Origin of the sequence: Aeromonas sp. s10 (assembly GCF_040907975.1) — a bacterium.
In the GTDB taxonomy this organism is placed as follows: domain Bacteria; phylum Pseudomonadota; class Gammaproteobacteria; order Enterobacterales; family Aeromonadaceae; genus Aeromonas; species Aeromonas caviae.
This window is the reverse complement of sequence record NZ_JBFOCV010000036.1, coordinates 114,481-170,657: the sequence shown is the minus strand read 5'-3', so window position 1 is coordinate 170,657 and position 56,177 is coordinate 114,481. Positions and strand designations below refer to the sequence as shown.

56 protein-coding genes (2 of these 56 only partly in view) are annotated in these 56,177 nt (G+C 60.4%); 38 read left to right on the top strand and 18 right to left on the bottom strand.

Annotated features, from left to right (window positions below; translation table 11 throughout):
- Positions 1-884 carry the 5' portion of a methyltransferase gene (locus AB5Y59_RS12670; RefSeq protein WP_368212072.1) on the bottom strand. The gene continues 250 nt to the left of window position 1, outside the view, so 884 of the gene's 1,134 nt are visible here — the first part of the coding sequence; the start codon lies at positions 882-884; the stop codon falls past the left edge of the window.
- A gap of 207 nt (positions 885-1,091) precedes the next feature.
- Here AB5Y59_RS12670 and AB5Y59_RS12665 point away from each other — a divergent pair, with 207 nt between their 5' ends.
- From AB5Y59_RS12665 to nqrM, 9 genes are all read left to right on the top strand, one after another.
- Entirely contained in the window at positions 1,092-1,400 is a 309-nt protein-coding gene (locus AB5Y59_RS12665; RefSeq protein WP_010673364.1) for a BolA family transcriptional regulator, read from the top strand.
- Positions 1,401-1,819: 419 nt separating this feature from the next.
- Entirely contained in the window at positions 1,820-3,163 is a 1,344-nt protein-coding gene (locus AB5Y59_RS12660; RefSeq protein ID WP_029313920.1) for a Na(+)-translocating NADH-quinone reductase subunit A, read from the top strand.
- A gap of 3 nt (positions 3,164-3,166) precedes the next feature.
- Positions 3,167-4,396, top strand: a complete 1,230-nt coding sequence (locus AB5Y59_RS12655; RefSeq protein ID WP_010673367.1) for an NADH:ubiquinone reductase (Na(+)-transporting) subunit B — start codon at positions 3,167-3,169, stop codon at positions 4,394-4,396.
- The gene (locus tag AB5Y59_RS12650; RefSeq protein WP_039040709.1) at positions 4,386-5,174 is read left to right on the top strand and encodes a Na(+)-translocating NADH-quinone reductase subunit C; all 789 of its coding nucleotides are present in this window, start codon (positions 4,386-4,388) and stop codon (positions 5,172-5,174) included. Before AB5Y59_RS12655 ends, AB5Y59_RS12650 begins: the two co-directional genes overlap by 11 nt.
- Complete coding sequence (locus AB5Y59_RS12645) at positions 5,167-5,799, top strand: NADH:ubiquinone reductase (Na(+)-transporting) subunit D (RefSeq protein WP_005303545.1); 633 nt, start codon at positions 5,167-5,169, stop codon at positions 5,797-5,799. Before AB5Y59_RS12650 ends, AB5Y59_RS12645 begins: the two co-directional genes overlap by 8 nt.
- 3 nt (positions 5,800-5,802) lie before the next feature.
- Positions 5,803-6,399: an NADH:ubiquinone reductase (Na(+)-transporting) subunit E gene (gene nqrE / locus AB5Y59_RS12640; protein ID WP_005303538.1), complete on the top strand. Its 597-nt coding sequence runs from the start codon at positions 5,803-5,805 to the stop codon at positions 6,397-6,399.
- Between the two features lie 17 nt (positions 6,400-6,416).
- Positions 6,417-7,640 (top strand): NADH:ubiquinone reductase (Na(+)-transporting) subunit F, encoded by a 1,224-nt coding sequence (gene nqrF / locus AB5Y59_RS12635; RefSeq protein ID WP_010673369.1) that lies wholly within the window; start codon positions 6,417-6,419, stop codon positions 7,638-7,640.
- Positions 7,641-7,643: 3 nt separating this feature from the next.
- Positions 7,644-8,681 carry an FAD:protein FMN transferase gene (locus tag AB5Y59_RS12630; RefSeq protein ID WP_368212070.1) on the top strand — a complete coding sequence of 346 codons (1,038 nt, stop codon included), beginning with the start codon at positions 7,644-7,646 and terminating at the stop codon, positions 8,679-8,681.
- An 11-nt stretch (positions 8,682-8,692) separates the two neighbouring features.
- Positions 8,693-8,917: a (Na+)-NQR maturation NqrM gene (nqrM, locus tag AB5Y59_RS12625; RefSeq protein ID WP_010673371.1), complete on the top strand. Its 225-nt coding sequence runs from the start codon at positions 8,693-8,695 to the stop codon at positions 8,915-8,917.
- Between the two features lie 80 nt (positions 8,918-8,997).
- Here nqrM and AB5Y59_RS12620 read toward each other — a convergent pair whose 3' ends face one another.
- Positions 8,998-9,210: a hypothetical protein gene (locus tag AB5Y59_RS12620; RefSeq protein ID WP_041214674.1), complete on the bottom strand. Its 213-nt coding sequence runs from the start codon at positions 9,208-9,210 to the stop codon at positions 8,998-9,000.
- 192 nt (positions 9,211-9,402) lie between these two features.
- On the opposite strand from AB5Y59_RS12620, the gene dinB reads away from it, so the two are divergent.
- The 6 genes from dinB to rlmM all read left to right on the top strand — a co-directional run bounded on the left by dinB (position 9,403) and on the right by rlmM (position 16,030).
- Positions 9,403-10,455, top strand: coding sequence for a DNA polymerase IV (gene dinB / locus AB5Y59_RS12615; RefSeq protein WP_010673373.1), 1,053 nt, complete (start codon positions 9,403-9,405; stop codon positions 10,453-10,455).
- 67 nt (positions 10,456-10,522) lie between these two features.
- Positions 10,523-12,658, top strand: coding sequence for a methyl-accepting chemotaxis protein (locus AB5Y59_RS12610; protein WP_045523602.1), 2,136 nt, complete (start codon positions 10,523-10,525; stop codon positions 12,656-12,658).
- Between the two features lie 286 nt (positions 12,659-12,944).
- Complete coding sequence (locus AB5Y59_RS12605) at positions 12,945-13,865, top strand: transcriptional regulator GcvA (protein WP_029313926.1); 921 nt, start codon at positions 12,945-12,947, stop codon at positions 13,863-13,865.
- Positions 13,866-13,877: 12 nt separating this feature from the next.
- Positions 13,878-14,513: an alpha/beta fold hydrolase gene (locus AB5Y59_RS12600; RefSeq protein ID WP_368212067.1), complete on the top strand. Its 636-nt coding sequence runs from the start codon at positions 13,878-13,880 to the stop codon at positions 14,511-14,513.
- A 43-nt stretch (positions 14,514-14,556) separates the two neighbouring features.
- Entirely contained in the window at positions 14,557-14,943 is a 387-nt protein-coding gene (locus AB5Y59_RS12595; protein ID WP_010673377.1) for a DUF423 domain-containing protein, read from the top strand.
- A complete protein-coding gene (gene rlmM, locus AB5Y59_RS12590) occupies positions 14,936-16,030 on the top strand; it encodes a 23S rRNA (cytidine(2498)-2'-O)-methyltransferase RlmM (RefSeq protein WP_041211280.1) in 1,095 nt (364 codons plus the stop codon). The genes AB5Y59_RS12595 and rlmM overlap by 8 nt, the downstream gene beginning before the upstream one ends.
- 66 nt (positions 16,031-16,096) lie before the next feature.
- On the opposite strand, the gene AB5Y59_RS12585 is transcribed toward rlmM, so the two are convergent.
- The 7 genes from AB5Y59_RS12585 to queF all read right to left on the bottom strand — a co-directional run bounded on the left by AB5Y59_RS12585 (position 16,097) and on the right by queF (position 25,166).
- On the bottom strand, positions 16,097-16,540 hold the full coding sequence (locus AB5Y59_RS12585; protein ID WP_041211281.1) for a hypothetical protein: 444 nt from the start codon (positions 16,538-16,540) through the stop codon (positions 16,097-16,099).
- Between the two features lie 120 nt (positions 16,541-16,660).
- The gene (locus tag AB5Y59_RS12580) at positions 16,661-17,668 is read right to left on the bottom strand and encodes an isocitrate dehydrogenase (RefSeq protein ID WP_368212065.1); all 1,008 of its coding nucleotides are present in this window, start codon (positions 17,666-17,668) and stop codon (positions 16,661-16,663) included.
- Positions 17,669-17,810: 142 nt separating this feature from the next.
- Entirely contained in the window at positions 17,811-18,608 is a 798-nt protein-coding gene (xni, locus tag AB5Y59_RS12575; protein WP_368212063.1) for a flap endonuclease Xni, read from the bottom strand.
- 121 nt (positions 18,609-18,729) lie between these two features.
- Complete coding sequence (gene ppnN, locus AB5Y59_RS12570; protein ID WP_010673382.1) at positions 18,730-20,085, bottom strand: nucleotide 5'-monophosphate nucleosidase PpnN; 1,356 nt, start codon at positions 20,083-20,085, stop codon at positions 18,730-18,732.
- A gap of 158 nt (positions 20,086-20,243) precedes the next feature.
- Complete coding sequence (locus AB5Y59_RS12565) at positions 20,244-21,845, bottom strand: diguanylate cyclase (protein WP_029313929.1); 1,602 nt, start codon at positions 21,843-21,845, stop codon at positions 20,244-20,246.
- An 85-nt stretch (positions 21,846-21,930) separates the two neighbouring features.
- Positions 21,931-24,201 (bottom strand): hypothetical protein, encoded by a 2,271-nt coding sequence (locus tag AB5Y59_RS12560; protein WP_139737997.1) that lies wholly within the window; start codon positions 24,199-24,201, stop codon positions 21,931-21,933.
- 116 nt (positions 24,202-24,317) lie between these two features.
- Entirely contained in the window at positions 24,318-25,166 is an 849-nt protein-coding gene (queF, locus tag AB5Y59_RS12555) for an NADPH-dependent 7-cyano-7-deazaguanine reductase QueF (protein WP_139737996.1), read from the bottom strand.
- Between the two features lie 105 nt (positions 25,167-25,271).
- On the opposite strand from queF, the gene syd reads away from it, so the two are divergent.
- Positions 25,272-25,820, top strand: coding sequence for a SecY-interacting protein (gene syd, locus AB5Y59_RS12550; protein WP_010673386.1), 549 nt, complete (start codon positions 25,272-25,274; stop codon positions 25,818-25,820).
- A gap of 73 nt (positions 25,821-25,893) precedes the next feature.
- On the opposite strand, the gene AB5Y59_RS12545 is transcribed toward syd, so the two are convergent.
- The 5 genes from AB5Y59_RS12545 to AB5Y59_RS12525 all read right to left on the bottom strand — a co-directional run bounded on the left by AB5Y59_RS12545 (position 25,894) and on the right by AB5Y59_RS12525 (position 28,842).
- Positions 25,894-26,679, bottom strand: a complete 786-nt coding sequence (locus AB5Y59_RS12545; RefSeq protein ID WP_045523591.1) for a Zn-ribbon-containing protein — start codon at positions 26,677-26,679, stop codon at positions 25,894-25,896.
- A gap of 9 nt (positions 26,680-26,688) precedes the next feature.
- Positions 26,689-26,994, bottom strand: coding sequence for a DNA-binding protein (locus AB5Y59_RS12540; RefSeq protein WP_069651743.1), 306 nt, complete (start codon positions 26,992-26,994; stop codon positions 26,689-26,691).
- Positions 26,995-27,152: 158 nt separating this feature from the next.
- On the bottom strand, positions 27,153-27,389 hold the full coding sequence (locus AB5Y59_RS12535) for a DUF2789 domain-containing protein (RefSeq protein ID WP_039039420.1): 237 nt from the start codon (positions 27,387-27,389) through the stop codon (positions 27,153-27,155).
- Between the two features lie 59 nt (positions 27,390-27,448).
- Positions 27,449-27,745, bottom strand: a complete 297-nt coding sequence (locus AB5Y59_RS12530; protein WP_039039421.1) for a DUF3301 domain-containing protein — start codon at positions 27,743-27,745, stop codon at positions 27,449-27,451.
- Between the two features lie 68 nt (positions 27,746-27,813).
- Positions 27,814-28,842 carry a DUF3549 family protein gene (locus tag AB5Y59_RS12525; RefSeq protein WP_368212061.1) on the bottom strand — a complete coding sequence of 343 codons (1,029 nt, stop codon included), beginning with the start codon at positions 28,840-28,842 and terminating at the stop codon, positions 27,814-27,816.
- 197 nt (positions 28,843-29,039) lie between these two features.
- Here AB5Y59_RS12525 and AB5Y59_RS12520 point away from each other — a divergent pair, with 197 nt between their 5' ends.
- The 6 genes from AB5Y59_RS12520 to ptsG all read left to right on the top strand — a co-directional run bounded on the left by AB5Y59_RS12520 (position 29,040) and on the right by ptsG (position 35,557).
- Entirely contained in the window at positions 29,040-29,375 is a 336-nt protein-coding gene (locus AB5Y59_RS12520) for a YqcC family protein (RefSeq protein WP_010673392.1), read from the top strand.
- Positions 29,372-30,151 carry a tRNA pseudouridine(65) synthase TruC gene (gene truC / locus AB5Y59_RS12515; protein WP_010673393.1) on the top strand — a complete coding sequence of 260 codons (780 nt, stop codon included), beginning with the start codon at positions 29,372-29,374 and terminating at the stop codon, positions 30,149-30,151. Before AB5Y59_RS12520 ends, truC begins: the two co-directional genes overlap by 4 nt.
- Positions 30,152-30,335: 184 nt before the next feature.
- Positions 30,336-30,776 (top strand): flavodoxin, encoded by a 441-nt coding sequence (locus AB5Y59_RS12510; RefSeq protein ID WP_270804527.1) that lies wholly within the window; start codon positions 30,336-30,338, stop codon positions 30,774-30,776.
- 527 nt (positions 30,777-31,303) lie between these two features.
- On the top strand, positions 31,304-32,629 hold the full coding sequence (locus AB5Y59_RS12505; protein WP_069651741.1) for a maltoporin: 1,326 nt from the start codon (positions 31,304-31,306) through the stop codon (positions 32,627-32,629).
- 90 nt (positions 32,630-32,719) lie between these two features.
- Positions 32,720-33,694, top strand: coding sequence for a MalM family protein (locus AB5Y59_RS12500; RefSeq protein ID WP_042015533.1), 975 nt, complete (start codon positions 32,720-32,722; stop codon positions 33,692-33,694).
- 429 nt (positions 33,695-34,123) lie between these two features.
- Positions 34,124-35,557, top strand: a complete 1,434-nt coding sequence (gene ptsG / locus AB5Y59_RS12495; RefSeq protein ID WP_045523587.1) for a PTS glucose transporter subunit IIBC — start codon at positions 34,124-34,126, stop codon at positions 35,555-35,557.
- A gap of 162 nt (positions 35,558-35,719) precedes the next feature.
- Here ptsG and AB5Y59_RS12490 read toward each other — a convergent pair whose 3' ends face one another.
- The 4 genes from AB5Y59_RS12490 to map form a co-directional block, all read right to left on the bottom strand.
- Entirely contained in the window at positions 35,720-36,103 is a 384-nt protein-coding gene (locus AB5Y59_RS12490) for a DUF3461 family protein (RefSeq protein WP_039039426.1), read from the bottom strand.
- 274 nt (positions 36,104-36,377) lie between these two features.
- Positions 36,378-37,205 carry a 2,3,4,5-tetrahydropyridine-2,6-dicarboxylate N-succinyltransferase gene (gene dapD / locus AB5Y59_RS12485; protein ID WP_010673400.1) on the bottom strand — a complete coding sequence of 276 codons (828 nt, stop codon included), beginning with the start codon at positions 37,203-37,205 and terminating at the stop codon, positions 36,378-36,380.
- Positions 37,206-37,383: 178 nt separating this feature from the next.
- Complete coding sequence (gene glnD, locus AB5Y59_RS12480) at positions 37,384-40,026, bottom strand: bifunctional uridylyltransferase/uridylyl-removing protein GlnD (protein WP_042015535.1); 2,643 nt, start codon at positions 40,024-40,026, stop codon at positions 37,384-37,386.
- A gap of 64 nt (positions 40,027-40,090) precedes the next feature.
- On the bottom strand, positions 40,091-40,879 hold the full coding sequence (gene map, locus AB5Y59_RS12475) for a type I methionyl aminopeptidase (protein ID WP_010673402.1): 789 nt from the start codon (positions 40,877-40,879) through the stop codon (positions 40,091-40,093).
- Positions 40,880-41,237: 358 nt separating this feature from the next.
- Between map and rpsB the strand changes: the two genes are divergently transcribed.
- From rpsB to dnaE, 16 genes are all read left to right on the top strand, one after another.
- Positions 41,238-41,966: a 30S ribosomal protein S2 gene (gene rpsB / locus AB5Y59_RS12470; RefSeq protein ID WP_010673403.1), complete on the top strand. Its 729-nt coding sequence runs from the start codon at positions 41,238-41,240 to the stop codon at positions 41,964-41,966.
- A gap of 104 nt (positions 41,967-42,070) precedes the next feature.
- The gene (gene tsf, locus AB5Y59_RS12465; protein ID WP_010673404.1) at positions 42,071-42,952 is read left to right on the top strand and encodes a translation elongation factor Ts; all 882 of its coding nucleotides are present in this window, start codon (positions 42,071-42,073) and stop codon (positions 42,950-42,952) included.
- Between the two features lie 71 nt (positions 42,953-43,023).
- On the top strand, positions 43,024-43,758 hold the full coding sequence (gene pyrH, locus AB5Y59_RS12460) for a UMP kinase (RefSeq protein WP_010673405.1): 735 nt from the start codon (positions 43,024-43,026) through the stop codon (positions 43,756-43,758).
- Between the two features lie 95 nt (positions 43,759-43,853).
- Positions 43,854-44,411 carry a ribosome recycling factor gene (frr, locus tag AB5Y59_RS12455; RefSeq protein WP_010673406.1) on the top strand — a complete coding sequence of 186 codons (558 nt, stop codon included), beginning with the start codon at positions 43,854-43,856 and terminating at the stop codon, positions 44,409-44,411.
- Positions 44,412-44,483: 72 nt separating this feature from the next.
- A complete protein-coding gene (gene uppS / locus AB5Y59_RS12450; protein WP_039039427.1) occupies positions 44,484-45,260 on the top strand; it encodes a polyprenyl diphosphate synthase in 777 nt (258 codons plus the stop codon).
- Positions 45,261-45,287: 27 nt separating this feature from the next.
- Positions 45,288-46,145: a phosphatidate cytidylyltransferase gene (locus tag AB5Y59_RS12445; protein WP_039039428.1), complete on the top strand. Its 858-nt coding sequence runs from the start codon at positions 45,288-45,290 to the stop codon at positions 46,143-46,145.
- Between the two features lie 67 nt (positions 46,146-46,212).
- A complete protein-coding gene (gene ispC / locus AB5Y59_RS12440) occupies positions 46,213-47,409 on the top strand; it encodes a 1-deoxy-D-xylulose-5-phosphate reductoisomerase (protein WP_368212059.1) in 1,197 nt (398 codons plus the stop codon).
- Positions 47,410-47,485: 76 nt separating this feature from the next.
- Complete coding sequence (gene rseP, locus AB5Y59_RS12435) at positions 47,486-48,838, top strand: sigma E protease regulator RseP (RefSeq protein ID WP_069651739.1); 1,353 nt, start codon at positions 47,486-47,488, stop codon at positions 48,836-48,838.
- A gap of 34 nt (positions 48,839-48,872) precedes the next feature.
- A complete protein-coding gene (gene bamA / locus AB5Y59_RS12430) occupies positions 48,873-51,296 on the top strand; it encodes an outer membrane protein assembly factor BamA (protein WP_029313941.1) in 2,424 nt (807 codons plus the stop codon).
- A gap of 148 nt (positions 51,297-51,444) precedes the next feature.
- On the top strand, positions 51,445-51,957 hold the full coding sequence (locus AB5Y59_RS12425; RefSeq protein WP_029313943.1) for an OmpH family outer membrane protein: 513 nt from the start codon (positions 51,445-51,447) through the stop codon (positions 51,955-51,957).
- A gap of 3 nt (positions 51,958-51,960) precedes the next feature.
- Complete coding sequence (lpxD, locus tag AB5Y59_RS12420) at positions 51,961-52,980, top strand: UDP-3-O-(3-hydroxymyristoyl)glucosamine N-acyltransferase (RefSeq protein WP_039039449.1); 1,020 nt, start codon at positions 51,961-51,963, stop codon at positions 52,978-52,980.
- 24 nt (positions 52,981-53,004) lie between these two features.
- Positions 53,005-53,466 (top strand): 3-hydroxyacyl-ACP dehydratase FabZ, encoded by a 462-nt coding sequence (fabZ, locus tag AB5Y59_RS12415; RefSeq protein WP_010673414.1) that lies wholly within the window; start codon positions 53,005-53,007, stop codon positions 53,464-53,466.
- 2 nt (positions 53,467-53,468) lie between these two features.
- Positions 53,469-54,260 carry an acyl-ACP--UDP-N-acetylglucosamine O-acyltransferase gene (lpxA, locus tag AB5Y59_RS12410; RefSeq protein ID WP_010673415.1) on the top strand — a complete coding sequence of 264 codons (792 nt, stop codon included), beginning with the start codon at positions 53,469-53,471 and terminating at the stop codon, positions 54,258-54,260.
- Entirely contained in the window at positions 54,253-55,392 is a 1,140-nt protein-coding gene (lpxB, locus tag AB5Y59_RS12405) for a lipid-A-disaccharide synthase (protein WP_010673416.1), read from the top strand. The genes lpxA and lpxB overlap by 8 nt, the downstream gene beginning before the upstream one ends.
- A 78-nt stretch (positions 55,393-55,470) precedes the next feature.
- Positions 55,471-56,061 (top strand): ribonuclease HII, encoded by a 591-nt coding sequence (rnhB, locus tag AB5Y59_RS12400; protein WP_039039433.1) that lies wholly within the window; start codon positions 55,471-55,473, stop codon positions 56,059-56,061.
- Between the two features lie 53 nt (positions 56,062-56,114).
- A protein-coding gene (gene dnaE / locus AB5Y59_RS12395) for a DNA polymerase III subunit alpha (RefSeq protein ID WP_042015569.1) crosses the window boundary here: on the top strand, positions 56,115-56,177 show its 5' portion. It continues 3,417 nt past the right edge of the window; 63 of the gene's 3,480 nt are visible here — the first part of the coding sequence; the start codon lies at positions 56,115-56,117; its stop codon lies beyond the right edge, outside the window.

Below are 56,177 nucleotides of genomic sequence, written 5' to 3'. Positions count from 1 at the left end.
TCGAGACAGTTGTTGACCATGAAGTGGGCACGGGGCAGGGCATCGGGCCGGTTGTGCTCGACGTTGAGCCGTGCGGACGCTACCGCCATCCGGGATTCGTCGATGAAGGTCACCTCCACCTCGCTGTCGCGCGCGAGAAGGGAGAGCCCGAGCACGCCGTTGCCACAGCCCAGATCGATCACTCTGCGGGCACTGTGGATGGGCAGGTTGTCCAGCATGAAGCGGGCGCCGATATCCAGGCTGGTGCGCGAGAACACGTTGGCATGGTTGTGGATGAGCATGTCGGTGCCTTCCAGCGGCCAGACGGTCGGGAAGGGACTGGTCAAGAACGGGCGCTCGGCGGCCGGGGTGCAATGAATGAGGCGCGCCTTCTTCCAGGCGAGCGAGGTGCGGGTCTCCCCCAGATACTTCTCGAACAGCTTGAGGGTGGAGGTGTGGATGTCCTTGGCCTTGCCGGCAGCAATGATGCGGGTCGCGGGGGTCACGACCCCGCGCAGGGCAAGCAGTTGCTGCTCCAGCAGCGCCTGATACTTGGAGACCTTGATCACCACCAGGGCGGGGGCATCGGGCAGGGGGGCCAGCGCATCCTGCAGGGTGATGGCGTGGGGATCCAGCCCGTTTTCCGCCAGATTGGCCAGGGTGGCCCGCTCGCTGATGTGGGAGTCGGTCACGCAGACGGGGGTGTGGGCATGCAGATAGCCGGCCAGGGCGCCGAAGCCGTCGTTCATGATGATGACGGGGCCGTCAGGTGCCTGCTGCGATTCGGCAAGGTGGCTTATCAGATACTCGTCCGCCGCATCCCAGGCCTGCAGGGGATCCTGGCTCTGCCGTGGGTAACGATACAGGGTCAGGCGGCAGTGGGCCGTGTCGAGCAGGGTTTGCATAGGCAAGAGTCCAACGTGTGATTGATGAATGGCGACCGTCTGCCCCGTGTTGCCCGGCAGCGGTGAAAGTGGCGCTATTCTAGCGGCGGCGGAGAAATTCACCAGTCCGGTACGGCGAGAGCGAGCTGATCCTTCGTACCTGATGCATCGGGCGCACAACCCTGGCTACAATGGCCGGATATTCAACGAGGAGTCCTTACCGTGAGCATGCAACAACAGATAGAGGCCAAGCTGGCCGCCGCGCTCTCCCCGAGCCACCTGGAAGTGATCAATGAAAGCTACATGCACAGGGTGGCACCGGGCTCCGAAAGCCACTTCAAGGTAGTCGTGGTGAGCCAGGCGTTTGAGGGACAGCGTTTGCTGGGGCGCCATCGTCAGGTGAACGGGGTGCTGGCCGACGAGTTGGCGGGAGCCATTCATGCATTGGCGCTGCATACCTATACCGAATCCGAGTGGCAGGCCCGGGAGCAGGCGCCAAAGACGCCGGGTTGCGTCAGCAAATCCCCCTTTGCGTGAGCCGTTGGACCTTCTGATGGCGCCTTCCTCGGGCCATTAACAGCGCTATCACGAATGGTGTGCAGCCAGGGATGAGGGGTGTAGCATTATTTTTTCTAATCCTTTTCCTTATGTTTGAAAAATACCTCTATATGGTTAGTTTTGCGAAAAGTCCTTTAAAACCACGGTTTGCAAGGACGTGCGCGAAATATTCAGTGAAGGTTAATTTTGTGATAGGGCGGGGATTTTCCCCATTTGGCGTGGCGGCTAACTCGCCTAAGGTGGTAAACTCAGGCGCTTTTGAATGATCCTGTATGTTGCTGATTTGTTTATTTCTTCGACAGCTTTCCGCGATGTTGACGGGCTCATTCAACAACTCGTCGTGATGTATTTCTCGGCGCTAACCAACCTGTCTTCCCTTAACGGTAGTGCAAGTGAGTATGATTACAATTAAAAGAGGACTGGACATCCCCGTGCTGGGTGCTCCGGAGCAAGTAATCTACGATGGCCCGGCCATCACCCGTGTTGCTACACTCGGCGAAGAGTTCGTGGGGATGCGTCCTACTATGTTTGTCAAAGTAGGTGATCGCGTCATTAAAGGTCAGGAGCTCTTCGAAGATAAGAAGAATCCCGGCGTTAAATTCACGGCCCCTGCCACCGGTGTGGTTTCTGAGATCAACCGTGGTGCCAAGCGTGTTCTCCAGTCCGTCGTCATCGACATCGATGGGTCCGACGAGCAGGTGACCTTTGAGCATTTTGCCTCCGCCGAGCTGGCACAGCTCGAGCGCAGCAAGGTGCAGGAGATCCTGGTCGCATCAGGCCAATGGACCGCGCTGCGTACCCGCCCGTTCAGCAAGGTGCCGGCCGTGGGCTCCACCCCGCGCGCCATCTTCGTCACCGCCATGGACACCAACCCGTTGGCCGCCAGTGCGGAGCTGATCATCAAGGAGCAGGCCCAGGCCTTCCTCGACGGTCTGGCCGTGCTGACCCGCCTGACCGATGGTACCGTCCACGTCTGCAAGGGCGAAGCCAGCCTGCCGCACTCCTCCCTGGCCCAGGTCAAGGAAGCAGTGTTCGTCGGTCCGCATCCCGCCGGTCTGCCGGGCACCCACATCCACTTCCTGGATCCGGTCGGTGCCAACAAGGTGCAGTGGCACATCAACTATCAGGACGTGATCGCTTACGGCAAGCTGTTCACCACCGGCCAGATCTTCACCGACAAGGTGATCTCCCTGGCTGGCCCGAACGTCATCAAGCCGCGTCTGCTGCGTACCCGTCTGGGTGCCAGCCTCAGCCAGCTGACCAACAACGAGCTGCGTGCGGACGAAAACCGCATCATCTCCGGTTCCCTGCTGAGCGGTGCTAAGGCCGAAGGGGTCCATGACTACCTGGGTCGCTTCCACAACCAGGTGAGCGTGCTGGGCGAAGGCCGTGAGAAAGAGTTCATGGGCTGGGTCAAACCCAGTGCCAACAAGTTCTCCATCACCCGTACCACCCTCTCTCACCTGATGAAGGGCAAACTCATCAACTTCACTACCACCACCAACGGTAGTGATCGCTCCATGGTGCCTATCGGCAACTATGAGCGTGTGATGCCGCTCGACATCCTGCCGACCCTGCTGCTGCGGGATCTGATCTCCGGTGATACCGACAGCGCGCAGGCGCTCGGCTGCCTGGAGCTGGATGAGGAAGATTTGGCGCTCTGTACCTTCGTCTGCCCCGGCAAGACAGAGTACGGCCCCGTCTTGCGTGAGTGCCTGACCAAGATCGAACTGGAAGGTTAAGCGATGAGTTTCAAGCAACTTCTTGAAAATATGGAACATCACTTCGAGCCGGGTGGCAAGTACGCAAAGTACTATGCCTTGTTCGAAGCGGCGTACACCCTGTTTTATACCCCGGGTTCCGTGACCCGCAATGCCGCCCACGTCCGTGATGCGATCGATCTGAAGCGCATGATGATCATGGTGTGGCTGGCTGTGTTCCCGGCCATGTTCTGGGGCATGTACAACGTCGGCAACCAGTCCATCGCCGCCATCGCCCACATGGGCAGCGCGGCCGGTGCCGATTCCTGGCAATACGCCCTGGCCACCCTGTTCGGTGCCTCGCTGGATCCGGCCGTCGCCGGCATCGGCAGCAAGATGCTGATCGGTGCGGCGCACTTCTTCCCGATCTACATCACCGTCTTCATCGTCGGTGGTTTCTGGGAAGTGTTGTTCGCCATGGTGCGCAAGCACGAGATCAACGAAGGCTTCTTCGTGACCTCCATCCTGTTCGCCCTGATCGTGCCGCCCGAGCTGCCCTTGTGGCAAGCTGCCCTGGGTATCACCTTCGGTGTGGTGCTGGCCAAGGAAGTGTTCGGTGGTACCGGCAAAAACTTCCTGAACCCGGCGTTGGCGGGTCGTGCCTTCCTGTTCTTCGCCTACCCGGGTCAAATCTCCGGTGATGCGGTCTGGGTTGCCGTTGACGGCTTCTCCGGCGCAACCGCACTGAGCCAGTGGGCCCAGGGCGGCCAGATGGCGCTGATCAACGGTGCCACCGGTGAAGCCATCAGCTGGATGGATGCCTTCCTTGGCAACCTGCCCGGTTCCATCGGTGAAGTTTCCACCCTGATGATCCTCATCGGCGCAGCCATGATCGTCTACATGCGCATCGCCTCCTGGCGCATCATCGCCGGCGTCATGGTCGGCATGGTCGCGACCTCCCTGCTGTTCAACGTCATCGGTTCCGATACCAACCCCATGTTCAGCATGCCGTGGCACTGGCACCTGGTGTTGGGTGGCTTCGCGTTCGGCATGGCCTTCATGGCGACCGACCCCGTTTCCGCTGCCTTCACCAACAAGGGCAAGTGGTGGTATGGCGCCCTGATCGGCGTGATGGTGGTGCTGATCCGGGTAGTGAACCCTGCATTCCCGGAAGGCATGATGCTGGCCATTCTGTTCGCCAACCTGTTTGCCCCCTTGTTTGACCATTTCGTGGCACAGGCGAACATCAAGCGGAGGATCGCACGTGGCGTTTAATAAAGACTCTACTACCGGCACTCTCGCCGTAGTGACCGGTCTGTGTCTGGTCTGCTCCATCGTGGTCTCCGTGGCCGCCGTGGGTCTGCGTCCGGCCCAGCTGGAAAACAAGGCGCTGGACAAGCAAAGTAACATCCTGTCCGTCGCCGGCGTCGACATCAGCGCCGTGGCCAAGCGTGACCTGGCCCAGCTCTATGGCGACAAGATTGAAGCGCGTCTGGTGGATCTGACCACTGGTGAGTTCGTTGACGGCGATGCCGACAACTTCGACACCAAGGTTGCCGCCAAGGATCCGGCCAAGAGCATCCGTCTGGCCCCGGCCGACGACAAGGCCGGCCTGCGTCAGATCTCCAAGCTGGTTCCCGTGTTCTTCGCGAAAGATGCCGAAGGCAAGGTCGACAACATCATCCTGCCGATCTACGGCCAGGGTCTGTGGTCCACCATGTATGCCTTCGTAGCGGTCGCGGCCGACGGTCAGACCATCAAGGGCATCACCTACTATGACCATGGTGAAACCCCGGGTCTGGGTGGCGAGATCGAGAACCCGGCCTGGCGCGAGCTGTTCGTCGGCAAGAAGCTGTTCGACCAGAACGGTCAGCCTGCGCTGCGGGTGATCAAGGGCCATGCTCCGGCTGGTTCCGAGCATGAAATCGACGGCCTGTCTGGTGCAACCCTGACCGGTAATGGTGTACAGCACACCTTCGACTTCTGGATGGGCCCCAAGGGCTTCGGTCCCTTCCTGGCCAAGGTACGTGCAGGAGAAATCAACAATGGCTGACAAGAGCGAAATGAAAAAGTTGCTGTTGACGCCTGTGCTCGGCAACAACCCCATCGCACTGCAGGTGCTGGGTGTCTGTTCCGCGCTGGCCGTTACCAGCCAGATGAAGACGGCGTTCGTGATGACGCTGGCCGTTACCGCGGTCACCGCCTTCTCCAACCTGTTCATCTCCCTGATCCGCAACCAGATCCCGAACAGCGTGCGGATCATCGCCCAGATGGCGGTGATTGCCTCGCTGGTTATCGTGGTTGACCAGGTGCTCAAGGCGTATGCCTATGACATCTCCAAGCAACTGTCGGTGTTCGTCGGCCTCATCATCACCAACTGTATCGTGATGGGTCGTGCCGAAGCCTACGCCATGAAGAGTGCCCCGCTGCCCTCCTTCCTGGACGGTATCGGCAACGGTCTGGGTTATGGCGCCGTGCTGCTGACCGTGGCCACCGTGCGCGAGATCCTGGGTTCCGGCACCTGGTTCGGCATCGAGCTGCTGCCGCTGGTGAACAATGGTGGCTGGTATGTGCCCAACGGCCTGCTGCTGCTGCCGCCGAGTGCGTTCTTCATCATTGGTCTGATCATCTGGGGCGTGCGCACCAAGGATCCCAAGCAGGTGGAGGCGAAGGATTAAGGTATGGAACACTATATCAGTCTGTTGATTCGCTCGATCTTCATCGAGAACCTGGCGCTCTCCTTCTTCCTGGGGATGTGTACCTTCCTGGCGGTGTCCAAGAAGGTCAAGACCGCCATGGGTCTGGGGATTGCCGTTATCGTGGTTCAGACCGTTGCCGTCCCGGCCAACAACCTGATCTACAACTACGTGCTCAAAGACGGTGCCCTGGTATCCGGTCTGGATCTGAGCTTCCTGAGCTTCATCACCTTCATCGGGGTGATCGCGGCCCTGGTGCAGATCCTGGAGATGGCGCTGGACAAGTACTTCCCGGCCCTCTACAACGCCCTCGGTATCTTCCTGCCGCTCATCACCGTGAACTGCGCCATCTTCGGCGGCGTCTCCTTCATGGTGCAGCGTGACTACAACTTCGTTGAGTCCGTGGTCTATGGCGTGGGTTCGGGTGCAGGCTGGATGCTGGCTATCGTCGCGATGGCAGGGATCCGCGAGAAAATGAAATATTCCGATGTTCCGGAAGGCCTGCGCGGCCTCGGCATCACCTTCATCACCGCGGGTCTGATGGCGCTGGGCTTCATGTCCTTCTCTGGTATTTCCCTGTAATCGGAAAGGAAATATAGATGGAAATTATTCTGGGTGTGGTCATGTTCACCGTGATCCTGCTGGCCTTGGTGGCAGTCATTCTGTTCGCCAAGTCCAAGCTGGTGACCGCCGGTGACGTGACAATCAGCATCAACGGCGACCCGGCCAAGGCTGTGACCAGCCCGGCGGGTGGCAAGCTGCTTGGCGTGCTCGCCGGCAGTGGTATCTTCGTCTCCTCCGCCTGTGGCGGCGGCGGCTCCTGTGGTCAGTGCAAGGTGCGTGTGAAATCCGGCGGCGGCGACATCCTGCCGACCGAGCTGGATCACATCAGCAAGGGCGAAGCCCGTCATGGGGAGCGTCTGGCCTGCCAGGTCACCGTGCGTTCCGACATGGACATCGAGCTGCCGGAAGAGATCTTCGGCGTGAAGAAGTGGGACTGTACCGTCATCTCCAATGACAACAAGGCCACCTTCATCAAGGAGCTCAAGCTGCAGATCCCCGATGGCGAGAGCGTGCCGTTCCGTGCCGGTGGTTATATCCAGATCGAAGCGCCTGCCCACCACGTGCAGTACAAGAACTTCGATATTCCCGAGGAGTATCGTGGCGACTGGGATCGCTTCAAGATCTTCGAGCTGGAGTCCAAGGTCAACGAGCCGATCATCCGTGCCTACTCCATGGCGAACTATCCGGAAGAGTTCGGCATCATCATGCTGAACGTGCGGATCGCGACTCCGCCGCCCAGCAACTGGACTGCCCCTCCCGGCCAGATGTCTTCCTACATCTTCAGCCTGAAGGCTGGTGACAAGGTGACCATCTCCGGTCCGTTCGGCGAGTTCTTTGCCAAGGACACCGACGCCGAAATGGTGTTCGTCGGTGGTGGTGCGGGTATGGCGCCGATGCGCTCCCACATCTTCGACCAGCTGCGCCGTCTGAAGACCAAGCGCAAGATGAGCTTCTGGTACGGTGCCCGTTCCAAGCGCGAGATGTTCTATGTCGAAGACTTCGACATGCTGCAGGCCGAGAACGACAACTTCCAGTGGCACGTCGCCCTGTCCGATCCGCAACCGGAAGACAACTGGGATGGCTACACCGGCTTCATCCACAACGTGTTGTTCGAGAACTACCTCAAGAACCACGAGGCGCCTGAGGATTGCGAGTTCTACATGTGCGGGCCTCCCGTGATGAACGCCGCCGTCATCAACATGCTGAAGAACCTCGGTGTTGAAGACGAGAACATCCTGCTGGATGACTTCGGTGGTTAATCCATGCACAGCGTTGTAAAGACCTGGCTAGCCTTCGGGCTAGCCTTTTTCTTGACTGGGTGCGGTCAGGAAACGGTCCAATCGAAGCCGGAGATCCACATCACCGGCAGCACCATGGGTACCTACTACTCCATCAAGGTGGCAGATAGCGCCGTTCAGGATGCCGCCAGGCTGCAAGTCGAGGTCGACGTCTTGCTGGAGCGGGTCAACGATCAGATGTCGACCTATCGCCCGGATTCCGAGCTGTCACGCTTCAACCAGCACAAGAGCAATACCCCTGTGGTGGTTTCCCGCGATACCGCGCGGGTGGTGACCGAGGCCATTCACATTGGCCGCGAGAGCCGCGGGGCGCTGGACGTCACCGTCGGTCCTCTGGTCAATCTGTGGGGCTTTGGGCCGGATGCCAGACCGACCAAGGTGCCGTCCGACGAGCTGATCGCCCAGACCCGGCAGAAGACGGGCCTTGGCAATCTGCATGTGATAACCTCTGCCGATGCCGATACCCTGCAAAAGGACATCCCGGACCTCTACGTGGATCTCTCCGCCATTGCCAAGGGGTTTGGCGTGGACAAGGTGGCCGAGTACCTGGAGTCCCAGGGGGCGCGCAACTATCTGGTGGAGATAGGCGGCGAGCTGCGCATCAATGGTGTCAACGGCAAGGGGCATCCCTGGCGTGTCGCCATCGAGAAGCCGACCGTCAATGCCGGTTCCGTACAAGAGGTGATCCTGCCCGGTGACAACGGAGTGGCCACCTCGGGCGAGTACCGCAACTATTACGAGCTGGACGGCAAGCGCTTCTCCCACACCATGGATCCGCTGACGGGCAAGCCCATCCAGCACCGCCTGGTGTCGGTGACCGTCATCCACCCCTCCTGCATGACTGCAGACGGGTTGGCGACCGTGTTCATGGTCATGGGGCCGGAGAAGAGCCTGGCCTATGCCAAGGAACGGGGGCTGGCCATCTTCACCATCACCAAGACGGATGACGGGTTCGAAGAGGCCTATTCGGATGCCTTCAAACCATATCTGGTCAAGAAGTAAGGGGTAACTACATGCAGATCTTTCTGATCACCTTCGGGGTGTTTCTGATGGTCGTGGTGGCCATGGCCATCGGCTACATTTTCCAGCGCAAGTCCATCTCCGGCTCCTGTGGCGGCCTGGGTTCCATCGGGATCGAGAAGGAGTGCGACTGCCCCGAGCCTTGTGACAACCGCAAGAAGAAGATGGCCAAAGAAGAGGCCCGTCGCAAGATGCTGGTGGACAACCGCATCATCTAACGGCGGATATCGCTCTGAAGGCAGCCTTGCAACGAAACGAGCCGCCCCCTGGGTCGGCTCGTTTTTTATGTGGAATGGGGTCAGTAGTCATATTGGCTGCATGCCTTTTCTTTGAACTCTTTCTTTCGCTTTGCCAGCTCCTCCCTGGTGCCCAGTTCATCTCCCTGCCTGATGGCGGTTTCCAGTATCTCGATGCGCTTGTACAGCCAGCTGCATTCGGCTGTCGGATGATCCTTGGCCATGGTCGCTAGCGGCAACAGCAGCAGGCAGAGCCCCGCCCGGATGATGCTCATGCTTCTCCTCCTTGAGTCTCGTGCGGATGTGGCCTTGAGAGTCTATGCCGCCGCGCCCGCGCGCAGACTGGTAGAAATGACAGGGGTGGGGTAGCATGATTCAATCCACTGATTATCTATACAGTGGTGTCGTCGGCAGGCCGTCCCCCTGGTGGCCACGCGACCGGCACCGACACAGCAACAGACACGGCCATGCGCAAGATCATTCACATCGACATGGACTGCTTCTTCGCCGCGGTGGAGATGCGGGACAACCCGGCCCTTAGGGAGGTGCCGCTCGCCATCGGTGGCGCTGCTGACCGACGCGGAGTCATCTCCACCTGCAACTACGTGGCGCGCCGCTTCGGGGTGCGCTCCGCCATGCCGAGCGCCCTGGCCAGAAAGCTCTGTCCGCCATTGGTGCTGATCCCCGGGCGGATGGCCGTCTACAAAGAAACTTCGCGCCAGTTGCGCGCCATCTTCCTGCGCTACACCGAGCAGGTGGAGCCGCTCTCCCTCGATGAAGCCTATCTCGACGTGACCCAGAGTCCCCGCTGCGGTGGCAGCGCCACCCTGATGGCGGCGGAGATCCGCGCCGCCATCAGCGCCGAGCTTGGGCTGACTGCCTCGGCCGGTGTGGCGCCGAACAAGTTTCTGGCCAAGCTCGCCTCCGAGCAGCGCAAGCCTGACGGCCTGTTCGTCATCCGCCCCCAGGAGGTGGACGAGTTCGTGCGCCAGCTCCCCCTTGGCAAGCTGCCCGGCATCGGCCGCAAGACGGCAGAGCGGCTGGAGTCCCTCGGGCTCTACTCCTGCGAAGATGCCCGCCAGCTCGGCAACGAGGAGCTGATCGCCCGTTTCGGCAAGCTCGGGGAGATGCTGGCCGGCCGCATCTGGGGGCATGATGATCAGCCGGTGCAGGCCAGGCGGGTGCGCAAGAGCATCGGTGTGGAGACGACGCTCGCCAGCGACGTGCTGGACGAGGACGCCTGCTGGCAGGTGCTCAGCCGGCTCATTCCCGAGCTGGAGCAGCGTTTTGCCAAGGCCTGCCCTGCGGAGATGCTGATGGGGCAGGGGATCAAGCTGAAGTTTGCCGATTTTCACCAGACCACCGTCTATCGCAAGGGGAGTTATCAGGCGGCCCGCTTCCACGATCTGCTGCACGAGGGACTGCAACGGGCTCAAGGAAAACCCATTCGCCTGCTCGGTCTGGTCGTTGGTTTGCCCGGAGCGGGTGAAATCAATCAATTAAGCCTGGATCTCTGCTGATTTAGTTAAGTTTTTGTATCCAAAACCGATACAGTGTTCACATCTGTAGACGTTAGGAAATAGTGGCATGAGTTCTCTTTCTGTTCAGGGACGGATCACCCTGATCGCCGGTTGCTGTCTGCTGGCCAGTGCCGTCGCGCTGGTGGCTTCTTCTCTTTTCAACGCGGCCCGCATGCAGGAGCAGGTGCTCACCTCCACCACCCTGGAGGGGCAGCACGCGGCAGAAAACTGGATGCAGGCCATGGGGGCGACCCAGGCAGCCCGGGTGACCAGCTACCTCGATGAGGCTTACTTCAGGGCTACCCTGCTTGCCGAGGGCATCTTGTTCCAGCGCAAGAACGCGGCCGACAACTTCGTTCACTCCGAGGCGCTGCGCAATGCCGTCAACCAGCAGTTGCAGGATGCTGCGGAGTCGTCAGCGAACCTGCTCGGTGTCTATGCGGTATTCGAACCCAACCAGCTCGACGGGGAGGATGACAACTATCAGGGGTCGACGGCGCTCGGCGCCAACGACAAGGGGCGTTTTTCCAGCTATTGGGCCAGGGTCGACGGCAAGGTCAACCTGGAGGTGATGGACGAGGCGATGCTGGCCAACGACAAGCCCTCCGGACACGGCGGCCTTGAGAACGACTGGTACAGTTGCAGCATCCGCAGCAAGGCGCTCTGTCTGCTCGAACCCTATGTGGACGAGGTGGGGACCCAGCAGGTGTTGATGACCTCGGTAACCGTGCCGCTGCTGGACCAGGGCTCCCTGCTTGGCATGGTGGGGGTCGACATCTCCCTGGGGACCCTGCAGAGCCTGGTGGAAGAGATGGGCCGGACCCTCTACAAGGGGCAGGGCAAGGTGCTTCTGCTCAGCAGTGAAGGGCGGGTGGCCGGCGTGGAAGGGTTCCCGGTCGCCCTTGGCAATCTGCTGGAGCAGCAAGGGCTGGCGCAGGATCTCAAGGGGTGGCTGACCAAGGGAGATGTGGTGACGCGCTGGAGCCCGGATGGCGCACTGTTGCAGACCTTCGTGCCGGTCAGCATGCGCGGTACGGATCGCAAGTGGGGCATCTATATCGAGCTGCCCCGCGCCGTGGTGCTCGCCTCGGCCCTGCAACTGCAAGGGGAGCTTGAGGATCAGGCCCAGCGCAGCGTGGCAACCCAGCTCACGATAGGTGGCGGGATTTCGGCGCTCGCCCTGCTCTGCATCTGGCTGATGGCCCAGCGCATCGTGGCGCCCATCCGCGCCGTGGTGGCACGCCTCAAGGACATCGCCAGCGGGGAGGGGGATCTCACCCAGCGCATCGATCTGCGCAGGGATGACGAGATAGGCGAGCTGGCCAAGTGGTTCAACAAGTTTCTGGACAAGCTGCAATCCACCATCAGCCAGGTGATCGACACCGTTGCGGGCACTCGGGCCAGTGCGGCCCTGGCGGCGCAAGGGGCAGCCCGTACCAGCGCCGGCATGCAGTCCCAGTATCAGGAGGTGGATCTGGTGGCGACCGCGTTTGAAGAGTTGAGCGCCACCGCCCTGCAGGTCGCCGGCAATGCCAATGCGGCGGTGGCGGCGGCCGATGAGGCCGACACGGCGGCCCAGGAGGGTAAGTCCGTGGTGGCGCAGACCCAGGAGGCCATGTCCAGACTGATGACGGTGATAAGCGATGCCAAACCAGTGGTGGAGCACCTCTCCGCCAACAGCGACAACATCAACGACATCCTGGTGGTGATCCAGGGGATTGCCGAGCAGACCAACCTGCTGGCCCTGAACGCGGCCATCGAGGCGGCCCGAGCAGGTGAGCAGGGGCGCGGTTTTGCGGTGGTCGCCGACGAGGTGCGCAACCTGGCGGGACGAACCCAGAACGCCATCGTCGAGATCCAGAACCTCATCGGCCAGTTGCAGTCGGGGACGGAGGCGGTGGTGAAGGCGATCCTGACCGGTCATCACCAGGCGGATCTGACCCTCACCAAGGTGGAGCTGTCGGTCAGCGTGCTGGAGCAGATCATCCAGGCTGTCGGCACCATCCACCAGATGAACGAGCAGATCGCGAGGGCCGCGCAGGAGCAGAGCGGAGTGGCGGACGAGATCAATCGCAACGTCAGCAACATTCGCGATGTGAGCCATACCATTCGGGCGGAAGCGGCGACCTCCGCCGACAACGGGCGCGAGCTGTCGCAACTGGCGGACAAGCAGCAGCAACTGGTGGGCCAGTTCCGGGTGTAGGGGAGGATAAGAAAAAAGGCGCCATCCAACCGGAGGCGCCAAACACATTCAGATGACAGACTGGGTTAAATCGACCTGATTTAGCCCTTCTTCCCGCAGAGGAAGAAACACAACACCACAATCACTGTCGACTCACTCACAAAAACCACATGTAAACCAACATGGAAGAGAAGGTGTGAGCCATATGACAACGAATTGCGTGGCGAATTATGTTTATTCACTGGTCGACCCGCAACCGACAATTTATAATGCGCCCCATTAGAAAAATTCATCGTCGGCCGATTCCATGTCTCGTCGTTTACCTCCGCTCAATGCACTGAAAGCGTTTGAAGCCGCGGCTCGTCACTTGAGCTTTACCCGCGCAGCAGAAGAGCTGTTCGTGACCCAGGCAGCCATCAGCCACCAGATCAAGGCGCTGGAGGAGTATCTCGGCATCAAGCTGTTTCGCCGCAAGAATCGCTCCCTGCTACTGACCGAGGAGGGGCAGAGCTACTTCCTCGACATCAAGGACATCTTCGCCTCCATCTCCGAGGCGACCGACAAGCTGCTGGCCCGCAGCGCCAAGGGGGCGCTCACCGTCTCCCTGCAGCCGAGCTTCGCCATCCAGTGGCTGGTGCCCCGCCTGGTCAAGTTCAGCGAACGCCACCCGGACATCGATGTGCGGATCAAGGCGGTGGACATGGACGAGGGGTCGCTGACCGACGACGTGGACGTGGCCATCTACTACGGCCGCGGCAACTGGCCCGGGCTGCGCTCGGACAAGCTGCACACCGAATACCTGATCCCGGTCTGCTCGCCCCTGTTGCTGACCGGCCCCAAGCCCCTGCGCACCCCGGACGATCTGACCCGTCACACCCTGCTGCACGACACCTCCCGGCGCGACTGGAAGGCCTGGTTCCGCCAGCTCGATATCGACGCGCCCAATGTCAATCAGGGGCCCATCTTCAGCCACTCCACCATGGTGATCCAGGCGGCGATCCACGGTCAGGGGGTGGCGCTCGGCCACAGCGTGCTGGCCCAGCCGGAGATCGAGGCGGGTCGTCTCATCTGCCCGTTCGAGCAGGTGCTGGTGAGCAAGAACGCTTTCTATCTGGTGTGTCAGGAGCAGCAGTCCGATCAGGGCAAGATAGTGGCCTTCCGTGACTGGATGCTGGAACTGGTGGAGCAGGAAGAGGCCCGCAGGCGTGCCCGCCTTGCCGATGCCTGAGGAGTTGACCTGGTGACTGACCTGACAAGAGAGGGGGCGAGTGACGCCCCCGTTCGCATTCTGCTGGCCCACGGCGCGGGGGCGGGCATGGAGCACCGCTTCCTGGCCGAGTTGTCGCGACTGCTGGCGGGGCCGGAGATCGAGGTAGTGCGCTTCAACTTCCCCTATATGACCAAACGGGCTCAGGACGGCAAACGCAGGCCGCCGGACAGACAACCCGTGCTGCTCGCCCACTGGCGCGAGATGGTGCGCCAGTTTGCCCATCCCCGGCTGTTTCTGGCGGGCAAGTCCATGGGGGGAAGGGTGGCGGCCGAGCTGTTTTGCGAGGGGGACGACGAGATGGATGCTGCAGGATTGATCGTTCTCGGGTATCCTTTCCACCCCCCGGCCAAGCCCGACGCATGGCGGGGCGAGGTGCTCAAGCTGATCACGACGCCCACGCTGCTGCTGCAGGGGGAGCGCGATACCTTCGGTTCTCGCGCCGAGCTGGCCGATTTCCCCTTCTCACCCGCCGTATCGGTCCACTGGCTGACCGACGGGGATCATGGTTTCAAACCGAGAAAGGCGAGCGGCATGAGCGAGCAGGAGAACCTGCGCCTGGCCGCGGAGCGGATCAAGGGTTTTATCGCGGCGGTGGGCCGCTCCTGACCATCTCGAGCGGGTCGAGAGAAGAAGCGTGCAAGGAGAGAAGATGCAGATCCAACGACATTGGCTGGTGCTGGCGGGCTTCTTCGGCCTGACGGCCACCATGCTCGGGGCCTACGGCGCTCATGGGCTGGCGGCGACCGGCATTGCTCCTTCGTTGCTGGCGGCGTTCAACACCGCCGTGCAATACCAGTTTTTCCACGCCCTGGCCCTGCTGGTGCTGGGGTTGTGCGGCGTGCGCGGCAAGGTGATCACCTTCGCGGGCGCCGTCTTTGTGCTGGGGATCCTGGGATTCTCCGGCAGTATTTACGCCATGGTGCTGCTTGGCAGCAAGGGGCTGGGGCTCATCACCCCGGCCGGTGGCCTCTGTTTTATGTTGGGATGGGCGGCTCTGATGTGGGCCGGCTGTCGTCTTGGAGGAAAGAATGAATAATCTGCTGCTTTATTGCCGCCCGGGTTTTGAGAAAGAGGCGGCGGCAGAGATCACCGAGCGTGCCGGCAACATGCAGTGCTACGGCTTTGCCCGGGTCAAGGACGACAGCGGCTATGTGATCTTCGAGTTGTATGACGAGGAGCAGGCCGATCTGCTGGCGCGCAAGCTGCCGTTCCGCGAGCTCATCTTCATTCGCCAGATGCTGGTGGTGACCCACGAGCTGAAAGATCTGGAAATAAGCGATCGGGTCTCTCCCATCCTGGAGGCGGCGAGCGGTTACGCCATTTGCGGTGATCTGCGGGTGGAGACGGCCGATACCAACGAGGCGAAGGAGCTCTCCGCCTTTTGCCGCAAGTTCACCGTGCCGCTTCGCCAGGCGCTGCGCAGCAACGAGATCCTGACCAAGAAGGAGACCCCGAACCGTCCCGTGTTCCACGCCTTCTTCCTGGCCAATGACCACCTGATGCTGGGGTACTCCTACTCCTTCAACAACTCTGCCTTCCACATGGGGATCCCGCGCCTGCGATTCCCGGCCGATGCCCCGAGCCGCTCCAGCCTCAAGCTGGAAGAGGCGTTCTACGTCTTCGTGCCGAAGGAAGAGTGGGACTTGCGCCTGTGCTCCGGCCTGAAGGCCGTGGATCTTGGCGCCTGCCCGGGTGGCTGGACCTATCAGCTGGTGCGTCGCGGCATGATGGTGACGGCGGTGGACAACGGCATGATGGCCCAATCCCTGATGGACACAGGTCAGGTGAAGCACATCCGTGACGATGGTTTCGTGTGGCGGCCGAGCAAGAAGAATACCTACTGGCTGGTGTGCGACATGGTGGACAAACCGGCGCGAGTGACCCACATGGTGGCCGACTGGTTCAGGGAGAACGACTGTCAGGAAGCCATGTTCAACCTCAAGCTGCCGATGAAGAAGCGCTACGCCGAGGCGGTGCACAACATCGAGGTGCTGCGCGGACTGCTGGCCGAGATCGACAGCGGCTTCATCATTCAGGCCAAACAGCTCTATCACGATCGCGAAGAGATCACGGTGCACGTCTACAACAAGTTCTGGGTCTCCAAGCTGGCACCCAAGTCCTGAAGCAGCATCGGGAACAGGGCATGAAAAAACCGGACGGTGACGTCCGGTTTTTTTGTGTCTGGGTCATCAGAAGCGGTAGTCCAGACGCATCATGGACTCGTCGTCGGTGATCTTCAGCTCAATTTGCAGGGGAATGGTCTTGTCACTGGGGTTGAACTGCATCTTGACGCCATCCCCGCGAAGCTTGACCGAGGTGTTGATGCCGCCAGCGTTGAACTTGATCCTGGGCTTTTGCTTTTCGAAGGAGAGGCTGACGCTCTTCTCTGCCGTGAGGTTCAGTTTCTGATAGGGGGTGACCTGCCGATTACCGTTGCTGTCGGTGGTGATATCCACCCCCAGGGAGAGCGGCTTGGGCTGTTTGAGCAGATCGTTGGTATCCAGGGTGGATTGCCAGGTCTGCTTGGCTGGCGCCTCGTGCTGGGGAGGCGGCGTCAACCAGGCATTGTCGACTGGCCTGTCTAATGCCGTGGCACTGCTGCTGACAATCAGCAAGATGAAAGTAGCACGCATGGTGGATCTCCTTATCCCTCATATCAACATAGTATTCATCTGGCGAGGGAGGTAGGGAGGCGTTGGCATAAAACAAAGGGAGCCGAAGCTCCCTTTTAAAATCATATGGTTGGATTCTATTTATAGACGGTCGATGATGGCCTGGGTGAATTCGCTGGTGGACGCTGTGCCCCCCAGGTCACGGGTCACCCGATCACCGGACTCGATGGTCGCCCGCACGGCCTCGCGAATGCGCTCCGCCTTGTCCTGCATGCCGAGATATTCCAGCATCTGGATGGAGGCGAGGATCACCGAGGTGGGGTTGGCGATGTTCTTGCCGGCGATGTCCGGCGCAGAGCCGTGTACCGCTTCGAAGATGGCGGCCCCTTCACCGATGTTGGCGCCTGGCGCCATGCCCAGCCCCCCCACCAGACCGGCACAGAGATCCGAGAGAATGTCGCCGAACAGGTTGGTGGTGACCATCACATCGAAGCGCTCCGGGTACATCACCAGGTTCATGCAGGCGGCGTCGACGATCATCTCCTCGTTCTGGATGTCCGGGTAGCGGGCCGCGACCTGACGGGCCACTTCCAGGAACAGGCCGGAGGTGGACTTGAGGATGTTGGCCTTGTGGATGATGGTGACCTTCTTGCGTCCTTCCTGGCGCGCCAGCTCGAAGGCGAAGGTGACGATGCGCTCGGCCCCTTCCCGGGTGATGATGCTCATCGCCTCGGCGCTCTGATTGTCATCGCTGCGCTTCTGGCCAGCACCGGAGTACATGCCTTCGGTGTTCTCGCGCACCGTGATGATGTCGATGTTGTCGTAACGGCTCTTGGTGCCCTTGAAGGAGAGGACGGGGCGCACATTGGCGTAGAGATTGAACTTCTTGCGCAGGGAGACGTTGATGGAGGTGAAGCCGCCGCCGACAGGAGTGGTGAGCGGGCCTTTCAGGCTGATCTTGTTCTTCTCGATCAGGTCGAGGGTGGCCTGGGGCAGCAGCTCGCCATGTTTTTCCAGGGCTACCAGACCGGCGTCTGCGTATTCGTAGTCGAAGTCACAACCCGCGTGGGTCAGGATCTGGATGGCGGATTCGATGATGCTGGGGCCGATGCCGTCGCCCGGGATGACGGTAATCTTTCTTTTTGACATGAGGCGTATCCACTTCTAGGGAACAGAGGGGGAGGATTCGTCGGCTTTATACCATTTTTGCACCACATCCTCCATGTTTCTTTACATTTTACCCATTTATGTCAACAGGTACGGCCTGTCTTGGGAAATGGTGTGCTGGGGATCACGCCCCGGCACCAGGGACGGGAGGGTAGCGGATCTCCCGCAGGTTGAACCCGAGCGGGATATCGTGCTGCAGCCGGACCAGGCGTTGGGCCAGCAGGGCCTCTTCCCGGTGCTGGCGCAGCTTGAGCAGGGGTCTGGTGGCCTCCTCCCGCTCACAGGCCTCCAGCATGGCAGCCAGGTCCCCGTATTGCTGCAGCAACTGGGTGGCGGTCTTGGGGCCAATGCCGGGCACCCCCTTGATGTTGGAGCCGCTGATACCGGTCAGGGCCCAGAAGTCCACAAGCTGGGTCGGTGTAACGCCGTACTGCTGCTGGACGAAGGCGGCATCCAGCCAGCGTTTGTTGAAGTAATCCCGCACCCGGATCTGCGGGCAGATGAGCTGGCAGAACCCCTTGTCGGTGGAGATGATGGTGGCGCTGGCGCCGTGCTGGGCAATGCCGCTTGCCAGGGTGGCGATGAGATCGTCCGCCTCGTCGGTCTGGGAGAGCAGGGCATCCACACCGCACTCCCAGAAGGCGTCCTGCAGGTCGGCAAGCCCTTCTCTCAGCTCATCCGGCATGGGGGTGCGGCCCTCCTTGTAGGGGGGATAGAGCGTCTTGCGCCAGCTGTGGACCTCACCGTCAAAGACCGCGATGGCGTGGGTCGGCTCGCTGGCCGCCAGGAGCTTCTTGCAGGTGTTGATGAGGTTGGCACGGGTGGCGAGCAGGGCCTGAGCCGGGGTCAGCCCCTGCTGGCTCTGCACCGCGTGCAGTCGGCGGATGAGGTTGAGGGCATCGATGATGAGCAGGTGTGGCATGGGGCACTCCGGGCGTCGGGGAAGCCATTGTAACAATGGTGGCGTCTCCTGCTAACCCCGTAGAAGACCAGTCAATGAAAGAGGGGCCCATGGGCCCCTCCGGTGCATTGTGATGTCCCGACTATTTGACAATCTCGTAGCAGGGAACGTACTGGCTGCCCGGCAGCTTCATGCGCTGCTGCTTGACGAAGCTTTCCAGCAACCTGTCCATCAGGTGCATCAGCTCCTTGTCGCCGTGCAGCTTGAAGGGACCCTTCTTCTCGATGGCCCTGATGCCCCCTTCCTTGACGTTGCCTGCGACGATGCCTGAGAAGGCGCGGCGCAGGTTGGCTGCCAGCAGCTGGGGCGGCTGGTTGCGATGCAGATCCAGGCTGGCCATGCTGGCGTGATCCGGCTCGAACGGCAGCTGGAACTCGGGCTCGATCCGCAGGGACCAGTTGAAGGAGTAGGCATCTCCCACCGATTTGCGGTATTCGCGGATCTTCGGCATCGCCTCCTTCATCACGCGGGCCACCTCGGGCGCATCGCCGATGATGATCCGGTAGAGACTGGTGGCGGCTTCCCCCAGGGTCGCCTTGACGAAGTCGTCGATGGCGCGGAAGTAGTCGGCGCTCTCTTTCGGGCCTGTCAGCACGATGGGGATGGGTTGGCGATCGTTGGCCGGGTGCATCATGATGCCGAGCAGGTAGAGCAGCTCCTCGGCAGTTCCGACCCCGCCCGGGAAGATGATGATGCCGTGACCCAGACGCACGAAGGCTTCCAGCCGCTTCTCGATGTCCGGCAGGATCACCAGCTCGTTGACGATGGGGTTCGGCGGTTCGGCGGCGATGATGGAAGGCTCGGTGAGACCGATGTAACGGCCGTTGCGCACCCGCTGCTTGGCGTGGCCGACGGCGGCCCCTTTCATGGGGCCCTCCATGGCACCCGGACCGCAGCCGGTACAGATGTTGAGCTCGCGCAGACCCAGCTCGCTACCCACTGCCCGGGTGTACTGGTATTCCACCTCGTTGATGGAGTGGCCGCCCCAGCAGACCACCAGGTTGGGGTCGGCGCCGGGCAGGATCGCCTTGGCGTTGCGCAGGATGGCGAACACCACGTTGGAGATATGGGTGGAGCTGGTCAGGTTGACCAGACGATTGGACTCGAGCTGGGTCGACACATAGAGAATGTCCCGCAGCACGGAGAACAGGTGCTCCTGGATGCCGCGGATGATCTCGCCATCGACGAAGGCGTGCTCGGGGGCGTTGAACAGCTCGAGCTTGACCCCGCGCTCGCGCCGGATCACGTGAATATCGAAGGATTTGAAACGTTCCAGTATCTCTTTGGAACTGTCGGTATGGCTGCCGGAGTTGAGGACCGCCAGCGAGCAGTTGCGAAACAGTTGATAGATATCGCTGGAGGCCGTCTGCTTGAGGCGATCCACCTCGAGCTGGGACAGCAGGTCCATGCTGCCCACGGGATTGATGTGTGTAATCATAATTTCCCCTTTCACTCGCTTGTTATCGTTGTGCTTTCCCTGGGGAGAAAACGGGATGCTTTGGCATCCCTCGGGTTCGATAGTAGAGGCAAGGGGGTGGGCAGGGGAATAGGGGGACTGTGCGTTTGCCGCTTTTTTAGCCGCTCCTCAAAGCGGATTCAGGCGAGATTGACCTGATCCCGGCCAGAGTGCTTGGAACTGTAAAGCGCCTTGTCGGCACGCTCGAACGCATCCGTGGTATGGTCGCCGGTCCGAAACAGGGTGGCACCGATGGAGATGGTGATCTCGACCCTGGCATCGCGAAAGCGGAACGGGATGCTCTTGATGGTCTGACGCAGGTTCTCCAGCGGCTTCTGGTACTTGTCCGGATTGATGTTCGGCAGCAGGACCACGAACTCCTCACCGCCAAAGCGGGCGATGAAGTCGGTGTCGCGCAAGGCGTTCTGCAGGGCCTTGGCAACCACCTTCAATGCCTTGTCGCCGGCCATGTGGCCGTAGTTGTCATTGATGTGCTTGAAGTGGTCGATGTCGATGATGGCCAGGCACAGGGGGGTGCCATAGCGTAACCAGCGTTTGTATTCGAGCTCGAGCCGCTCGTCCAGGGCCGCCCGGTTGTGTACCTGGGTCAGGCTGTCGAGGAAGAGCTTGTGTTTCTGGATGGTGAGCCGCTTCTTGTACTCGGCGGTCTCGTCCTTCATCAACCTGAGCTTGGCTTCCATGTTGGAGAGGTGGGTGAGCAGGTGGCGCTCGCGGTTGGCCATCTCCTCCCGCTCCTGCTGCAGCCGGCGGATAGTGTCCAGATGCCCAGAAATGGCGCCTCTGAGTATCTGTGGCGAGTCATGGGCTGCCATGGCGCGATCGATGGCGGCGAGTTCCCGCTCCAGCGCCTGTCCGCTGAGATGGGCGGCATTTTGCAGCGCCCGCCCTTCATCCAGGGATTCGGTAAAGCTGTAATGGACCGAGGAGAGACTCTCGTTCAGGGTGCTGAGAAACGCCTGGGAGGCTTTGCGCTCTTCCCGGGTACCCTCGATGATGAGTTCGATGATCTGCAGGCAGACTTCGGCCAGCAGGGCAGGGGTGATGCCCCCGAGCAACTGGCGGCGGATGTCTGCGAGGCTCTCGCCCACGGCGCCGGCAAAGTCGAGCTCGGTGATGAGACGCTGCAACTCGTCTGAAATCTGGGCATGTGCCTTGATGTCAAAGGAGTCGGTAGGGGCCGGGCTGGAGAGCTCGGTGGGGATCTCCGCCGAAGGGGGGATCAGCGGCTTGCGCGGCAGCAGCTGGATCTTGATCGCCTGCTGGTAGAACTCCAGCAGCCGGATCACCTTCTTCTGGTGATCGCCGATGCCGTAACTCTCTGGGCTGGCGAGAAACTCCTTGAGGGCGCGGCGGGTATCTTCCGGAAACCCCTTGATGGTTTTGAGCTGTTTGCTGCCGAGATCGATGGCTGCCCGGGTCAGGCTGATGGACTCTTCCATGGTGTGGCTGTGCTGCTGCAACAGCTTCTCGATGGCGATCAGATCGGCATCGATGGAGGTGAGCGGAGGGTTGCCTTCAAGTTTCTGCTTGAGCTTGGCGAGCCGGTTGTCGAGCTCGCGATCGTGGCCGCGACAGGCTTGCATCAACTTGCCGATGAACTGGATACTGCGGGTGCGTTCGGCATCGGAGAAGCTCGCCATGCCGTCAAGCTCCTGCTGTTTCTGCTGGAGGGATTCCCTGAGTCTTGCCAGTTGTCCTGTTACGGCAGCCATATCATTCATTCTTCAGGTCGCCCTGTTGTCATTATCGTTTTTGTTTCGTCCAGCAACAGAAAGCCAATCAAAGACCCCGTTGAGTACCTTTTTGTCACGGATTGTCCGCAACCTTCGTCCGTGAAAGCGCAAGCCAGTTAACCCATTGCTTTTCATGAGAAGAATTTACTTTTACCAGTCCCTTGTCAATTGCCATCAAGCAGCATTGCCACACATCTCCGTTAAAAAATGCGGCCTGCTGGCAATCGATGGCGGCCAGCTCAAGCCAGACGCTCTGCTGGCATTTTTCGCTGAGCTGAATGGCACCCGAGAGGGCCAGGTAGCAGAGATCGAACAGGCCGTGGTGATCGAGGGCCATGGCCGCCTTGGGCAGGAAGGGATGACTGACGATGCCGAGGCTGATGCACCTGTCCAGCGGGTGCTCGCAGGGGAAGGCTGCCAGGGTGTCGAGCAGGGTCTGGGCTAGCTGATGCAACTGGGCCACGTGGCGCTGGGGCACCACATAGAGCAGGTGGCCTTCGCGCAGGTCGTAGATGCGGCCATCCTGCGGGGTCAGTTCGTTGACGTAACGGCCGAAGGCCTGCTCTATCTCGCGGCTGACCTGATAGCCGTGCTGCTCCAGGCTGTTGATCAGGAAGGGAACCCGGAACAGCAGGTAGTGCAGCTTGTCGTCAAATTCGCTGGTGGGGCGTTCGCTCAGGTACCAGCGCTCGGATTTTTGCTGGCGCTTTGCCATCTCCCGCGGCCAGCGGCTCATCAGTCGCTGCCAGTTGGCCAGGCCGCTGCGCGGCTCTACCAGCAGGGCCTCTCCCAGCTGTTTGGCATGAAGGCGCGCGACCCGCAGTTTCAGCCAGAGGGTGAAGAACAGATAGATGAAGAGTGCCAACAGCAGCCCGGTGCTGACGCTGGTCCAGAGGTATCGCTCCTGCTGGTGCTGGCTGACGTCGAGTTGCTGTTCCAGCTCCTTGACCTGTTGCACACGCTCCACCTGGGCGTAGTTGTCGCGCACCGCCTCCTGCTCCAGCGCCAGCTGTTGCTGGCGAACCAGTTCGCTGCGCTGGTGGTAATTCTTGTAGCTCTCCAGGGCCTGCTGGAGGTAACCCTTCTGCTCATAGGCGACGGAGAGCAGGCGGAAGATCTCGAATTGGCGCCGGATGTCCCCAATCCGGTTGGCCAGGGTGAGAGCGTTCTCCAACTGCAGGATGGCGATGCCCGCCTCCTGCTGCTTGAGGTGCAACTCTCCCAGCAACAGCAGGGTGTCGATGAGCGACTCCTTGTCATCCCCCAGCTCATGGGACTGGCGTGCGGCGTTCAGGTAGTTTCGCGCCAGGTTGAGGTTGCCGGTCTGCAGGTAGGTCTTGCCTATCTCGAACTTGAGATGGGCGATGCGGGTGCGGTTGCTGCTCTCGTCCAGCAGGTCGAGGGCATTGAAGAAATAGACCAGCGCCATGTTCATCTCGCCCTGATCCCGGTTGAGACGGGCGAGCACGATCAAAGCGTCGCTCAGCATGGAGGAATTGCCGAGGGCATGAAAATAGTTGGCCGCCTCGCTGGCGTATTGCAGCGCTTTTTGTGGCTCCTGCTCTTCCTGATAGAGGCTGACCATCTGGTTCGAGAGCAGGCCGAGGAAGAGGGGATCCTGCAGGGGCTTGGCTTGCTGTTGTGCTTCGATGTATTCCCCCAGTGCAAGCTGGGGCTGACCCAGCGCCTGATAGAGATCCCCGCCCACGGCGCTGGTCCAGGCCCTGGCCAGAGGCTGTTTGGCGTGTTCCGCCCATTTGCGGGTCTCTGCCAGCTGCTGTTTGGCGAGATCGAATTGCCGCTCCTCTACGCTGGCGTTGACGCGTAGCAGACGGCTGTAGACCTGCAACTGGCTCTCCTTGAGGTCGGGATTGGCCAGCAGTTTGTCGAGTTTGTCGAGCAGGGGGGACGCGGCGCCATGGGTATGCTGTTGCAGATTGCGGCTTCGAACCAGCAGATAGAGCCCATGGGCCTGCAGCTCGAACTGCTGCTCTTTCTCGGCCATGGCGATGCCCTGCTCGAAGGACTCCTGTGCCTGGGCGAACTGCCCTAGCTGCTGCAGACACTCCCCCTTGAGCAGATAGGCGCCCGTGGTCTGGGTGGCGGTACCGTAGTTCAGCATCGGCTCGCGATAGCCGTACTCCTGACGGTTGCTGATGATCTGCTTGGGATTGTTGGCCGTGCGTTCGAGGAAGGAGGTGGCAATCTGGGCACATCTGGCGGGATCGGTCAGCACCAGGGTCTGGGCCTGCTGCAGGTCGATGGACAACTGCTCCTTGGCCAGATCCAGATCAGGAGCCGACAGGGAGGACATCATCATTGCCAGAAAAAACAGTTGATTCATTGGATTAAGAACGGCACGGAGGTGCAGGCATGTTATCCAAGCCCACCCCCGCCCGTCCAGAGTTTACTGAGGTGATGCGCAGCGGGCCGCAGCCCGCAGGATGGCGGCGCCGGTGATTACTGGCGAATGAGGCGCAGGTTCGCCGGAACCGGCTCCCAGTCGCTGCGGAAAGGGTTGATGTCCAGGCCGCCGCGGCGGGTGTAACGGGCATGGACGGTCAGTTGTTCCGGGGCGCAGAAGTGTTTGAGATCGGTAAAGATGCGCTCGATGCACTGCTCGTGGAACTCGTTGTGCTGGCGGAACGAGATGAGGTAGCGCAACAGCTTCTCCCGGTCGAGACGCGGGCCGCGATAGTGGATCACCACGGATCCCCAGTCCGGCTGGCTGGTCACCAGGCAGTTGGACTTGAGCAGGTGGCTGTGCAGGGTCTCCTCCACGATCTCGCGACCGGCGGCCCCTTGCAGCAGGGTTTCGTCAAACTCGTAGCCGTCCACCTCGATATCCAGGTTGTCGATGCACTCACCGGGCAGCTGGGCTATCTGGTGGGGGGCCTGGTCGAGGGTGAAGAGGGTGACGCTCACCGGGGCACCAGCGCAGCCACTCAGATCCTGAACCAACAGCGCTTGCACTGCTTCCAGGGAGTCGCAGCGGGTCTGGTTGAAGGAGTTCAGGTAAAGCTTGAACGACTTGGACTCGATGAGATTCGGGCTGGTAGCAGGCACAAAGACCTCCCCGATGGCAACCACGGGCTTGCCTTTGGCATTGAGCCAGGAGAGTTCATACAGGGTCCAGACGTCGCCCCCCTGGAACGGCAGTTCACCTCTCAGGCCAAGATCGTCGCGGTTCAGGCTGCGTGGCACGGGCTGCAGCAGACTCGGGGTGTACTGGCTGATGTAGGCGGACTGCTGCCCCAGGCTCAGGCCTTGCAGCGCACTGGCGCCGGCGTATCTCTCTTGTTTGCTCATGCTGGTTTGCTCACGCTTGTCTGATAAGGGGTTTGATGGTGCAATGGCCCGATTTTTCGATCAGGTACTTGCGGCCATCAGAGGCCGCTATTGTGGGGAATATCGATGTCGGATCAAGTCCTGTCTGCCCTGGAGCAGTTCTTTTTACGCTGGCAGCGCGATGGCGAAGGAAGGCGGGGGCTGCCCCTGTGCGACTGGGAGGCCGACTGGCGCTCTCCTTGCGAGCTGGATGAACCCAGGGAGGGGCGGGTAGCCTGGCGTCCGTTCCAGCGGGAGCAGGCAGCCGACTTCACGGCCATGGCGAACGCCCTGGAACTGACCCTGCATCCCAGCGCCATCGCCCTGTTTGGCCACTGGTTCAGCCGCCCTCTGCCCTGCTCTTTCAAGGGGCTGCGCATCGAACTCATCCTGCCGTGGAACGACGCCGATCTGGATCTGCTCAAGGAGAACCTCATCGGCCACCTGCTGATGCTGCGCAAGTTGAAGCGATCCCCTTCACTCTTCATTGCCACGACCCGCAACGAGATGACGCTGGTCTCCCTCGATAACGAGAGCGGCCAGGTGTGGCTGGAGTGGCTGGACTCCGGGCGGCGCCTGACGCTGGCTCCCTCGTTGCCGGCCTTTCTGGCGCGACTGGAAACCTTGCCCCAGTGATGCCCCATAAGAGAGGGCCTTGCCACCTGGCAAGGCCCTCTCTTTTTAATGCGCCATTGTGCGCGGTGGGCACCTACTCCTTGAAGTCCCAGGAGAGGTTGGAGACCAGCCTGCAAGGCTCGCACCTGAAGTCGAAGATCTCGTGCAGGGGGGCGGCCAGCGCCCATGGACCACCACAGCCAGGGCAGGGGCGAGCCCGCTCTTCGGCGGCGCTCAGGCCGCCTACCCGGTAGAGATAGTAATAGGTGGGGATGCCGCTCAGGAGCTCCAGCCGTCTGGCGAGATCGCTGCCCCGGCGATGAAGGCGGCTGCCCACCTCGCCGATTTCGTGCAGGGCGGCGTGCTCGGCAATGGAGCCGTTCATCTGCAACTGATCGCAGGCCTCCCAATCTTCCTGCCACTTGATGATCTGCTTGTGGTCACCGTTGGCGACGGCGGGCAGCCGATAGAGCGGGATGGGGGCGAAGTGATCGCCACAGCGCAGGGGAGAGCAACTGTGCAGGAAGCTGGTGTAGAGCAGCATCCAGCTGGGACGCTCTCCCTGTTCTGCGCACGGGTCCGTACTGTCCGAGAGCAGATCCGCCCCTTGCAGGTGGAGTTTGGGGGCGAGCAGGCCCGCCTGGTGCAGACCTTGCTCGGCAAGGGCGACCAGCTCGCTCTGGTTGTCAGGGTGCAGGCTGTCCTGCTCCGGGCAGACCACCCGGCTGACGAAATAGCCTTCGTGCATGCTGGTGGGAAACTCCCGCCCCAGGATCTGACCCTGATAGCGCAGCATGTCGAGGTAGTGGACGATGGCTCGTTCGGCCTCCCCGAGGGAGGTATCGCGGTAGCACTCAAAGGTGAGTTCGAGGATATACATGGCGATGGGTCAATCCGGCTTCTGGTTGAGCAGCAGGTCGGTGAGGCGATCGACCTTCTGCTCCAGCCGGGCGAGCTGTTCGCTCAGTTGCTGAAGAGTGACGCTTTCCGTGGCCAAAGGGGGCGCCTCGGGGGCACTGGCGGGGGCGGGCGCTGTCGCCGCGGGCTGGGGTTGTTGCTTCCACTGGCTCAACACCTTGAGCAGCTCGGCCATGGGCACGGGATGGCTGAGGCGGGCCTTGACCATGGCGGTAGAGGGGGTGATCCCCCTGGCACTGAGTTCGTTGGCTATCTGGATGATCTCTTGGGCTGACATCTTGGCTCCTGCACGGCCGTCTTGCTGCGGGTGGATAGTGGCACAGAGCTTAATCAAAGCCTGTCCATCAGGAAAGCGGAGCGAAGGGCGTGGGTGGCGAGAGGGAGGGGATTGGCGGCTCCGCGTCTACCCAACGCTGGCCGCCGGGAGTGCGGGGATCAGGTCCCCTGGCGCAGCATCACGTCCAGTTGGTCGATGGCTTCCGCCCAGTCGGCGTCGTGGCTGAGGGCATCGCGCAGAAAGCCTGCCTGGGAAGGAGTCCAGAACGGCGCGTCGGGCAACTGGGTATGGCGATCGATGGGATGGTCGCGGATAAAACGCTGCTGGCTGATGTCGTCACTGGCCAGCCCCAGCTGGGCAAACAGGGCGGCCATGTCATGGGTGAGCAATTCCATGTCGGTACTCCTTGGAAGGGGGCTGTGGAAGAGTATAGCCAGCCCCCGTGCTCTCAAATCTAGGAGGGGAGACGATGGGGTGGCAGTTCGACACCGGCGACATGCAGCCCCTGCATGCAGAGCTGCCCCTGATAATGGCTCTCTCCGTCGCTGGAGAACTCGAACTGGTAGTAGGTGAGCAGGCGCAGGGGCTTGTGCCCCAGGGCACGGTGTGTCCGCGCCAGCGACAGCAGTTGCAGGTCGTGGTGCTGGCAGTAGCGGCGCATGTATTGCCAGGCCAACTCCGCCTGGCGGCGCTGTTGCCAGAAGGCCCAGCCAACGAGGCCGAGCAGCAAGATCCCAAGCATTTCTCCCATCAGCGGGTTCCTTCTGTGATGTGTGTGGGGCCCTGTTCACCTCAGGCAACAGGGCCGTTGTGTCGGGCCTAGGTGGCAGCGAACAGGCGACCGATGGCCAGACCCAGGGCCTCGCTGCGTTCAGGGTCACGCAGTTTTGCCAGCATATCATTGCGCAATGCCGGTAGCGTGACGAGCTCGGCAAATACCTGGTTGAAGAACTGGGTGGGTTGCAGGGCGAGCTGCTCCAGAAACAGGCCGAGCAGTTCGGGGTGTTTCAGATCGGGCCAGAGGCGGCCAGCGATGGCAAGGAGCAGGGCCGGGCTTGGCCGGGTTTGCAGCAGGGTCAGCAGCTTGTTGGTGCGCAGTCCGTTGCCCGGGCAGGAGGCCAGTGCCCGGCACAGATAGGCCAGGGTTTCGGGGTCAGGCTCGGCGCACTCCTGCTCCTTGCCGATGCGCTCCAGCAATGCGCCTTGCAGGGCAGGAGGCAGGGGGGCGTTCTCCAGGCTCTGGCACAGGGCGTAAAGAGGGGCCTGCGGCAGCATGGGCAAGGCCTTGCAGACCAGTGTCAGGTTGCGTTCAACCTGCAGCCGCTCCGCGAGATCTGCAAACCCTTGCAGTCCCAGGGCCTGCCACCCCTCTTCCCCCGGCGCCGCCAGATAGTGGCAGAGGGCCTCGTAGTAAGCGGAAGGGGCTTGTTCCAGCTGGCGGGCCAGCTTGGCGTGCACACTGGCCATCTTGGCCTCGGCCGGACGGAAGGTGTAGGGGTTGTCCGCCAGACGCTGGGCCTTCTCTTCGTCCAGTTCACCGGTGAGCTTGTAGCCCAGAGTCTCTACCACCTGATCCATAAAATGCTTGGGGCCGCTGGAGATGAGCAGGCCGCGCTCATCGAGGGCGAACTTGAGGAACCAGAGGTAGTGCCTGGATTCGGTCGGCTGGAAGAAGTGCACGCCGAGCCAGGCCTGCTGCTGCAACGGCCAGGGGTAGGGCTCCTGCTGCTGCTCGATGCGCACGAAGAGGTCGCTGGGGAGCGGGCGCACCTGGCGGCCCAGATCGAACAGCTGGAACTGGGTATCGGCCTGGGTCAGAAACTCGGTCAGGGTGTTGATGGAAGACATGAAGAGATCCCGCTTGAAGATAATGCGGGCGATTATAAGGGGGCTGCACCAGATAGCCAGAGGCGGTGATGCAGGGTATGAAGGTGACGGCAACATGGCAGCCATTGCGGGGTCGGTGTATAGTAGCGCCCCTTTTTGATGGCCGTATTGAGTGGGGCCCCGTCGCAGACCGGGCCCGCGATGAGGAAGTGAGCGAGATGAATCAATATCTGCTGGTTGCCGGTCTGCTGGGAGAGCTGACTGCCGAGTTGCAACGTCTGGAACGCTGGCAAGCCGACCATCCGGGGAGCGAGGCGCTGGCAAGCGAGCTGCCGTTTTGTGTCGATACCCTGAGTTTCGATCAGTGGCTGCAGTTCGTGCTGATCCCGCGCATGGAGCAGCTGGTGCTGCTGCAGGCTCCGCTGCCGACCAGCGTCTCCCTCTATCCCATGGCGAGTGAGGTCTATAAAGAGGAGCTGGCGGAGGTCGAGGCCCTGCTTCGTCTGATCGCCCGTTTCGATCTGCTGCTCTCCGGCAAAGTGGTCGAACAATGATGGACGAGCAGACCCGGACAGCGGATGCCTTGCAGCCGACTCTGCTCTATCAGGATGACTGGCTGGTGGCGGTGAACAAACCGTCCGGTCTCCTGGTGCACCGCAGTTGGCTCGACAAGGCCGAGACCCGTTTCGCCATGCAGATGACCCGGGATCTGATCGGGGGTCGTCATGTCTACCCCGTGCACCGACTGGACAGGCCCACTTCGGGTGTGCTGCTGTTTGCTCTCGATCCTGCCGTGGCCCGTACCCTTACCGAGGCCTTTGCTGCCCGTCAGGTCCACAAGGAGTACCTGGCACTGGTGCGGGGATGGGCCCCCGAAGAGGGGCTCATCGACTATCCGCTCAAGGAGCAGCTGGACAAGATTGCCGATGCCTTCAGCGACCCGGATCGCCCCGCCCAGGAGGCGGTGACCGCGTTTCGTCGTCTGCATCAGGTCGAGCTGCCCTTCGCCGTCTCCAAGAAGCATCCCACCAGTCGCTACAGCCTGGTCCGCCTCTTTCCCAAGACGGGGCGCAAGCACCAGCTGCGCCGCCATCTGGATCACCTGTTCCACCCCATCGTCGGTGATACCACCCACGGGGATGGTCGGCACAACCGCTTCTTTCGCGAGCACTACGGGTGCGACCGCCTGCTGCTGATCGCGCACCGTCTGAGCTTCGAGCATCCGGTGCTCAAGGTGCCGATGCGGATCCAGGCGCCCCTGGGCCCCGAGGTGCTGGGTCTGTTCGCCCGTCTGGGCTGGCCTGCCAGCGAGCAAGACTACGGCGCCTGAGCCTCTTTCCATCTGTTGCCTCTGACCGGGCTGTGGCATGCTGTAGCCCAGGTACGTCAGAGGAATGACTTATGGCTCAACGAGATATCGCCTGCGCAATCGCGTGCCCCCCGCCCGTTCAGGGGGTCTCTTCCTACCCATCCCGGTCTTGCCGGGCCCATTGTCTGTCCCTGAGGAGTCGCTGATGGCCGAGATCGACATCCTGGTCGGCACCGTCTACGGCTCTGCCATGCTGGTGGCCGAGACCCTCTCTGATCACCTGCAAGCCAATGGCCATGTCTGCCAGATCTTCGATGACGCGGCGCTGACCGACATCGATGCCTCCCGCTTTCTGCTCATCGTGACCGCCACCACGGGGCAGGGGGATATACCGCCCAATTTGCAGCCCTTTGCCAGTGCCCTAGCCGATCGTGCTCCTTATATGAAGGGATGGCGCTATGCCCTCATCGCCATGGGAGACAGCAGCTATGAACACTTCTGCGGAGCGGGGCGAACGCTGGATGCCCTGTTGCAGGAGCTGGCTGCCGAGCCACTGGTTGTGCGCCTGGAAATCGATGCGACGGTAGAAGATGAGCCTGAAGTGGCGGCGCTGGCCTGGTTGAAAACCTGGGAAAATAGACTGTAGCCAGACCCTTCTCCCCGAGAATAAATTCACCTCCGTGAGTGTGCTGACGGGGGTGTTTTATTTTTGGGGCGTCACGCCTCAGCCTCCAAATATATCCTCTCTTTCGTCCGGTTATTTTTCTCGCAAATTATGATAACCGGTTAGCCATATTCATCATCACCCACGACAAATTGAAAAATTAAAAGTTCCGCATTGAAAGCGATTTCAGTCATGTTTTTGCTACTGCGATACGGATTTATCACTTAACTCTCGTCGCAAATTAATATTTGAAAGCGCTTTCTTTGGTTATTGTTTTTCTTTTTTGTGCTTTTTTTGGGTTGTTGGTGCCAAAAAATGAAATTTTATTGATATTTTGCTGCTGTGACTGTCAGTGGCGTGCGATTTGTCATCGTTTTGTGAATCAGCTCATGTTTGCAGGGAATTTGGGTACCTATAATCGACCCCGGTTATCACCAAAACGTTTTTCCGGTGATAAGAACTTGAATATCAGGATCACACTCCTCTCAGCGGGAATAAGGAAAATGAAAATGAAAGCAAAGTGGCTCCCGATCGCTGCAGCAGTAACCGCAGCCCTGGCTTCTCAAGCCGCCTTCGCCGTTGATTTCCACGGCTACTTCCGTTCCGGTGTCGGTGTTTCCGGTGACGGGGACATGGTCAAATACAACGTCAACAAGGTTGGTCGTCTGGGTAACGAAAATGATACCTACGGCGAAGTCCAGCTGGGTCAGGAAGTCTTCAACAAAGATGGCAAGACTTTCTACGTAGACTCCATGTTTGCCATGACCTCCAACGGCTCCAACGACTGGGAAGGTACTGGTACCGTCTGTAACTTCGACGCCAAGCAGTGCAATGGCGATTCCGAATTCGCACTGCGTCAGTTCAACGTGCAAGCCAAGGGTCTGCTGGGCTTCGCGCCGGAAGCCACCCTGTGGGCCGGTAAGCGTTTCTACCAACGTCACGACATCCACATCTCTGACTTCTACTACTGGAATATCTCTGGTCCGGGTGCTGGTATCGAAGGCATCCAGGCTGGTCCTGGCAAGCTCTCTCTGGCCTGGGTACGCAACGACCGCAGCGCGGCCGATGTGTTCGGTCAGTACAACCAGATTGGTACCGATCCGAATACTGGCGACCCCATCTATCGTAAAAACGAAGATCTGAACGTCAACACCCTGGACGTGCGTTATGCCGGCATCCCGCTGTGGCAGGACGGCTCTCTGGAAGTGGGCGCCATGTATGCCCTGGTCAATGAGACCGACGCCCAGAAAGATCTGAAGAACGACAACATGAAGAACGGCGTCATGCTGACTGCCGAACTGACCCAAGGCATCTTCGGTGGCTTCAACAAGACCGTGCTGCAGTACGGTACCGAAGGCTACTCCAAGACCATGGCCTACTACGGTGACGGTTCCTGGTACGGTGCCGAAGCCAAAGCCGGTGCCGACGGCTACCGCTTCATCAACTGGGGCGTCATCCCGATGGGCAACTCCTGGGAGATGGGTCACCAGCTGGTCTACGGTGTAGGCAACGAGATGTGGAATGGCCACGACAAGACCGAAACCATGTCTGCCGTAGTCCGCCCGATGTACAAGTGGGATGACTTCAACAAGACCATCTTCGAAGGTGGTGTGTTCAAGGACAAGACCAGTTATAACAACGGCGGCAGCGACAAGGATGGCGGTTACAAGCTGACCCTGGCTCAGGCCTGGTCTGCCGGCTCCAGCTTCTGGGCCCGTCCGGAAATCCGGGTGTTCGCCTCTTACTTGGCCAACACAGAAGATCAAGAAGTCTTCGAAGGCAACACCTCCAAAGACACCTATCAGGTTGGCGTACAAGCAGAAGCCTGGTGGTAAGCAATATCTTCAGTTAAGTTAGTCACTGCCCCCTTATGGGGGCAGTTTTGTTTCGCATGATGTGGCAACCGGGTTATGGAGATAAGAAGAATGAAACTGGTAAAGATGTCTATCGCGGCCATGGTTACCGCGCTGCTGGCCGGTTGTTCCGGTAGCATGGTGGTGCCCGTGCAGGAGCACGCCTCCATTCTGAGTAATGCCGATCAGGCCAAGCAGGCGCTCTCCCAGGCAACCAGTTGTTGCACAGGGTTCAACGAATTCAATTATGTCTCCCTGCCGGAAGGCGAGACGCTGCTGGCCATCGACGGCAAGCAGCCCAGTTATCAGTTTGACGAGGGCATGAGCTATTTTGCCGCCTATCGTCTGCCGGCCAATACCGGCAATCTGGCCATCACCCTGGCCTCCCAGGTCAGCAAGACGGTCCTGGTTCCCAAGGTGATCATGCTGGATGCCCAGTTCAAGGTGACTCGCGTGCTGGGTGAGTCGGTCTTTGCCTATCAACCTGCCCACCTGCTCGACAACGACAGGATTGAGGGGCGTGTGTTCGTGGACCGCAGCATGCCGGGCAATCCCGCCACTGAAACCTATATGGTGGTCTATGCGCCGGCCAACGAGACGGCGGGCAGCACCACCATCTTGCACCCCGCGAAGGCCTTTGCCCGTGCCAACGGCACGGTCGAGCCGGATATCAAGGACCCCGTGATCCCCCATTCGCCCTGGGGTCTGGTACAGATAAAGGTCACGGACATGGCCAAGGGACAAGGCCTGGAAGCCGTGTTCAAGCCTGAATACGCCGACAAGGTGGCGATGAGCCAGGCCAAGCCTGCTACCACTGCCGTGGCTGCGACGGCGGCCACCACGGCAGCCGTTGCCGCAGCGCCGAGCAAACCGGCTCCCGCCATGCTGAGCGAGACCGAGAGCTTCTACAACGCCCAGATCGAGAAAGCGGTGAAGGCCGGTGACATCGACAAGGCGATGCAACTCGTGAATGAAGCCGAGCGTGCCGGTTCAACCAAGGCGAAATCGGTCTTTATTGATGCAGTGAAACGTTCACAGAAGAACTAAATATCTCGGTTTATTAAAATCGATATTTATTGGAGGCCTCCCTTGTTGGAGGCCTTTTTAATCGGTAGACTGGATAATATAAATCCGCAATAAGTTACATTTAGTTACAGTGAGTATCATTGGGTATTATTAGGTTTCTTTTTGATTTATTTTGAAGTGGTTTATTTCTTTTTGCGGCGAAGCTATAACAATACGAAATAATATTCAAGACAGTCCCCTCTCTGCTTATTTATTATCTTGTGATCTCTCCTCCAAATTTATTATTCCCTTGTTTCCGACAGAGGCATTTCCACCCCCGCTGGGTTATATTCTGCTGGTCAAAATAAGCAACCCGGGAAACGCACTTGGCGCAGTGACGGATGAAGCACATCGTCATCAATAAACTGCCCTGAGTCGTTGTCGGAAAAAAATCCATTCAGGAGCGCACACATGTTAAAAAATGCTTTCTCTAATCTGCAAAAGGTCGGTAAGGCGCTGATGCTGCCCGTATCGGTCTTGCCCGTTGCAGGTATTCTGCTGGGGGTGGGTGCTGCCCACTTCAGCTGGTTGCCGGAAATCGTCTCCCAACTGATGGAGCAGGCCGGTGGTTCCGTATTCGGCCAGATGGCTCTGCTGTTCGCCGTGGGCGTCGCCCTTGGCTTCACCAATAACGACGGTGTTTCCGGCCTGTCCGCCATCGTCGGCTACGGCATCATGACCGCCACCCTGACTGTGATGGCGCCTGTGATGGGTGTCGAGAAGATCGATACCGGTGTGCTGGGTGGTATCCTCGCCGGTGGCGTGGCTGCCTGGGCGTTCAACCGCTTCTACAAGATCCAGCTGCCAGAGTACCTCGGCTTCTTCGCTGGCAAGCGCGCCGTGCCCATCATCACCGGTTTTGTTTCCATCGGTCTGGGTGTCGTGCTCTCCTTCATCTGGCCGCCGATTGGTGGTGCCATCGGTGCCTTCTCCGACTGGGCTGCCAACCAGAACCCGGTCCTGGCCTTCGGCATCTACGGCGTGGTTGAGCGCTCCCTGATCCCGTTCGGTCTGCACCACATCTGGAACGTGCCGTTCTTCTATCAGGCTGGTACCTGCGTCAACGCCGCCGGTGAAACCGTACACGGCATCATGACCTGCTTCCTGACTGCTGATGACGCTTCCCGTGCTGCCGGTAACGGCTTCGGTCAACTGGCGGGTGGCTACCTGTTCAAGATGTTCGGTCTGCCTGCTGCCGCGTTTGCCATTGCGCACTCCGCCAAGCCGGAAAACCGCGCCAAGATCGTAGGTATCATGGCTTCTGCTGCTCTGACCTCCTTCCTGACCGGTATCACCGAGCCTATCGAATTCTCCTTCCTGTTCGTGGCCCCGGTACTCTACGCCATCCACGCCCTGCTGGCCGGTCTGGCCTATGTCCTGACCAACATGCTGGGTGTCGTTCACGGTCACACCTTCTCCAACGGCTTCATCGACTTCGTGGTGCAATCCCCGCGTGCCGACAATATGCTGCTGCTGGTGGGTCTGGGTCTGGTCTACGCGGTCATCTACTACGTGGTCTTCACCGTGGTCATCCGTGCCATGAACCTGAAAACTCCGGGTCGTGAAGACGAAGCCGCTCAAGAGTCCTCTGCCAGTCAAAGCAAGGACGAGATGTCTGCTGCACTGGTCTCCGCCTTCGGTGGCAAAGAGAACATCGCCTCTCTGGACGCCTGCATCACCCGTCTGCGTGTCGGTGTGAAGGATGTGGCCAAGGTTGACCAGGCTGGTCTGAAGAAGCTGGGTGCCGCCGGTGTGGTGGTGGCTGGTTCCGGTGTACAAGCCATCTTCGGCACCAAGTCCGACAACCTGAAAACTGAAATGGACATCTGGATGAAGAGCAACTGATTGCGCTCCGATATCCGAGTTCCGAAAAGGGAGGCGCAAGCCTCCCTTTTTGCTGGGTTGCGTTTGGTGGCGGGACATGTGCGGGGACTTTCCTGACGGCGCCAGCATGGTGTTACCCAATGAAAAAGGCGCCCCTGGGCGCCTTTGCTGCATCAGACCGGCTTAAAGCTTTTCGAGATCTCGTTCTATCTCGCTGATCTTGTTCTGCACCACCTTTTCCAGATGACGCAAGTCGCGCAGTATCTTCTGCTTGATGTCCGGATCGGCGGAAGGCTGGCCGCCCTGGGTCAGATTGTCCAGCTCATCCACCACGTATTTGAGGTTGGCGTTGATCTCGGTGACATCCTTGTACTCATGGGTCCCCGAGTCGACCAGCATGGTCTTGCGCTGGCGAGGGTATTTGAATTTGACGCTCTTGGCGAAGAATTCACCCTTCTGTTTCTTGAAATAGATCTTGAGGATGTCGTGGTTGGCTTCCTGGCGCAGGGTGTAGCTGTCCACCGAGGTGGGTTCCTGGATCCCCAGGCTCTTGAGATTCTCGTACATCGGGCTTCCTTGGTTTGAAACGATCCTGACCCCTCTATCTTACCCGAGTCCGGACGCCTTGCCTGTGACAGGCGCGCCAAAATTAAATTGGTGTCAAAAAGGTCTTTTTTAATCAACGAGCCAAGGAGGAAGGGTGATGCCTAGTCAGCGCTGCGATAAGCGGTATCGTCTCATGGGGGTGTGCAGTGATGGTGGGGCAGGGGAGTTGGCGCCCGCCCATGAGAGCGGGCATGAAAAAGGGCACCAGAGGTGCCCTTGATGACATCGACGTGGATTACTCGTCGATGGAGCGCAGCAGGGCGTTGATGCCGACCTTGGCGCGGGTCTTGGCATCCACCTTCTTGACGATGACGGCGGCGTAGAGGCTGTACTTGCCGCACTTGGAGGGCAGGGAGCCGGAAACGACCACGGAGCCGGCCGGGACGCGGCCGTAGTGGATTTCGCCGGTTTCGCGGTCATAGATGCGGGTGGACTGGCCGATGAAGACCCCCATGGAGATGACGGAGCCTTCCTCGACGATCACCCCTTCCACCACTTCGGAACGGGCACCGATGAAGCAGTTGTCTTCGATGATGGTCGGGTTGGCCTGCAGTGGCTCCAGTACGCCGCCGATGCCGACGCCGCCGGAGAGGTGCACGTTCTTGCCGATCTGGGCGCAGGAGCCCACGGTGGCCCAGGTGTCGACCATGGTGCCTTCATCGACGAAGGCGCCGATGTTGACGTAGGAGGGCATCAGCACTGTGTTCGGGGCGATGAAGGAGCCTTTGCGCGCAGTCGCGGGCGGCACGACGCGTACACCGGCAGCCTTGAACTGCTCTTCGGTGTAGTTGGAGAACTTCAGGGGAACCTTGTCGTAGTACTGGGCATCGTCGCCCTTGATGATGCCGTTGTCGTTGATGCGGAAGGAGAGCAGCACGGCCTTCTTCAGCCACTGGTGGACGACCCACTCGCCGGCAATCTTCTCGGCAACCCGGGCTTTGCCGGAGTCCAGCAGGTCGATGGCTTCCAGAATGGCGGCCTTGGTGGCGGCATCGACGGAGCCGGGGGTGATGGAGTCACGGCGCTCGAAGGCCGCTTCGATGGTCTGTTGCAACTGGGTCATGACAGGTTTCCTTTATAAAATTCTGTTTGTTGTATCACACTTTTCCAATCGTTTTTAAGGGCTCTCGCCGATTTCTTCAGAATCAGGGCGATTTATTGTACTTGAGTGGTCCAACCATTTGTTCTGATTGAGGAATCAATGCGTCAAAAAGCCTCTTTCGAGGCTTCATCCGAGCGTGTCAGGCACTCTCACCAACCGGTTCCTGGGGGTTGAGCTGATTGACCAGCCTCTCCTCGAGGGCTTGTTGCTCCTCCGGGTTCAGCGGCTCTCCGGCCAGGGTGGTGAGGCTGAAGAAGTCCTCCACCCGCTCACCGATGGTGGTGATCTTGGCGGCATGGAGGGAGAGGCCGCACTGCTGGAACACGGCACCGATACGGGCCAGCAGGCCCGGGGTATCCAGGGCCGTCAGCTCCAGCAGGGTGTGGCGGTTTTCCCCCTTGTGGGGCAGGAAGACCACCCTGGTCGGCACGCTGAACTGGCGGTGGCGTCTGGACAGGGGCTTGCTGCGCAGTACCAGTTTGCCCGGCTCCTGAAGGGCTTTCTCCAGCGCCTTCTTGATGGTGGCGGTACGGTTGGGGCTGATGGGCTCGCCGTTTGGCTCCAGCACGATGAAGGTATCAAGCACGTAGTCGTTGCGCGAATTCATGATCTGGGCGTCGTGGATGCTGAGGTTCTTCTGATCCAGCGCCGAGGCCACGGTGGCAAAGAGGTTGGGAGTATCGCGACAATAGATGAACACCTCGCTACCGCCCCGTATGGGATGCTTGCCGATGAGCACCAGGGGGGCCGGGTTGTCACCGTGGGCGATGATCTTGCGGCAGTGCCAGGCGATCTGCTCCGGGCTGTGGCGCAGGAAGTAATCGGCCTTGAAGTCGTTCCAGAGGGCGGTGACCGCCTCCTGTGGCACCTCGCGCTGGGTCAGGATCTGTCTGGCCTGACGCTGGTTTTCACGGATCTTGAGGCGCATGTCCGGCGGGTTTTCCAACCCCTGGCGCAGGGCCTTCTGGGTGGCGAAGTAGAGTTCGCGCAGCAGGGTGCCCTTCCAGTCGTTCCACAGACTGTCGTTCGTGGCACAGATGTCGGCCACGGTCAGGCAATAGAGCAGGTCGAGGTGCAATTCATCCCGCACCTTCTGGGCGAAGTCGGTGACCACATCCGGGTCGTAGATGTCGCGGCGCTGGGCGGTGACCGACATCAGCAGATGGTGGCGCACCAGCCAGGCGACCAGTCGGCTCTCGTAGCGATCCAGCCCGTGCAACTGGCAGAACTCCAGCGCATCCACGGCCCCGAGTTCGGAATGATCGCCACGCCTGCCCTTGGCGATGTCGTGGAAGAGGGCGGCGATGCTGAGCAGCTCGGGCTTGCGCAACTGGGTGAACACCTCGTGGCAGAGCGGGTGAGTCTGGCGGCTGGCCGGATTCGGGAAGCGATGGATGTTCTGCAGCAGCCTGTGGGTATGTTCGTCCACCGTGTAGGCGTGGAACATGTCGAACTGCATCTGGCCGACGATGAGGTTCCACTGGGGCAGGTAGGCCGCGAGGATCCCGTACTTGTGCATCAGGGTGAGCGGCTGGCCGATGCCGTTGGGGTGGCGCAGGAGCGCCATGAAGAGACGGCGGCACTCGGGTAGATCTTGCAGCCAGCAGTTGAGGGTGCGTCTGGCCTCGCGCAACTGGCGCAAGGTGGCGGAGTGGATGCCGGCAATCTCCGGGTGCTGGGCTATCTGGTAGAAGAGTCGCAGGATGGCGGCAGGATCCCGGCCGAACAGCTCGGAGTCCACCGCATCGATGAGGCGGCCGCGTAGCTGGAATTCGTCGCTGATGCGGCGCACGTCCATGGCGGTGTTGCCGAGAATGGCCTCGTCAAAGAGTTGCAGCAGCATCTCGTTGAGCTCGGCCACCCGCCGAACCGTCTGGTAGAAGCGCTTCATCATCTGCTCGACCGGGCCGTTGCCTTCCCCCTCGAACCCCAGCATCTGGGCCACGGTGCGCTGGCGGTCGAACAAGAGACGGTTATCCCCCTTGTTGATGGCCATGTGCAGGGCGAAGCGCACCTTCCACAGGAAGTTCTGACAGTCGAGCAGCTCCCGGTACTCGGCCCGGTTGAGAAAACCGTGGCTGGTCATCTCGAACAGGGTGGTGGCGCCGAAGTGGCGGCGGGCGACCCAGGCCAGGGTTTGGATGTCGCGAAGGCCCCCGGGATTGTTCTTGAGATCCGGCTCCAGCTTGTAGGCGGTGCCGAGAAACTGCTGGTGGCGCAGGGCCTGCTCTTCGCGTTTGGCACGAAAGAAGGCTTCGCTCGGCCAGAAGTGCTGGGGCTGGGTGGCCGCCTGCAACTGTTCGAATCCCGCCAGGCGACCCGTGATGTAACGGGCCTCGATGAGGTTGGTGGCAACCGTGATGTCGTTGCGGCCCTGCTCGATGCACTCGGCCACGTTGCGCACCGACTGCCCTACTTCCAGCTTGAGATCCCACAAGAGGGTGATGAACTCGCCGATGCGAAGCCCCAGCACCTCGTCCAGTTCATCTCCTTCGTAGAGGATCAGCAGGTCGATGTCGGAGTGGGGGTGCAGCTCGCCGCGGCCATAGCCGCCTACCGCAATCAGGGTGAGCTCGGTCCTGTCGAAGCCGAACTTGTGCCAGAGCCTGGTCAGCAGCGCGTCCATGTATTCGGAGCGGGTGGCCACCAGTTCGATGATGTTGTCACCGGCGTCGAAGCGCTCGTGCAGCCAGGCGAGAAAGCGGCTCAGGTACTCCTTGCAGTTGTCACGGGTGAGCTGATCGTCTGGGAGCAGATGGGGAGAAAGCAGGCTGGCATCCATGGCATGTCACACTCTCGGTCGGGCCGGGTAAAGAGCAACCCCGGCGCGCGGCCGGGGTTGAATGTCAAACGTGGCGGATAAAACGCTCGATAGTGTCGTCGGGGCGCAGGGTCAGGACCTCGCAGCCATCCTCGGTCACCAGCAGGGTGTGCTCCCACTGGGCGGAGTCGCCGCCGTCCTTGGTGGTCACGGTCCAGCCATCCTTCGGATTGACCTTGCAGTGGTACTTCTTGCTGTTGACCATGGGCTCGATGGTGAAGCACATGCCCGCTTTCAGCTCCAGCTTGCCGCCGTTGCGGTAGTGGAGGATCTGCGGCTCTTCGTGGAACTCGGCACCGATGCCATGGCCGCAGTAGTCGCGTACCACGGAGAAGCCGGCCTGCTCGACGATGGGCTGGATGACAGCGCCGATCTCGGTGATGCACATGCCCGGGCGCACTCGCTTGATGGCGGCATAGAGGCTATCCTGGGCCACCTTGCAGAGCTGGCGACGCAGGGGGGTGGTCTGGCCCACGATGAACATGGCGGAGGTATCGCCGTGATAACCATCCTTGATGACGGTGATATCCAGATTGATGATGTCTCCTTCCCGCAGTTTCTTGTGGTTCGGGATGCCATGGCAGATGACATCGTTCACCGAAGTACAGATGGACTTGGGGAAGCCGTGGTAATTGAGCGGCGCGGGGATAGCCTGTTGCACGTCGACGATGTAGTCGTGGCAGAGGGTATTCAGTTCGTCTGTGGTGACGCCCGCCTTGACGTGGGGGGCGATCATGACCAGCACGTCGGCGGCCAGCTGGCCGGCGACACGCATTTTTTCAATCTCTTCCGGTGTCTTGATTTTAATGGACATGGGATCTCTCTTGGGGCCTGATTGCGCATCCTGCCGATGCCCAACAACCAGGTAATGAAAAATAGATGCGTTTGCAATCAGGGCGAAATTTTATCCCCAACCCCCGTTTACTTCCAGTGTGATCGTCATCGCAACGTCATCAGGCGGTCGCACCATGGTCCGGGATCCATTTTTAGCAGCCGGGCTGGTGGTGTCATGACCAAAGTTATGGTATAAAGCGCGCCGGAATGGGGAACTCGTGTCCTCATGCCATCACCCTTACTCAACAACACACACACATCGACACATATGCCGGGGTGCCTTAACGGGTCGGTTATATGGGATGTGTGGAGGCCTAACCCCAATACAGAGGTATAAAATGGCTAAAGTTTCTATGCGCGACATGCTGCAAGCCGGCGTTCACTTCGGTCACCAGACTCGTTACTGGAACCCGAAAATGAAGTCCTACATCTTCGGCGCCCGCAGCAAAGTTCACATCATCAACCTGGAAAAAACCGTTCCGATGTTTGACGATGCCATGAACTTCATCAGCTCCGTAGCTGCCAAGAAAGGCAAGGTACTGTTCGTAGGTACCAAGCGTGCCGCGTCTGAAGCCGTCAAAGAAGCCGCTGAGCGTTGCGACCAGTTCTATGTTAACCACCGCTGGCTGGGCGGCATGCTGACCAACTGGAAAACCGTTCGTCAGTCCATCAAGCGCCTGAAAGATCTGGAAACCCAGAGCGAAGACGGTACCTTCGACAAGCTGACCAAGAAAGAGGCGCTGATGCGTACTCGCGAAATGGAAAAGCTGGAGAAGAGCCTGGGTGGTATCAAGAACATGGGCGGCCTGCCTGACGTTCTGTTCGTTGTCGATGCCGACCACGAGCACATCGCTATCAAAGAAGCCAACAACCTGGGTATCCCGGTAGTTTCCATCGTTGATACCAACTCCAACCCGGACGGCGTTGACTATGTCATCCCGGGTAACGACGACGCTATCCGTGCCGTACAGCTGTACCTGAACGCTGCTGCTGACACCGTTCTGGAAGCCCGCGAGCAGGACATCGTTGTTCAAGCCGAACAAGATGGCTTCGTTGAAGCTGAGTAATTGATAAGGACTGAAAAGCCCTTATTAACCAAGCTGATGTAATTGGTTAGCAGGGGCCCTTGTGGCCCCTGTTTCTTGTCAATTCAAGACCGAGGATACTGGACATGGCAAACATTTCTGCCGCCCTGGTAAAAGAACTGCGCGAGCGCACCGCCGCTGGCATGATGGATTGCAAAAAAGCGCTGGAAGAAGCCAACGGTGATATCGAGCTGGCTATCGAGAACATGCGCAAATCCGGTCAGGCCAAGGCCGCCAAGAAAGCTGGCCGTATCGCCGCTGAAGGTGTGATCTTCGCCCGTACCGAAGGCAACGTTGCCGTCATGATCGAGCTGAACTGCGAGACTGACTTCGTTTCCAAGGATGCCGGTTTCCTGGCCATGGGTCAGAAGATCGTCGAGATCGCTGCTACCCAGAAAATCGCTGACGTTGACGCGCTGAAAGCCGCCGACTTCGGCAACGGCGAGTCCGTCGAGCTGACCATCACCAACCTGATCGCCAAGATCGGTGAGAACATGAACCTGCGTCGCGTGATGCTGGTTGAAGGTGACAACCTGGGCACCTACGTTCACGGCTCCCGCATCGGTGTTATCACCAAGCTGGTTGGCGGTACCGACGAGCTGGCCAAAGATCTGGCCATGCACGTTGCTGCCAACAGCCCGCAATTCGTCAAACCGGAAGACGTGTCTGCCGAAGTCGTTGCCAAAGAGCGCGAAATCCAGATCGACATCGCCATCAACTCCGGCAAGCCGAAAGAGATCGCCGAGAAGATGGTTGAAGGCCGCATGAAGAAGTTCACCGGTGAGGTTTCCCTGACTGGTCAACCGTTCGTGAAAGATCCTTCCATGACCGTTGCCGAGCTGCTGAAGAAAGAAGGCGCTGACGTTGTTTCCTTCACCCGTTTCGAAGTGGGCGAAGGCATCGAGAAGCAAGAGACCGACTTCGCTGCTGAAGTAGCAGCCCAGATCGCGGCCGCTCAGAAGGCCTAATCGAACCGGTTTTTCCGTTTCCCCAGACCGCGACTTATGTCGCGGTCTTTATATGACCAGGAATCAGTGACATGAGTACCAATCCCAAGCCTGCATACAGACGTGTTCTTCTGAAGTTGAGTGGTGAAGCCCTGCAAGGATCCGAGGGTTTTGGCATTGATCCGGCGGTGCTGGAACGGATGGCCCAAGAGATCAAAGAGCTGGTTGAGCTGGGTGTTCAGGTCGGTCTGGTCATCGGTGGCGGCAACCTGTTCCGTGGTGCCGGCCTTGCCAAGGCAGGCATGAATCGCGTGGTGGGTGACCACATGGGCATGCTGGCGACCGTCATGAACGGCCTGGCCATGCGTGATGCCCTGCATCGTGCTTATGTGAATGCCCGCCTGATGTCGGCCATCTCCCTGCAAGGGGTCTGCGACTCCTACAGCTGGGCCGAAGCCATCAGCCAGCTGCGTGCCGGCAAGGTGGTGATCTTCTCTGCCGGTACCGGCAACCCCTTCTTTACCACCGACTCGGCAGCCTGCCTGCGCGGTATCGAGATCGAAGCCGACGTCGTGCTGAAAGCCACCAAGGTCGATGGCGTGTTCACCGATGACCCGGTCAAGAACCCGGATGCCGTGCTCTATCAGGAACTGAGTTATGATGAAGTTCTTGAAAAAGAACTCAAAGTGATGGATCTTGCTGCTTTTACCCTGGCCCGCGACCACGATCTGCCGATCCGGGTGTTCAACATGAACAAACCGGGCGCGCTGCGCCGCGTGATCATGGGTGAGCCGGAAGGTACCCTGATCCACCAGGCCAGCAAGTAAGGCAAGTGTGAGCCCCAGGCTCGCTTGTCCATTACGCCAGTCAACAAGATAGATACGAGCCGCCCGTCGGCTCGTTCGCCAAAAGGAAAACCACTGTGATCAACGAGATTAAAAACGACGCCAAGGACCGCATGGGCAAAAGCGTAGAGTCGCTGAAGACCCAGATGTCCAAGATCCGTACCGGCCGTGCTCACCCGAGCCTGCTCGACGGCATCCAGGTGGAGTATTACGGTGCTGCCACTCCTCTGAAGCAGTTGGCCAACGTGGTGGCAGAAGATGCCCGTACTCTCTCCATCTCCATCTTCGATCGCTCCATGATCCAGGCGGTGGAAAAAGCCATCCTGACCTCCGATCTGGGCCTGAACCCGTCCAGCAACGGCCAGACTCTGCGCGTACCGCTGCCGCCGCTGACCGAAGAGCGTCGCCGTGATCTGACCAAGATCGTCCGTGCCGAAGCCGAAGGTGCCCGGGTTGCCATTCGCAACATCCGTCGCGATGCCAACGCCGACCTGAAAGCCCTGCTGAAAGAGAAAGAGATCTCCGAAGACGACGACCGTCGCGCCCAGGAAGAGATCCAGAAGCTGACCGATACCTTCATCAAGCTGGTGGATGACGCCCTGGTTGTGAAGGAAAAGGAGCTAATGGAAATCTAAGCCTCCGACAGGTATATTACGAGCGCCGTGTAGTGCCCCTGCACGGCGCTTTTGTCTTTGTGGGAGAAATGAATGTCGCTTTTGGCAGCGCTAGGCGATAGCGCCAGCTCGTCCTTGCCCCGTCACGTCGCCATCATCATGGATGGCAATGGTCGCTGGGCCCAGAACCGCGGCAAGATGCGGGTTTCCGGGCACAAGGCGGGCGTGAAATCCGTGCGTGAGGCCGTGGCCTTTGCCGCTCGTGCCAAGATGGAGGCGCTGACCCTGTTTGCGTTTTCCAGCGAGAACTGGCGCCGTCCGGAAGGAGAAGTGAACGCCCTGATGGAGTTGTTCATGACGGTGCTGGGTCGCGAGGTGAGCAAGTTGCACAGCAACGGCATTCGCCTTCGGGTGATTGGCGACACTGCCCGCTTCAGCGAGCGGCTGCAGGCCAAGATTGCCAAGGCCGAGGCCCTGACCGCCAACAATCAGGGATTGACCCTCAATATCGCCGCCAACTATGGCGGTCAGTGGGACATCGCCCAGGCGGCCCGGACCCTGGCACGGGCCGTGGCGGCGGGTGAACTGGATGCCGAGGCGGTCGATGAGGCGGCATTGGGTCGTCATGTCTGCATGGCTGATCTGCCCCCCGTGGATCTGTTGATCCGCACCGGCGGGGATCATCGCATCAGCAACTTTGTCCTTTGGCAGCTCGCCTATGCCGAACTCTATTTTACCCCGGTCCTGTGGCCCGATTTTGACGAGGCCGAGTTCAGTGGGGCAGTTGCCTCCTTCGTTGCTCGCGAGCGTCGCTTCGGGTGTACGGGTGAACAGATCCGGGAATTGATCGCCGCGCAACAGACCGGCTAAACCCCGCTCCCAAGAGAGAGGTTTCTTTTGCTAAAACAACGAATTATTACCGCATTACTGTTAGTTCCCCTGGTGTTGGGGGCGCTGTTTTTTCTGCCGTTGAAATTCTTTGCCCTGCTCGCCGCCCTGGTCTTTCTGCTGGCCAGCCGTGAGTGGAGTGCCTTCGTCACTGCCCAGCCGCAACAGTGGTTGCCGCTGGTGTTCTGTCTGCTGCTGGGGGCCAGCCTGTTCTGGGTGCCCGTGGAGCAACTCTGGATCCCCCAACTGCATCCGCTGGTGATGGGCGTGCTCTGGACCGCCGTCAGCTGGTGGCTGCTGGGGCTGCTGCTGGTGCTGCGCTACCCGCAAAGCGCCAGGCTGTGGCGTGAATCTATCTGGCTCAAATCCCTGTTTGGTCTGGTGACCCTGGTTCCCTTCTTCTGGTCCCTTGTGGCCATTCGCGGTTACAACTTCTACCACGACCCCATGATGGGGGCCTGGATCCTGCTGTTCGTGATGGGACTGGTCTGGGCGGCAGATTCTGGCGCGTATTTTTTTGGCAAGGCGTTCGGCAAACACAAGCTGGCGCCGGCCGTGAGCCCGGGGAAAACCATTGAAGGCATGCTGGGTGGGCTGTTTACCGCCAGCCTGCTGGCCATCGGCGTGACCTGGTTCATGGGCTTCGTGCCTGCCAAGATGGGCACCGTGCTGCTCTGTTCTCTGCTGGCGGTGCTGGCCTCCGTGCTCGGCGATCTGGCCGAGAGCATGTTCAAGCGGGAAGCCGGCATCAAGGATTCCGGCACCCTGTTGCCGGGCCATGGGGGCATTCTCGATCGCATCGACAGCCTGACGGCGGCGCTGCCCGTCTTCCTGCTCAGCTACCTGTTGCTCGGTCCGGAGTTTTGATGTTTCGCGCACTGATGATCCCGGGAGCGTCCCGCTCCATCAGTCTGTTACCCAATCAGGAGTCTTGATGCAAAACCTGGTGATCCTGGGAGCGTCAGGCTCCATCGGTCAGAGCACCCTCAAGGTACTGCGCCACAACCCCGGGCGCTGGCAGGTGCTGGCGCTGACCGCTGCCCGCAGCGTGGATGCCATGCTGCGCGACTGTCTCGAATTCTCTCCCCGATTCGCCGTCATGGTGGACGAAGGCGCCGCCAGCGAGCTGGCGGGTCGGCTCAAGGCCCACGGCAGCACCACCCGGGTGTTGACCGGTCAGGCAGCCCTGTGCGACGTGGCTGCTCACCCCGAGGCCCACAGCGTGATGGCGGCCATTGTCGGTGCGGCGGGTCTGGCACCCACCATGGCTGCCGTGCGCGCCGGCAAGCGCATTCTGCTGGCCAACAAGGAGGCGCTGGTGATGTCCGGAGCCTTCTTCATGGAGGCGGTGCGCGAGCACGGCGCCGAGCTGCTGCCCATCGACAGCGAACACAACGCCATCTTCCAGTGCCTGCCGGTCGACGTGCAGCGCCAGCCCGGTTTCTGCGATCTGGCCGGGGCGGGGATCAGCAAGATCCTGCTGACCGGCTCCGGTGGGCCTTTCCGCTATGCCGATGTGGGCGAACTGCACCATGTCACTCCGGCGCAAGCCATTGCCCATCCCAACTGGTCCATGGGGGCCAAGATCTCGGTGGACTCCGCCACCATGATGAACAAGGGGCTGGAGTACATCGAAGCGCGCTGGCTGTTCAATGCGGCCCCCGAGCAGATCCAGGTGGTGATCCACCCCCAGTCTGTCATTCACTCCATGGTGCAGTACAAGGATGGCTCCGTGCTGGCCCAGCTCGGCAACCCGGACATGTGCACCCCCATTGCCCACGCTCTGGCCTATCCGGAACGGATCGAGTCCGGTGTGGAACCTTTGGATTTCTTCAGTGTCGGAGAGTTCAGCTTTATCCGGCCCGACTATGAGCGCTATCCCTGTCTGGCGCTGGCCATTAGCGCGTGCCAGCAGGGGCAGGGGGCGACCACCTCCCTCAATGCCGCCAACGAGGAGGCCGTCGCGGCTTTTCTTGCAGAGCGGATCGGATTTATGGATATTGCCAGAGTCAACGAATCCGTCATGGCCGAGCTGGGCAGCAGTGCTGCCGGCTCTCTGGCGGATCTCATCGCCCTGGACGGTACGGCCCGAGCCCGTGCCCAGCAACTGATAAAGGAGCTTGCCGTATGAACGGACTGTGGTGGCAGCCAGCCCCTCTCCATGCTCTCGAGCGCAGGACTGGACATGACCGCGAGGTACGCGGCTGATGGGCGGGGTTCTGTGGAATATCGGCGCCTTCATCGTGGCCCTCGGGCTGCTGGTGGCGGTGCATGAATTTGGCCACTTCTGGGTGGCTCGTCGTTGCGGCGTCAAGGTGGAGCGCTTCTCCATCGGCTTTGGCAAGGCCATCTGGCGTCGCCTTGGCAAGGATGGTACCGAATACGTGCTGGCCCTGATCCCCCTTGGCGGTTACGTCAAGATGCTGGATGGCCGGGTCGACGAACTCAAGCCTGGGGAGGAGGCGCAGGCCTTCAACCACAAGAGCGTCTGGGCGCGGATGGCCATCGTCGCGGCCGGCCCCATGGCGAACTTCGTGTTCGCCCTGTTCGCCTTCTGGCTGATGTTCATGATAGGGGTGCCGAGCGTCAAACCCGTGGTGGGCGAGGTGCGTCCCGCCTCCATCGTGGCAGAGGCCGGCATCCTGCCTGGCATGGAGATCGTCGGCGTCGGCGGCGAGGAGACCGGTGACTGGGAGAGCGTCACCTACGCCCTCATCAGCCACCTTGGCGATGACTCGGTCCAGCTCAAGCTCAAGGCGGCCAACACCAGCTATGCAGTGGACAAGACCCTGCAGCTGGCCGGCTGGAAATTCGATCCGGACAAAGAGTCACCCATCGGGAGCCTCGGGATCGTGCCCCTCGGTGGCAAGGTGCTGCCCGTGGTGGAGGCCGTGGTGCCATCGAGCGCCAGCGAGAAGGCCGGCCTTCAGATAGGGGATCGCATCAAGGGGGTCGATGGAGAGGCCATCACCGAATGGGCCCAGTTTGTCGAGCGTGTCCAGCAGTCACCGGCGCAGCCGCTGCAGGTGACGGTGGAGCGCGGGGGCAGCGAGATGACCCTGACCCTGACCCCGGACGGGAAGAAAGTGAAGGGCCAGCTGGTCGGTTTTGTGGGCTTGTCGCCGCAACTGGTTCCATTACCGGATGAGTATCGAACTCTGTTACAGTATGGGCCTTTGCAAGCCCTGTGGCATGGGGTCCAGAAGACCTGGAGCCTGATCACCCTGACCTTCGACATGATAGGCAAGCTGATCGGTGGCATCGTCTCTTTGGACAACCTGAGCGGCCCCATCTCCATCGCCAAGGGGGCCGGCAGCAGCGCCGATTACGGGTTGGTCTATTTCCTCGGATTCCTGGCGCTCATCAGCGTCAACCTGGGGATCATCAACCTGTTCCCCCTGCCGGTGCTCGATGGTGGCCATCTGGTCTATTTCCTCATCGAGGCGATCACCGGCAAGCCGGTATCGGAAAAAATTCAGGAAGTTGGGTTCAGGATAGGCGCCGCCATTCTGATGTTACTGATGGGCATTGCGCTGTTTAATGATTTCGCTCGCCTCTGAGGCCAGAGCATCAACAAGGACACATAAGAACAAAATGGCTGTTAAAAAAGCATTGGTGTTGAGTTGCCTGCTGGGGGCCAGCTTCCTGGCTCAGGCTGCCCCGGCCTCTTTTGTGGTGCAAGACATTCAGGTCGAGGGCCTGCAGCGGGTGACCCTGGGTGCCGCCCTGTTGAATCTGCCGGTGCGGGTCGGTGATTCCGTCGACTCCGTGTCCCTGGCGAACGCCATCAAGAAGCTCTATGCCTCCGGCAACTTCGAGGACGTCAAGGTCTATCGCGACGGTCAGGTGCTGCAAGTGGTGGTCAAGGAGCGCCCGACCATCTCCAGCATCGAGTTCTCCGGCAACAAGGACATCAAGGAAGAGCAACTGACCCAGAGCCTGGAATCCTCCGGGATCCGCGTGGGTGATCCGCTGGATCGCACCGTGCTGAGCTCCCTCGAGAAAGGGCTGGAAGATTTCTACTACGGCGTGGGCAAGTACTCCGCCAAGGTCAAGGCCATCGTCACCCCGCTGCCGCGCAACCGGGTCGACCTCAAGTTCACCTTCGTGGAAGGGGAAGCGGCCAAGATCCAGCAGATCAACATCGTCGGCAACAACGTCTTCCCGGAAGAGAAGCTGCTGGCCCAGCTCTCCCTCAAGGACGACGTGCCCTGGTGGAACTTCACCGGCGATCAGCGCTACCAGAAGCAGAAGCTGGCCGGTGACATCGAAGTGCTGCGCTCCTACTACATGGACCGCGGCTACATCCGCTTCACCCAGGAGTCCACCCAGGTCTCCATGACCCCGGACAAGAAGGGAGTCTATGTCACCCTCAACGTCAAGGAAGGGGAGCAGTACAAGGTTTCCGGCATCCAGCTCAAGGGCGACCTCATCGACCGCGGCGGCGAGATGAAGGGCCTCATCCCCATCGAGGCGGGCAGCGTCTACTCCGCCAGCCAGGTGACCCATACCGAAGAGGTGCTCTCCAAGTTCCTCGGCCGTTACGGCTACGCCTATCCAAAAGTGGTCACCTTCCCCCAGATCAACGACCAGACCAAGGAAGTGGAGCTCATCGTCAACGTGGAGCCGGGTCCCCGGGTCTATGTGCGCAACATCAACTTCAGCGGCAACGTCACCACCAAGGACGAAGTGCTGCGTCGCGAGATGCGCCAGATGGAGGGCACCTGGCTCTCCTCCGACAACGTCGAGCAGTCCAAGACCCGTCTCAACCGCCTCGGCTTCTTCGAGACCGCGGAGGTTGACACCAAGCGGGTGCCGGGCAGCGATGACCAGGTCGATCTGGACTTCAAGGTCAAGGAGCAGCCGGCGGGGTCCATCAACGCCGGTATCGGCTACGGCACCGAGTCGGGTCTGAGCCTGCAGGCGGGTCTGCAGCAGGACAACTTCATGGGGACCGGCAAGAAGATCGGCATCAACGCCAGCACCAACGACTACTCCAAGAGCGTCGACCTGAGCTATAACGACCCCTACTTCACCGTGGACGGGGTGAGCCTGGGCGGCCGTCTCTACTACAACAAGTTCAGTGCGGCCGACGCCAACATCGTGGACTACGAGAACACCACCGTCGGTTTCCGTCTCTCCAGCGGCTTCCCGGTCAACGAGAACAACCGTCTCGACTTCAGCCTGGGCTACGAAAACAACAAACTGTCCCAGCCCAACCCCTATGTACAGGTGGACGAGTTCTGGAAGGTCTACAACGGCAATCTGGATGGCGACAACCGCATGGTGTTCAACACCGTGGACGTCACCGCCGGCTGGACCCGCTCCACCCTCAACAAGGGTCAGTTCCCGACCTCCGGTGACCGCCAGCGGGTGAACGCCAAGGTGACGGTGCCCGGCATGGATCTGCAGTACTTCAAGCTCAACGCAGAAGATGCCCACTACTTCCCGTTTGATGCCGATCACAAATGGGTCATGCTGGCCAAGGCCCGTGCCTCCTACGGCGATGGCTACGGCACCAATGGCGATTACGAGCACGTTCTGCCGTTCTTCGAGAACTACTACGCCGGTGGTTTCGATACCCTGCGTGGTTTCAAGAGCAACACAGTCGGTCCGAAGGCGCTCTACTACTACAACTTGAGTGGTAACGACGTCATCCAGGGCACTGACAGCTCGGTCGGGGGCAACGCCCTGGCGGTGGCCTCGCTGGAAATGATCGTGCCGACGCCCTTTGCCTCCGAGACCTATCAGCCCCAGTTGCGGACCAGCTTCTTCATCGACGCCGGTTCCGTGTGGGATACCCACTTCGACTACAGCCAGTATCAGAACCGTTGCTTCAGTGGTTGCAACTATCTGATGGACTACTCCGACCCGAGCAACATCCGGATGTCGACCGGCCTGTCGCTGCAGTGGCTCTCTCCCATGGGCCCGCTGGTGTTCGTGCTGGCAAGACCAATCAAGAAATACGAAGGGGACGACACCGAAGTCTTCTCCTTCAACATCGGCCGTACCTTCTAAGGGGAGCGGACGCCCCCCCCCGCCATGGCGGGGGAAGCATGATGGGTCGCGCGTTTGCGTGCCTCACCAGGTAACAAGACGATCTCGTGGATCGCTTGCACAATCAGGTAAATCAGGTAGCCCTCGACCGAGGGACCAAGGAGTAAGTGTGAATAAAGCGTTGAAAGTAGCTGGTTTGAGCTTTGCACTGATGGCTGCCGGCATGGGTTCTGCCTTCGCTGAGACCAAGATTGCCGTGGTCGACATGGGCGAAGTCTTCCAAAAGCTGCCCCAGCGTGAAGCCGTTGCCAAGAAGCTGAAGGGCGAGTTCGAGCCGCGCATGCGTGAACTGCAGAAGCTGGAGTCCGACGGTCAGGCACTGGTCGAGAAGTTCAAGAAGGACGAAGCCTTCATGAGCGCCGAACAGAAGAAGCAGAGCCAGGAGAAGCTGGCCAAGCTGCAGATGGAGTTCAACCAGAAGCGTCAGGCGTTTGAACAGGACAACGGTCGCCGTCAGTCCGAAGAGCGCAACAAGATCCTGACCAAGGTGCAGGCTGCCATCGACGCCATCGCCAAGAGCAATGGCTACGATCTGGTGCTGGAGCGCAACGCCGCCCCTTATGCAGCCAGCAAGCTGGACATCTCCGGCCAGGTTATTTCTCAGGTTAGCAAGAGCAACTAATTGATGGCATTCACTCTCGCACAGCTGGCCCAGCAACTGGGGGCCGAGGTCCATGGGGATGGGACCCGGGAAATTCGCAAGGTCGCGACACTGGAAAAAGCCGGGGAGGGGGAGATAGCCTTCCTGTCCAACAAGAAGTACCGGCATTTTCTGGAGCAGAGCAAGGCCACTGCCGTGCTCATCACCGAGGCAGACCTGCCGTTTTGCCCCACCAACGCCCTGGTGCTCAAGGACCCCTACGTGGGCTTTGCACGGGTTGCCCAACTGCTGGACACCACCCCGCAGCCGGCCATGGATATCCATCCGAGCGCCGTCATCGCGGCGGACGTGCAACTGGGCGAGAGAGTGGCCATCGGTGCCAATGCGGTGATCGAATCCGGCGTCGTGCTGGGTGACGATGTGCGCATCGGCCCGGGCTGTTTCGTTGGCAAGGATACCCGACTGGGAGCGCGCTCCCGGTTGTGGGCCAACGTCACCCTCTATCACAACGTGACCCTGGGCACGGACTGTCTGGTACAGGCCGGCACCGTGATCGGGGCAGACGGTTTCGGTTATGCCAACGAGCGCGGCGAGTGGATCAAGATCCCCCAGCTTGGTGGCGTGACCATCGGCAACCGGGTCGAGATCGGTGCCTGCACCACCATCGACCGCGGTGCGCTGGAAGATACCCGCATCGCTGACAACGTCATCATCGACAACCAGTGCCAGATCGCCCACAACGTCGAGATCGGCTACGGCACTGCCGTGGCGGGCTCCACCGTGATGGCCGGTAGTCTCAAGGTCGGCAAATACTGTATCATTGGTGGTGCCTCCGTCTTTAACGGGCACATGGAGATCTGCGACCAGGCCACCGTCACCGGCATGGCCATGGTGATGCGTCCCATCACCGAGCCCGGTATCTACTCTTCCGGCATCCCCCTGCAAACCAATAAAGAGTGGCGCAAGACCGCCGCCCGGGTGATGCGTATCGAAGAGATGCACAAGCGGTTGAGCAAGCTTGAGAAAAAGCTGGATCAAGAATAATCACGATTGGTATAGGGTACTGTTTTGACTACTGAAAAGAAGAGCCTGGGCATCCAGGAAATCATGGATCTGCTGCCCCACCGTTATCCGTTCCTGATGGTGGACAAGGTGGAAAACTACGAGATCAGCGATGAGCGCAAGACCCTGCGCGCCATCAAGAACGTCTCGTTCAACGAGCCGATCTTCCAGGGCCACTTCCCGGCCAAGCCGGTCTTCCCCGGCGTGCTGATCCTGGAAGCCATGGCCCAGGCCACCGGTATCCTGGCCTTCACCATGGTGGGCAAGCCGTCCCCCAACGAGCTCTATTACTTTGCCTCCATCGACAATGCCCGCTTCAAGCGCCCGGTGGGTCCCGGCGATCAGCTGGTGCTGGATGTGGAGTTCCTGAAGGAGCGTCGCGGCATCGCCAAGTTCACCGGTGTCGCCACCGTCGACGGTGAAGTGGTCTGTACTGCCGAACTGATGTGCGCCAAGCGCGAGGTATAACCGTGATCGATCAGACTGCCATCATCCACGACACCGCCATCGTCCATGAGTCTGCCGTCATCGGCAAAGGGGTTGAAATCGGCCCCTTCACCGTCATCGGCGCCGAGGTGGAAATCGGTGACAACACCTGGGTGAGCTCCCACGTGGTGATCAAGGGCCCGACCAAGATCGGTCGCGGCAACAAGATCTTCCAGCACACCTCCATCGGTGAGGATTGCCAGGACAAGAAGTACGCCGGCGAGCGCACCTTCCTCGAGATCGGCGACAACAACGTGTTTCGCGAGAACTGCACCGTGCACCGCGGCACCACCCAGGACCAGAGCCTGACCAAGGTGGGTAGCGGCAACCTGTTCATGGTCAACGTTCACGTGGCCCACGACTGCATCATCGGTGACAACTGCATCTTCGCCAACAACGCCACCCTGGCGGGCCATGTGCACATCGGTGACTTCGTGATCTTCGGCGGTCTGTCTGCCATTCACCAGTTCGGCCGCGTCGGCTCCCACGCCTTCGTCGGCGGCTGCGCTGCCCTGAACAAGGACGTGCCGCCCTACGTGATGGCCGCCGGCAACTACGCCAAGCCGTTCGGGGTCAACTCCGAAGGCCTGCGTCGTCGTGGCTTCAGCGCCGAGGCGATCTCTGCCGTCAAGCGCGCCTACAAGGAGATCTTCCGCTCCGGCAAGACCATTGAAGAGGTGTTGCCCGTGCTGAGCGAGATGGCCCAGAGCGAACCGGCCATCCAGCTCTATGTGGATTTCCTCAAGGACAACGAGCGCGGGATCATCCGTGCCTGATCCCATTCGCATCGGCATCGTCGCCGGAGAGACCTCCGGCGACATCCTGGCCGCAGGGCTGGTGCGCGAACTGCAAGCCCGCTACCCGGATGCGCAGTTCGAAGGGATCGCCGGGCCGCGGATGCAGGCTCTCGGCGTGAAGGCGCTGTTCGAGATGGAGGAGCTCTCCGTCATGGGCATCACCGAGGTGCTGGGCCGTCTGCCCCGCATCCTCCAGGTGCGCCGCGAACTGCTGCGCCACTTCATCGCCAATCCCCCCGACATCTTTGTCGGTGTGGATGCACCGGATTTCAATATCGGGGTGGAGCTGAAACTGCGCCGCGCCGGTATCAAGACGGTCCACTATGTCAGTCCCTCCGTCTGGGCCTGGCGTCAGGGCCGCATTCACAAGATCAAGGCGGCCACCGACATGGTGCTCGCCTTCCTGCCGTTCGAGAAAGCCTTCTACGACCGTTTCGATGCCCCCTGTCGCTTCGTCGGCCACACCATGGCGGACGACATTCCCCTGGTGCCGGATCAAGGGGCGGTGCGCGAGGCCCTTGGCATCGATCCCGCCCGTCGCTGGCTGGCGGTACTGCCGGGGAGTCGCACGGCGGAAGTGGGCTTCATGGCGCCGGTCTTCCTCGAGGCGTGCAAGCACCTGACGGTGCACAACCCGGATCTCGGTTTCATCGTGCCTCTGGTCAACCAGAAACGGCGCGAGCAGTTCCTCGCCATCAAGGCCGAGGTGGCCCCGGAGCTCGACATGGTGCTGCTGGACGGCCAGGGCCGCGAGGCCATGATTGCCGCCGATGTGGTGATGCTCGCCTCCGGCACCGCGGCCCTCGAGGCCATGCTGGTGAAAAAGCCCATGGTGGTGGGTTACAAGCTCAAACCCTTCAGCTACTTGCTGGCCCAGTGGCTGGTGAAGACGGACTATGTCTCCCTGCCGAACCTGCTGGCGGACAAGATGCTGGTGCCCGAGCTCATCCAGCACGAGTGCACCCCGGCCAACCTGGTGGAAGAGGTGAGCAAGCTGCTGGACCATGACAACAGCGAGCTCATCACCACCTTCACCCGGTTGCACGAGAAGATCCGCTGCAATGCGGATGTGCAGGCAGCGGAAGCGGTTGCCGCGCTGCTGGAACGCTAGTGGGCTCTGCCTGTGTGTTAGGCGTGATGTTGTGCTGATACTGGCCCTGCGGGGCCGGTTTTGATTCAAGGCTATGAGATGACGATCGATATTCCCGAAGACAAGCTGATTGCCGGGGTGGACGAGGTGGGTCGCGGCCCCCTGGTGGGTGACGTGGTCACCGCCGCGGTGATCCTGGATCCTGCCAATCCCATACTTGGCCTCGCCGACTCCAAGAAGCTCTCCGAGAAGAAGCGGCTCGCCCTGTTTGGCGAGATCAAAGAGAAGGCGCTGGCCTATGCCATCGGCCGCGCCAGCCCGGCGGAAATCGACGAGCTCAACATCCTGCACGCCACCATGCTGGCGATGCAGCGCGCCGTGGCGGGGCTCAAGGTGACGCCCGAGCTGGTCTTCATCGACGGCAACCGCTGCCCCAGATTGCCGATGGAGGCCCGCGCCGTGGTCAAGGGTGACAGCCTGGTGGCCGCCATCAGCGCCGCTTCCATCCTCGCCAAGGTGACCCGGGACGCCGAGATGACCGAGCTGGACAGCCGCCATCCCGAGTACGGTTTCGCCCGCCACAAGGGCTACCCGACGGCGGAGCACCTCGCCATTCTGGCCGAACGGGGTCCGCTGCCCGAATACCGTCAAAGCTTCAAGCCGGTGCGCCGCGCCCTGGGGATCGAATAACCGATGCCGATCTGTCTGAACGATTTCTGCTTGCGCAATGAGAGGGCGTGACCATGGCTGATCCCCGTTTCATCCACCTGAGGGTGCACTCCGACTTCTCCATGGTCGACGGCCTG

Bases quoted from the DNA above. Each gene is read 5' to 3' on its own strand.
- AB5Y59_RS12605 (WP_029313926.1), top strand. From the start codon at position 12,945: ATGTCTCGTCGTTTACCTCCGCTCAATGCACTGAAAGCGTTTGAAGCC.
- tsf (WP_010673404.1), top strand. From the start codon at position 42,071: ATGGCAAACATTTCTGCCGCCCTGGTAAAAGAACTGCGCGAGCGCACC.
- AB5Y59_RS12510 (WP_270804527.1), top strand. From the start codon at position 30,336: ATGGCCGAGATCGACATCCTGGTCGGCACCGTCTACGGCTCTGCCATG.
- AB5Y59_RS12490 (WP_039039426.1), bottom strand. From the start codon at position 36,103: ATGTACGAGAATCTCAAGAGCCTGGGGATCCAGGAACCCACCTCGGTG.
- AB5Y59_RS12585 (WP_041211281.1), bottom strand. From the start codon at position 16,540: ATGCGTGCTACTTTCATCTTGCTGATTGTCAGCAGCAGTGCCACGGCA.
- nqrF (WP_010673369.1), top strand. From the start codon at position 6,417: ATGGAAATTATTCTGGGTGTGGTCATGTTCACCGTGATCCTGCTGGCC.
- dapD (WP_010673400.1), bottom strand. From the start codon at position 37,205: ATGACCCAGTTGCAACAGACCATCGAAGCGGCCTTCGAGCGCCGTGAC.
- AB5Y59_RS12500 (WP_042015533.1), top strand. From the start codon at position 32,720: ATGAAACTGGTAAAGATGTCTATCGCGGCCATGGTTACCGCGCTGCTG.
- uppS (WP_039039427.1), top strand. From the start codon at position 44,484: ATGTCGCTTTTGGCAGCGCTAGGCGATAGCGCCAGCTCGTCCTTGCCC.
- nqrE (WP_005303538.1), top strand. From the start codon at position 5,803: ATGGAACACTATATCAGTCTGTTGATTCGCTCGATCTTCATCGAGAAC.
- AB5Y59_RS12545 (WP_045523591.1), bottom strand. From the start codon at position 26,679: ATGTATATCCTCGAACTCACCTTTGAGTGCTACCGCGATACCTCCCTC.
- ptsG (WP_045523587.1), top strand. From the start codon at position 34,124: ATGTTAAAAAATGCTTTCTCTAATCTGCAAAAGGTCGGTAAGGCGCTG.
- rseP (WP_069651739.1), top strand. From the start codon at position 47,486: ATGGGCGGGGTTCTGTGGAATATCGGCGCCTTCATCGTGGCCCTCGGG.
- AB5Y59_RS12655 (WP_010673367.1), top strand. From the start codon at position 3,167: ATGAGTTTCAAGCAACTTCTTGAAAATATGGAACATCACTTCGAGCCG.
- map (WP_010673402.1), bottom strand. From the start codon at position 40,879: ATGTCCATTAAAATCAAGACACCGGAAGAGATTGAAAAAATGCGTGTC.
- AB5Y59_RS12620 (WP_041214674.1), bottom strand. From the start codon at position 9,210: ATGAGCATCATCCGGGCGGGGCTCTGCCTGCTGCTGTTGCCGCTAGCG.
- AB5Y59_RS12560 (WP_139737997.1), bottom strand. From the start codon at position 24,201: ATGAATCAACTGTTTTTTCTGGCAATGATGATGTCCTCCCTGTCGGCT.
- bamA (WP_029313941.1), top strand. From the start codon at position 48,873: ATGGCTGTTAAAAAAGCATTGGTGTTGAGTTGCCTGCTGGGGGCCAGC.
- nqrM (WP_010673371.1), top strand. From the start codon at position 8,693: ATGCAGATCTTTCTGATCACCTTCGGGGTGTTTCTGATGGTCGTGGTG.
- pyrH (WP_010673405.1), top strand. From the start codon at position 43,024: ATGAGTACCAATCCCAAGCCTGCATACAGACGTGTTCTTCTGAAGTTG.
- AB5Y59_RS12565 (WP_029313929.1), bottom strand. From the start codon at position 21,845: ATGAATGATATGGCTGCCGTAACAGGACAACTGGCAAGACTCAGGGAA.
- AB5Y59_RS12535 (WP_039039420.1), bottom strand. From the start codon at position 27,389: ATGGAATTGCTCACCCATGACATGGCCGCCCTGTTTGCCCAGCTGGGG.
- lpxD (WP_039039449.1), top strand. From the start codon at position 51,961: ATGGCATTCACTCTCGCACAGCTGGCCCAGCAACTGGGGGCCGAGGTC.
- AB5Y59_RS12540 (WP_069651743.1), bottom strand. From the start codon at position 26,994: ATGTCAGCCCAAGAGATCATCCAGATAGCCAACGAACTCAGTGCCAGG.
- ppnN (WP_010673382.1), bottom strand. From the start codon at position 20,085: ATGATTACACACATCAATCCCGTGGGCAGCATGGACCTGCTGTCCCAG.
- AB5Y59_RS12580 (WP_368212065.1), bottom strand. From the start codon at position 17,668: ATGTCAAAAAGAAAGATTACCGTCATCCCGGGCGACGGCATCGGCCCC.
- rlmM (WP_041211280.1), top strand. From the start codon at position 14,936: ATGAATAATCTGCTGCTTTATTGCCGCCCGGGTTTTGAGAAAGAGGCG.
- ispC (WP_368212059.1), top strand. From the start codon at position 46,213: ATGCAAAACCTGGTGATCCTGGGAGCGTCAGGCTCCATCGGTCAGAGC.
- AB5Y59_RS12610 (WP_045523602.1), top strand. From the start codon at position 10,523: ATGAGTTCTCTTTCTGTTCAGGGACGGATCACCCTGATCGCCGGTTGC.
- AB5Y59_RS12530 (WP_039039421.1), bottom strand. From the start codon at position 27,745: ATGGGAGAAATGCTTGGGATCTTGCTGCTCGGCCTCGTTGGCTGGGCC.
- xni (WP_368212063.1), bottom strand. From the start codon at position 18,608: ATGCCACACCTGCTCATCATCGATGCCCTCAACCTCATCCGCCGACTG.
- rpsB (WP_010673403.1), top strand. From the start codon at position 41,238: ATGGCTAAAGTTTCTATGCGCGACATGCTGCAAGCCGGCGTTCACTTC.
- syd (WP_010673386.1), top strand. From the start codon at position 25,272: ATGTCGGATCAAGTCCTGTCTGCCCTGGAGCAGTTCTTTTTACGCTGG.
- AB5Y59_RS12630 (WP_368212070.1), top strand. From the start codon at position 7,644: ATGCACAGCGTTGTAAAGACCTGGCTAGCCTTCGGGCTAGCCTTTTTC.
- AB5Y59_RS12595 (WP_010673377.1), top strand. From the start codon at position 14,557: ATGCAGATCCAACGACATTGGCTGGTGCTGGCGGGCTTCTTCGGCCTG.
- queF (WP_139737996.1), bottom strand. From the start codon at position 25,166: ATGAGCAAACAAGAGAGATACGCCGGCGCCAGTGCGCTGCAAGGCCTG.
- AB5Y59_RS12505 (WP_069651741.1), top strand. From the start codon at position 31,304: ATGAAAGCAAAGTGGCTCCCGATCGCTGCAGCAGTAACCGCAGCCCTG.
- AB5Y59_RS12660 (WP_029313920.1), top strand. From the start codon at position 1,820: ATGATTACAATTAAAAGAGGACTGGACATCCCCGTGCTGGGTGCTCCG.
- AB5Y59_RS12520 (WP_010673392.1), top strand. From the start codon at position 29,040: ATGAATCAATATCTGCTGGTTGCCGGTCTGCTGGGAGAGCTGACTGCC.
- rnhB (WP_039039433.1), top strand. From the start codon at position 55,471: ATGACGATCGATATTCCCGAAGACAAGCTGATTGCCGGGGTGGACGAG.
- truC (WP_010673393.1), top strand. From the start codon at position 29,372: ATGATGGACGAGCAGACCCGGACAGCGGATGCCTTGCAGCCGACTCTG.
- glnD (WP_042015535.1), bottom strand. From the start codon at position 40,026: ATGGATGCCAGCCTGCTTTCTCCCCATCTGCTCCCAGACGATCAGCTC.
- AB5Y59_RS12645 (WP_005303545.1), top strand. From the start codon at position 5,167: ATGGCTGACAAGAGCGAAATGAAAAAGTTGCTGTTGACGCCTGTGCTC.
- dinB (WP_010673373.1), top strand. From the start codon at position 9,403: ATGCGCAAGATCATTCACATCGACATGGACTGCTTCTTCGCCGCGGTG.
- AB5Y59_RS12665 (WP_010673364.1), top strand. From the start codon at position 1,092: ATGCAACAACAGATAGAGGCCAAGCTGGCCGCCGCGCTCTCCCCGAGC.
- AB5Y59_RS12525 (WP_368212061.1), bottom strand. From the start codon at position 28,842: ATGTCTTCCATCAACACCCTGACCGAGTTTCTGACCCAGGCCGATACC.